The organism is Microbacterium sp. ZW T6_19, from assembly GCF_044987465.1.
Classification (GTDB): Bacteria; Actinomycetota; Actinomycetes; order Actinomycetales; family Microbacteriaceae; genus Microbacterium; species Microbacterium natoriense_A.
Window position 1 is genome coordinate 1 of the sequence record NZ_JBJDRH010000016.1, and the last position, 55,192, is coordinate 55,192.

At 69.1% G+C, this 55,192-nt stretch carries 57 protein-coding genes and 1 pseudogene (1 of these 58 cut by a window edge); 36 read left to right on the forward strand and 22 right to left on the reverse strand.

All coding sequences use genetic code 11. The features are described from left to right. A pseudogene (locus ACI3KT_RS17565) lies at positions 1–589 on the reverse strand (hypothetical protein); the annotation flags it as partial. Next, positions 487–1,389 carry a MurR/RpiR family transcriptional regulator gene (locus tag ACI3KT_RS17570; RefSeq protein ID WP_292905061.1) on the reverse strand — a complete coding sequence of 301 codons (903 nt, stop codon included), beginning with the start codon at positions 1,387–1,389 and terminating at the stop codon, positions 487–489. The gene ACI3KT_RS17570 and the pseudogene ACI3KT_RS17565, both read right to left, overlap by 103 nt. Positions 1,390–1,557: 168 nt before the next feature. Here ACI3KT_RS17570 and ACI3KT_RS17575 point away from each other — a divergent pair, with 168 nt between their 5' ends. The 9 genes from ACI3KT_RS17575 (at position 1,558) to ACI3KT_RS17615 (ending at position 11,436) form a co-directional block, all read left to right on the forward strand. Further along, on the forward strand, positions 1,558–3,105 hold the full coding sequence (locus ACI3KT_RS17575; protein WP_292905062.1) for an ABC transporter substrate-binding protein: 1,548 nt from the start codon (positions 1,558–1,560) through the stop codon (positions 3,103–3,105). Positions 3,106–3,175: 70 nt separating this feature from the next. After that, positions 3,176–4,147 carry an ABC transporter permease gene (locus ACI3KT_RS17580; RefSeq protein ID WP_292905063.1) on the forward strand — a complete coding sequence of 324 codons (972 nt, stop codon included), beginning with the start codon at positions 3,176–3,178 and terminating at the stop codon, positions 4,145–4,147. Then, positions 4,144–5,031 (forward strand): ABC transporter permease, encoded by an 888-nt coding sequence (locus tag ACI3KT_RS17585; protein ID WP_307292341.1) that lies wholly within the window; start codon positions 4,144–4,146, stop codon positions 5,029–5,031. The genes ACI3KT_RS17580 and ACI3KT_RS17585 overlap by 4 nt, the downstream gene beginning before the upstream one ends. Beyond that, complete coding sequence (murQ, locus tag ACI3KT_RS17590; RefSeq protein ID WP_307292340.1) at positions 5,028–5,933, forward strand: N-acetylmuramic acid 6-phosphate etherase; 906 nt, start codon at positions 5,028–5,030, stop codon at positions 5,931–5,933. Before ACI3KT_RS17585 ends, murQ begins: the two co-directional genes overlap by 4 nt. After that, on the forward strand, positions 5,933–7,105 hold the full coding sequence (locus ACI3KT_RS17595) for an anhydro-N-acetylmuramic acid kinase (protein ID WP_404905745.1): 1,173 nt from the start codon (positions 5,933–5,935) through the stop codon (positions 7,103–7,105). Before murQ ends, ACI3KT_RS17595 begins: the two co-directional genes overlap by 1 nt. Further along, positions 7,102–7,590, forward strand: a complete 489-nt coding sequence (locus ACI3KT_RS17600) for a GNAT family N-acetyltransferase (RefSeq protein WP_292905070.1) — start codon at positions 7,102–7,104, stop codon at positions 7,588–7,590. The genes ACI3KT_RS17595 and ACI3KT_RS17600 overlap by 4 nt, the downstream gene beginning before the upstream one ends. Then, complete coding sequence (locus tag ACI3KT_RS17605; protein ID WP_404905746.1) at positions 7,587–8,729, forward strand: mandelate racemase/muconate lactonizing enzyme family protein; 1,143 nt, start codon at positions 7,587–7,589, stop codon at positions 8,727–8,729. The genes ACI3KT_RS17600 and ACI3KT_RS17605 overlap by 4 nt, the downstream gene beginning before the upstream one ends. Next, the gene (locus ACI3KT_RS17610) at positions 8,726–9,814 is read left to right on the forward strand and encodes a serine hydrolase domain-containing protein (RefSeq protein ID WP_404905747.1); all 1,089 of its coding nucleotides are present in this window, start codon (positions 8,726–8,728) and stop codon (positions 9,812–9,814) included. The genes ACI3KT_RS17605 and ACI3KT_RS17610 overlap by 4 nt, the downstream gene beginning before the upstream one ends. Further along, positions 9,811–11,436 carry an ABC transporter ATP-binding protein gene (locus ACI3KT_RS17615; protein WP_404905748.1) on the forward strand — a complete coding sequence of 542 codons (1,626 nt, stop codon included), beginning with the start codon at positions 9,811–9,813 and terminating at the stop codon, positions 11,434–11,436. Before ACI3KT_RS17610 ends, ACI3KT_RS17615 begins: the two co-directional genes overlap by 4 nt. Positions 11,437–11,438: 2 nt before the next feature. Here ACI3KT_RS17615 and ACI3KT_RS17620 read toward each other — a convergent pair whose 3' ends face one another. From ACI3KT_RS17620 to ACI3KT_RS17650, 7 genes are all read right to left on the reverse strand, one after another. Beyond that, positions 11,439–11,609, reverse strand: a complete 171-nt coding sequence (locus ACI3KT_RS17620; RefSeq protein ID WP_404905749.1) for a hypothetical protein — start codon at positions 11,607–11,609, stop codon at positions 11,439–11,441. After that, complete coding sequence (locus ACI3KT_RS17625) at positions 11,606–12,175, reverse strand: YdeI family protein (RefSeq protein WP_404905750.1); 570 nt, start codon at positions 12,173–12,175, stop codon at positions 11,606–11,608. Before ACI3KT_RS17625 ends, ACI3KT_RS17620 begins: the two co-directional genes overlap by 4 nt. A gap of 3 nt (positions 12,176–12,178) precedes the next feature. Next, a complete protein-coding gene (locus tag ACI3KT_RS17630; RefSeq protein ID WP_045257075.1) occupies positions 12,179–12,991 on the reverse strand; it encodes an HAD-IIA family hydrolase in 813 nt (270 codons plus the stop codon). A gap of 40 nt (positions 12,992–13,031) precedes the next feature. Continuing rightward, entirely contained in the window at positions 13,032–13,661 is a 630-nt protein-coding gene (locus ACI3KT_RS17635; protein WP_404905751.1) for a metal-dependent transcriptional regulator, read from the reverse strand. Between the two features lie 9 nt (positions 13,662–13,670). Next, positions 13,671–13,964 carry a hypothetical protein gene (locus ACI3KT_RS17640; protein WP_292905089.1) on the reverse strand — a complete coding sequence of 98 codons (294 nt, stop codon included), beginning with the start codon at positions 13,962–13,964 and terminating at the stop codon, positions 13,671–13,673. Positions 13,965–14,034: 70 nt separating this feature from the next. Beyond that, positions 14,035–14,670, reverse strand: a complete 636-nt coding sequence (locus ACI3KT_RS17645) for a hypothetical protein (protein ID WP_404905752.1) — start codon at positions 14,668–14,670, stop codon at positions 14,035–14,037. A 60-nt stretch (positions 14,671–14,730) separates the two neighbouring features. Beyond that, positions 14,731–16,023, reverse strand: coding sequence for an Nramp family divalent metal transporter (locus ACI3KT_RS17650; protein ID WP_404905753.1), 1,293 nt, complete (start codon positions 16,021–16,023; stop codon positions 14,731–14,733). A gap of 103 nt (positions 16,024–16,126) precedes the next feature. Between ACI3KT_RS17650 and ACI3KT_RS17655 the strand changes: the two genes are divergently transcribed. From ACI3KT_RS17655 to ACI3KT_RS17665, 3 genes are read left to right on the forward strand one after another with little or no spacing between them, the layout of a single operon-like run. Beyond that, positions 16,127–16,549, forward strand: a complete 423-nt coding sequence (locus ACI3KT_RS17655) for a hypothetical protein (protein ID WP_404905754.1) — start codon at positions 16,127–16,129, stop codon at positions 16,547–16,549. A gap of 35 nt (positions 16,550–16,584) precedes the next feature. Next, positions 16,585–17,226 carry a TrmH family RNA methyltransferase gene (locus ACI3KT_RS17660; protein ID WP_404905755.1) on the forward strand — a complete coding sequence of 214 codons (642 nt, stop codon included), beginning with the start codon at positions 16,585–16,587 and terminating at the stop codon, positions 17,224–17,226. Beyond that, on the forward strand, positions 17,223–17,630 hold the full coding sequence (locus ACI3KT_RS17665; protein WP_404905756.1) for a hypothetical protein: 408 nt from the start codon (positions 17,223–17,225) through the stop codon (positions 17,628–17,630). The genes ACI3KT_RS17660 and ACI3KT_RS17665 overlap by 4 nt, the downstream gene beginning before the upstream one ends. Positions 17,631–17,636: 6 nt before the next feature. Here ACI3KT_RS17665 and ACI3KT_RS17670 read toward each other — a convergent pair whose 3' ends face one another. Then, positions 17,637–18,497 carry a hypothetical protein gene (locus ACI3KT_RS17670; RefSeq protein WP_404905757.1) on the reverse strand — a complete coding sequence of 287 codons (861 nt, stop codon included), beginning with the start codon at positions 18,495–18,497 and terminating at the stop codon, positions 17,637–17,639. Beyond that, a complete protein-coding gene (locus tag ACI3KT_RS17675; RefSeq protein WP_404905758.1) occupies positions 18,494–19,804 on the reverse strand; it encodes an MATE family efflux transporter in 1,311 nt (436 codons plus the stop codon). The genes ACI3KT_RS17670 and ACI3KT_RS17675 overlap by 4 nt, the downstream gene beginning before the upstream one ends. Before the next feature lie 178 nt (positions 19,805–19,982). Here ACI3KT_RS17675 and ACI3KT_RS17680 point away from each other — a divergent pair, with 178 nt between their 5' ends. The 4 genes from ACI3KT_RS17680 to ACI3KT_RS17695 all read left to right on the forward strand — a co-directional run bounded on the left by ACI3KT_RS17680 (position 19,983) and on the right by ACI3KT_RS17695 (position 24,145). Further along, positions 19,983–20,540 (forward strand): DUF1992 domain-containing protein, encoded by a 558-nt coding sequence (locus tag ACI3KT_RS17680; RefSeq protein WP_404905759.1) that lies wholly within the window; start codon positions 19,983–19,985, stop codon positions 20,538–20,540. A 164-nt stretch (positions 20,541–20,704) separates the two neighbouring features. After that, positions 20,705–22,663: a M13 family metallopeptidase gene (locus ACI3KT_RS17685; RefSeq protein WP_404905760.1), complete on the forward strand. Its 1,959-nt coding sequence runs from the start codon at positions 20,705–20,707 to the stop codon at positions 22,661–22,663. A 113-nt stretch (positions 22,664–22,776) separates the two neighbouring features. Next, positions 22,777–23,718 (forward strand): serine hydrolase, encoded by a 942-nt coding sequence (locus ACI3KT_RS17690; RefSeq protein WP_404905761.1) that lies wholly within the window; start codon positions 22,777–22,779, stop codon positions 23,716–23,718. Positions 23,719–23,743: 25 nt separating this feature from the next. Then, complete coding sequence (locus ACI3KT_RS17695; protein WP_404905762.1) at positions 23,744–24,145, forward strand: hypothetical protein; 402 nt, start codon at positions 23,744–23,746, stop codon at positions 24,143–24,145. 3 nt (positions 24,146–24,148) lie between these two features. Here the strand turns inward: ACI3KT_RS17695 and ACI3KT_RS17700 are convergent, their stop codons facing one another. After that, positions 24,149–25,591 carry an MFS transporter gene (locus ACI3KT_RS17700; protein WP_404905763.1) on the reverse strand — a complete coding sequence of 481 codons (1,443 nt, stop codon included), beginning with the start codon at positions 25,589–25,591 and terminating at the stop codon, positions 24,149–24,151. Positions 25,592–25,647: 56 nt separating this feature from the next. Then, the gene (locus ACI3KT_RS17705; protein WP_292905130.1) at positions 25,648–26,058 is read right to left on the reverse strand and encodes a VOC family protein; all 411 of its coding nucleotides are present in this window, start codon (positions 26,056–26,058) and stop codon (positions 25,648–25,650) included. A gap of 87 nt (positions 26,059–26,145) precedes the next feature. Here ACI3KT_RS17705 and ACI3KT_RS17710 point away from each other — a divergent pair, with 87 nt between their 5' ends. The 3 genes from ACI3KT_RS17710 (at position 26,146) to ACI3KT_RS17720 (ending at position 29,053) form a co-directional block, all read left to right on the forward strand. Next, entirely contained in the window at positions 26,146–26,778 is a 633-nt protein-coding gene (locus tag ACI3KT_RS17710; protein WP_404905764.1) for a hypothetical protein, read from the forward strand. An 18-nt stretch (positions 26,779–26,796) separates the two neighbouring features. Next, positions 26,797–27,486: a GNAT family N-acetyltransferase gene (locus ACI3KT_RS17715; protein WP_404905765.1), complete on the forward strand. Its 690-nt coding sequence runs from the start codon at positions 26,797–26,799 to the stop codon at positions 27,484–27,486. 181 nt (positions 27,487–27,667) lie between these two features. Beyond that, complete coding sequence (locus ACI3KT_RS17720) at positions 27,668–29,053, forward strand: glycine--tRNA ligase (protein ID WP_292905134.1); 1,386 nt, start codon at positions 27,668–27,670, stop codon at positions 29,051–29,053. Positions 29,054–29,165: 112 nt separating this feature from the next. On the opposite strand, the gene ACI3KT_RS17725 is transcribed toward ACI3KT_RS17720, so the two are convergent. Continuing rightward, entirely contained in the window at positions 29,166–30,158 is a 993-nt protein-coding gene (locus ACI3KT_RS17725; protein ID WP_307292281.1) for a YafY family protein, read from the reverse strand. Between the two features lie 69 nt (positions 30,159–30,227). Here ACI3KT_RS17725 and ACI3KT_RS17730 point away from each other — a divergent pair, with 69 nt between their 5' ends. Further along, positions 30,228–31,376, forward strand: coding sequence for an epoxide hydrolase family protein (locus ACI3KT_RS17730; RefSeq protein ID WP_404905766.1), 1,149 nt, complete (start codon positions 30,228–30,230; stop codon positions 31,374–31,376). Between the two features lie 147 nt (positions 31,377–31,523). Continuing rightward, positions 31,524–32,177, forward strand: a complete 654-nt coding sequence (locus ACI3KT_RS17735; protein ID WP_404905767.1) for a hypothetical protein — start codon at positions 31,524–31,526, stop codon at positions 32,175–32,177. On the opposite strand, the gene ACI3KT_RS17740 is transcribed toward ACI3KT_RS17735, so the two are convergent. The 3 genes from ACI3KT_RS17740 to ACI3KT_RS17750 all read right to left on the reverse strand — a co-directional run bounded on the left by ACI3KT_RS17740 (position 32,167) and on the right by ACI3KT_RS17750 (position 34,619). Beyond that, entirely contained in the window at positions 32,167–32,592 is a 426-nt protein-coding gene (locus ACI3KT_RS17740; protein WP_404905768.1) for a DUF1801 domain-containing protein, read from the reverse strand. The genes ACI3KT_RS17735 and ACI3KT_RS17740 overlap by 11 nt on opposite strands. Then, a complete protein-coding gene (locus ACI3KT_RS17745; RefSeq protein WP_404905769.1) occupies positions 32,589–33,161 on the reverse strand; it encodes an HhH-GPD-type base excision DNA repair protein in 573 nt (190 codons plus the stop codon). Before ACI3KT_RS17745 ends, ACI3KT_RS17740 begins: the two co-directional genes overlap by 4 nt. Before the next feature lie 144 nt (positions 33,162–33,305). Continuing rightward, positions 33,306–34,619, reverse strand: coding sequence for a glutamyl-tRNA reductase (locus ACI3KT_RS17750; RefSeq protein WP_404905770.1), 1,314 nt, complete (start codon positions 34,617–34,619; stop codon positions 33,306–33,308). Positions 34,620–34,677: 58 nt separating this feature from the next. On the opposite strand from ACI3KT_RS17750, the gene hemE reads away from it, so the two are divergent. Beyond that, positions 34,678–35,700, forward strand: coding sequence for a uroporphyrinogen decarboxylase (hemE, locus tag ACI3KT_RS17755; RefSeq protein ID WP_404905771.1), 1,023 nt, complete (start codon positions 34,678–34,680; stop codon positions 35,698–35,700). 12 nt (positions 35,701–35,712) lie between these two features. Here hemE and ACI3KT_RS17760 read toward each other — a convergent pair whose 3' ends face one another. Beyond that, complete coding sequence (locus tag ACI3KT_RS17760) at positions 35,713–36,603, reverse strand: NAD(P)H-binding protein (protein WP_404905772.1); 891 nt, start codon at positions 36,601–36,603, stop codon at positions 35,713–35,715. Positions 36,604–36,669: 66 nt separating this feature from the next. On the opposite strand from ACI3KT_RS17760, the gene ACI3KT_RS17765 reads away from it, so the two are divergent. The 11 genes from ACI3KT_RS17765 to ACI3KT_RS17815 all read left to right on the forward strand — a co-directional run bounded on the left by ACI3KT_RS17765 (position 36,670) and on the right by ACI3KT_RS17815 (position 45,167). Beyond that, positions 36,670–36,999, forward strand: a complete 330-nt coding sequence (locus ACI3KT_RS17765) for a metalloregulator ArsR/SmtB family transcription factor (RefSeq protein WP_404905773.1) — start codon at positions 36,670–36,672, stop codon at positions 36,997–36,999. 35 nt (positions 37,000–37,034) lie between these two features. After that, on the forward strand, positions 37,035–38,507 hold the full coding sequence (gene hemG, locus ACI3KT_RS17770) for a protoporphyrinogen oxidase (protein WP_404905774.1): 1,473 nt from the start codon (positions 37,035–37,037) through the stop codon (positions 38,505–38,507). A gap of 111 nt (positions 38,508–38,618) precedes the next feature. After that, a complete protein-coding gene (locus ACI3KT_RS17775; protein WP_307292257.1) occupies positions 38,619–39,011 on the forward strand; it encodes a hypothetical protein in 393 nt (130 codons plus the stop codon). 1 nt (position 39,012) lies between these two features. Beyond that, positions 39,013–39,420 (forward strand): phage holin family protein, encoded by a 408-nt coding sequence (locus ACI3KT_RS17780; RefSeq protein ID WP_404905775.1) that lies wholly within the window; start codon positions 39,013–39,015, stop codon positions 39,418–39,420. Then, a complete protein-coding gene (locus ACI3KT_RS17785) occupies positions 39,407–39,700 on the forward strand; it encodes a hypothetical protein (protein WP_307292253.1) in 294 nt (97 codons plus the stop codon). Before ACI3KT_RS17780 ends, ACI3KT_RS17785 begins: the two co-directional genes overlap by 14 nt. 79 nt (positions 39,701–39,779) lie before the next feature. Then, complete coding sequence (gene hemQ, locus ACI3KT_RS17790) at positions 39,780–40,457, forward strand: hydrogen peroxide-dependent heme synthase (protein ID WP_292905160.1); 678 nt, start codon at positions 39,780–39,782, stop codon at positions 40,455–40,457. A 7-nt stretch (positions 40,458–40,464) separates the two neighbouring features. After that, entirely contained in the window at positions 40,465–41,460 is a 996-nt protein-coding gene (hemC, locus tag ACI3KT_RS17795; RefSeq protein ID WP_404905776.1) for a hydroxymethylbilane synthase, read from the forward strand. Then, on the forward strand, positions 41,457–42,251 hold the full coding sequence (locus ACI3KT_RS17800; RefSeq protein WP_404905777.1) for a uroporphyrinogen-III synthase: 795 nt from the start codon (positions 41,457–41,459) through the stop codon (positions 42,249–42,251). Before hemC ends, ACI3KT_RS17800 begins: the two co-directional genes overlap by 4 nt. Beyond that, positions 42,248–43,225, forward strand: coding sequence for a porphobilinogen synthase (gene hemB / locus ACI3KT_RS17805; protein WP_404905778.1), 978 nt, complete (start codon positions 42,248–42,250; stop codon positions 43,223–43,225). The genes ACI3KT_RS17800 and hemB overlap by 4 nt, the downstream gene beginning before the upstream one ends. Positions 43,226–43,280: 55 nt before the next feature. Further along, entirely contained in the window at positions 43,281–44,603 is a 1,323-nt protein-coding gene (locus ACI3KT_RS17810) for a glutamate-1-semialdehyde 2,1-aminomutase (protein WP_404905779.1), read from the forward strand. A 114-nt stretch (positions 44,604–44,717) separates the two neighbouring features. Then, entirely contained in the window at positions 44,718–45,167 is a 450-nt protein-coding gene (locus tag ACI3KT_RS17815; protein ID WP_307292242.1) for a hypothetical protein, read from the forward strand. 63 nt (positions 45,168–45,230) lie between these two features. On the opposite strand, the gene ACI3KT_RS17820 is transcribed toward ACI3KT_RS17815, so the two are convergent. Beyond that, positions 45,231–47,195 carry an ATP-binding cassette domain-containing protein gene (locus tag ACI3KT_RS17820; protein WP_404905780.1) on the reverse strand — a complete coding sequence of 655 codons (1,965 nt, stop codon included), beginning with the start codon at positions 47,193–47,195 and terminating at the stop codon, positions 45,231–45,233. A 111-nt stretch (positions 47,196–47,306) separates the two neighbouring features. Between ACI3KT_RS17820 and ACI3KT_RS17825 the strand changes: the two genes are divergently transcribed. Continuing rightward, positions 47,307–48,368: an enoyl-CoA hydratase/isomerase family protein gene (locus ACI3KT_RS17825; RefSeq protein ID WP_404905781.1), complete on the forward strand. Its 1,062-nt coding sequence runs from the start codon at positions 47,307–47,309 to the stop codon at positions 48,366–48,368. A 12-nt stretch (positions 48,369–48,380) separates the two neighbouring features. Here ACI3KT_RS17825 and ACI3KT_RS17830 read toward each other — a convergent pair whose 3' ends face one another. Both ACI3KT_RS17830 and ACI3KT_RS17835 read right to left on the reverse strand, forming a co-directional pair. After that, positions 48,381–48,752: a GntR family transcriptional regulator gene (locus ACI3KT_RS17830; RefSeq protein WP_404905782.1), complete on the reverse strand. Its 372-nt coding sequence runs from the start codon at positions 48,750–48,752 to the stop codon at positions 48,381–48,383. Continuing rightward, positions 48,749–49,552 (reverse strand): hypothetical protein, encoded by an 804-nt coding sequence (locus ACI3KT_RS17835; RefSeq protein ID WP_404905783.1) that lies wholly within the window; start codon positions 49,550–49,552, stop codon positions 48,749–48,751. The genes ACI3KT_RS17830 and ACI3KT_RS17835 overlap by 4 nt, the downstream gene beginning before the upstream one ends. 474 nt (positions 49,553–50,026) lie before the next feature. Here ACI3KT_RS17835 and ACI3KT_RS17840 point away from each other — a divergent pair, with 474 nt between their 5' ends. Together ACI3KT_RS17840 and ACI3KT_RS17845 are read left to right on the forward strand one after the other, a co-directional pair. Then, a complete protein-coding gene (locus ACI3KT_RS17840) occupies positions 50,027–51,754 on the forward strand; it encodes an ABC transporter ATP-binding protein (RefSeq protein WP_292905176.1) in 1,728 nt (575 codons plus the stop codon). A gap of 71 nt (positions 51,755–51,825) precedes the next feature. Then, the gene (locus tag ACI3KT_RS17845; protein WP_373426308.1) at positions 51,826–53,985 is read left to right on the forward strand and encodes an ABC transporter ATP-binding protein; all 2,160 of its coding nucleotides are present in this window, start codon (positions 51,826–51,828) and stop codon (positions 53,983–53,985) included. Positions 53,986–54,073: 88 nt separating this feature from the next. Here ACI3KT_RS17845 and ACI3KT_RS17850 read toward each other — a convergent pair whose 3' ends face one another. After that, positions 54,074–55,192, reverse strand: the 3' portion of a protein-coding gene (locus ACI3KT_RS17850; protein WP_307292228.1) for a D-alanyl-D-alanine carboxypeptidase. It continues 348 nt past the right edge of the window; only the last 1,119 of its 1,467 coding nucleotides appear in the window; its start codon lies beyond the right edge, outside the window — the gene reads right to left on this strand; it ends in the stop codon at positions 54,074–54,076.

The following is a 55,192-nucleotide window of genomic DNA, read 5'->3' on the forward strand; positions in this document are numbered from 1 at the left end:
GTACCGCAGCGAGTGCGCTCAGCGCGGGCATGGCGCCGGCGCCCGCCGCCACCGCGAGGGGAGTCACCGCCGCGCTCACGGCCACCGTCCCGGTGAGCGCGCTCAGCACCCCGGTGGCACTGCCGACCACGGCGCCCTTCGCAGCCACGGAGCCTGCGGCCTCCACGAGGCCGAAACCCATGCCGGCGGTGGCCGCCGCGACGATGAAGAGCAGAGTGGCGTCGGCGCATGCTCCGGCCACGAGCGCGGCCGCCTGCAGTGCGCTGCCGACGATCAGAGTCGTGCGAGCGGGGCGCCGGAGCATCAGCGGGCCGGAGAGCAGGACGCCGACGAGCAGTCCTGCGAACAGAGCGGGGACGGCCGGGCTCAGGTCAGCCCCGATGCTCCGTTCCGCGGCGGGCAGGACCGCCGGGACGAACGACGCGGTGACGCCCAGGCTCGCGAACGCCGCGAACAGGCCGGTGAGGGCGTGACGGCGCGAGCTGCTCACGCGCCCGAGGCTCGCACGTGGTGCACGGCGGCGAAAGTGTCGCGCAGCGCCTCCATCGATCGGTCGTAGTTCGACTGCGCGACGCCGATGAAGATGCAGTCGACGACCATCAGCTGGGCGATGCGGCTGCCCAGGGCGCCGGACCGGAACCCGGTCTCCCTGGCTGCCGTGGTGAGCACGATGTCCGCCTGACCGGCGAGCGGAGCGCCGGCGTGGTTCGTGATCGCGATGGTCGTGGCGCCGGCGCGCCGTGCCAGCATGAGGAACTCGATCGTGTCGGTGGTCGCGCCGCTGTGCGAAACCGCGATGGCCACGTTCCCCGGCTGGAGGGTCGCAGCCGAGGTCCATGCCGCATGGTGATCCGACCACTCGAGCGCGGTCCTGCCGATCCGGGTCAGCTTGCGCTGCAGGTCGAGGCCCACGATCGAGCTCGCGCCCACGCCGAAGATGTCGACGCGGTTCGCGGCGGTGATGGCGTCGACGGATGCCCTCAGAGCCTCGGTGTCGAGGACCTTCGCCGTGTCGGCGAGTGACAGCGTCTCGGCGAGCGAGACCTTGGCGACGATGTCCGACAGGGTGTCGTTGCGATCGATGTCCCCCGAGACGTCGGGCAGCGCCGCAGTGTCGAACGTCTCGCGCTCGACGTCGCGGAGGACGTGGTTGCGAAGCTCGCGCACGTGGTCGTACCCCAGCCGCTTGCAGAAGCGGACGACCGAGGTCGTCGAGGTGCCGCATCGCTGCGCGAGTTCGGCCACCGAGTAGCCGGCGGTGGTGGCCGGATCGGCGAGGAACAGGTCGGCGATGCGCTGCTCGCTCGGGCGGAGCTCCGGGCGGATCGCGCGCATGCGGACGAGCACGGGGTGGGCGCCGGCGTCGTCGCGTGCGGCTTCGTAGGGCATGGGCAGTCTCCGATCGCTGATCACACAGTAGAGGAATTTTTGTTACATGAGAAGCGAACTTGGTGTACTTTTGGTGCACACCAAGACCGATGATGTTCGCGGGGCGACAACGGCGATGTGCCGACCCGACGCCGAAGCGATGCATCCCCAAGCCTGGAGGAATCAGCAATGAGCACAGCACGGCGGGCGTCGTTCGGCGCCCTCACAGCGACAGGGGTCGCCCTGGCCCTCGTCATCACCGGTTGTTCGGCGCCGTCGAAGCCCGCGCCGTCGGAGGGCGCAGCCGCCGGCGGCGACATCGTCATCGGTGTCACCAGCGACCCCGACACCCTGTTCCCCTGGAAGGCCACGCAGTTCCAGGCGGTGAACGTCCTGCAGAACATCTACGGCACCCTCACCGAGTTCGACGAGGACCTCAACGTCGTCCCCGGTCTCGCCGAGTCGTGGGATGTGTCTGAGGACGGACTCACCGTGACCTTCCACCTCCGTGACGGTGTCACCTTCGCCGACGGCAGCACCTTCGGCTCCGAAGACGTGAAGTACTCGCTCGACGCGATCGCCGCGGAGGCGACCGCCGCGGTCGCACGCAGCTCGCTCGCATCCGTAGCCGGCGTCGAGGCGACCGACGAGAAGACCGTCACGGTCACGCTGAAGACTCCGGATGCCGCGCTGCCCGCGAACCTGGCCGTGATCAACATGGCCATGCTCTCGTCGGACGACACCGAGGAAGGGCTCAACACCACGCCGAACGGCACCGGCCCGTTCGTGATGGAAGACCGCACGCCCAGCCAGTCGCTCACCCTTGCGAAGAACGACGACTACTGGGGAGACGCCGCCCTCCTGGACACGGTCGAGTTCCGGGTGATCCCGGACGAGTCCTCGATCGTCTCGGCCATGCAGTCCGGCAACGTCCAGCTCGCCGTGTTCGACGACCCGCTCGTCGCGCAGACCGCCGAGGGCGCCAACGTGACGGTGGCGACGACCCCGCAGCTGAGCTACCACGCGCTCCAGCTCAACGCCACGCACGGCGACCTCGCCGACGTGAACGTGCGTCTCGCGATCCAGTGCGCGATCGACCGTCAGGAGGTGCTCGACACCGCTGCTCTCGGTGAAGGCGAGGTCACCGGCCCGATCACGTCGCCCGCATACAAGTCCGATCCCGACGCCCGTCCGTGCCCTGAGCGCGACCTCGACAAGGCAGCCGACTACCTCGACAAGGCGGGCAAGTCCGACGGCGTGACCATCAAGGCCATCGTCTCGCAGGGCGAGTACGCGACGTCGGTCAACGAGGCGCAGAACCTCAAGGCGCAGCTAGCCGACGCCAAGATCACGCTCGAGCTCGAGGTGCTCGAGTCGGGCGCGTTCGTCGACCGTTGGATCGCCGCCGACTTCGACGCCGCCGTCGCCCTGAACGGCGGACGCCCCGATCCCGACGGCATGTACGGCCGATACTTCACCAGCACCGGAAACCTGAACAAGGTCGCCGGCTACTCCTCGCCCGAGCTCGACGCCCTGTTCGCTGAAGGACGTCAGACGGCCGACCCGGAGAAGCGCAAGGAGATCTACGCGCAGGTGTCGGAGAACCTCGAGGACAACGCGGCGTGGATCTGGCTGTTCACCAGCTACACCTACACCGCCGCGGCGTCGAACGTCGACGGCTTCGTCCCCATGGCGAACGGCTCGCTGCAGTACCTGCGGACGACCTCCATCAAGTAAGCAGCGCGACGCGGCGGTGCGGGCCAGTCCCGCCCGCACCGCCGCCCCGACGACAGGCATCCTCCCGCCCATGTTCAGACAGCTCCTCCGCAACAGCGTGCTGCGCCGCATCCTCGCAGCCCTCGGCACGCTCCTCGGCGTCGCCGTGTTCGTCTTCCTGATGCTGCGCGCCATCCCCGGCGACCAGATCAGCTCCGGCCTCGGCACGGAGGCCGCGGCCCTGACGCCGGCTCAGCGCGCCGCCCTCGAGGCGTACTACGGCCTCGATCAGCCGCTCTTCGTGCAGTTCTTCTCATGGCTCGGCAACATCTTCACCGGCAACCTCGGCTTCTCCTCCCGTGCGCAGACCAGCGTGCTCGACCTCACCGCGGCGGCGCTGCCCGTCACGTTCGAGCTCGCGATCTTCTCCATCGTCATCGCCCTCCTGATCGGCATCCCGCTCGGAATGCTCTCAGCGTCCAAGCCCGACTCGATCAGAGACGGCGCCGGCCAGATCGTGGGCCTCGCGGGCCTGTCGATTCCGGCCTTCCTGCTCGGGACCGCGCTGCTCGCGGTGCTCGCCTCGTCGTTCGGGTTCAATCCCAACGGCCAGGGATTCGCGCACTTCTTCCAGGACCCCGTCCTCAACCTGCAGCAGATGCTGCTGCCCTCCATCGTCCTCGGCTTCGGGATCGCCGCCCCCATCATGCGCACCACGCGCACGGCCGTGCTCGAGATCCGCGCCAACGACTTCATCCGCACCGCACGCGCCAAGGGCGTGCCGCCGCGCCGGCTGCAGTTGCGCCACGTGCTCGGCAACGCCCTGGTTCCGATCGTCACGATGACGGGTCTGCAGTTCGGCTATCTGCTGGGCGGGGCCGTCGTCGTCGAGCAGATCTTCTCCCTCCCGGGCATCGGACGCCAGGTCCTGCTCGGCATCCAGCAGAAGGAGTATGCGCTGGTGCAGAGCACCGTGCTCGTCATCGCGCTCGCCTTCGTCATCGTCAACCTGCTCACCGACCTGCTCTACCGGGTCATCGATCCCCGGGTGCGTGCCGCATGACCGACATCTCGCAGACCCCGACTCTCGCCCCCGGCGGCGGCAGGACCATCGAGCGTGTGCGGCTGCTGCTGCGCAGCCGGAGCGGGCTCGCCGGGCTCGTCATCGTCGTGCTGCTCGCCGCGCTCAGCCTCGTCTCCGCTTTCGGGATGCTGCCGTTCGACCCGCTTGCGCAGGATCCGCCGTCACGGATGCAGGCTCCGAACGGCGCGCACTGGTTCGGCACCGATCAGTTCGGTCGCGACGTCTTCGCCCGCGTCGCGGCAGGCGTCGCGAACTCCGCCCTCATCTCCGTGGTCGCCGTCGCCTTCGCGACCGTCGTCGGCACGGTGTGCGGCCTCGTCGCCGGGTTCTACCGGGGCGTCTCCGACGGCGCCATCACCGCGGTGACGAACGTGCTGTTCGCCTTCCCGCCGCTGCTGCTCGCGCTGTCCCTGGCCTCTGTGTTCGACCGCAACTGGTTCACGATCGCGGTGGCCATCGCGATCGTCTACGTGCCGATCTTCATCCGCGTTACCCGTGGACCGGTGCTCTCGCTGCGCGAGGTCGAGTACGTCAAGGCCGCCAAGAGCACCGGCCAGAGCCGCATGGCGACGATGTTCCGCCACGTGCTGCCCAACATCACGTCGATCATCATCGTGCAGGTCACGCTGTCGCTGTCCTGGGCGGTGCTCACCGAGGCGTCGCTCAGTTTCCTCGGTCTCGGAACGCCGCCGCCCGCGCCGTCACTGGGGTCGATGATCTTCGAAGCCCGCACGCTCGTGACCATCGCCCCGTGGACCATGATCGCCCCCGGCGTCGTGGTCGTGCTGCTCGTGGTGGGACTCAACCTGCTGGGCGACGGCCTGCGCGACAGTCTCGATCCGCGCAACAGGGGAAGGCGATGACCGTGGAGAATCTGAGCACACTGGTGACCGAAGCCAGCGATCCGCGGTACGCGGATCTCGACCGCATGAGCGTGGCCGAGCTCGCGCAGACCATGAACGACGCTGATGCGACCGTGCCCGCAGCTGTCGGGCGCGCCCTGCCGCAGATCGTGCCGGCGATCGAGGCCGCGGCCGAGCGAATGTCGCGTGGCGGGCGCCTCATCTACGTGGGAGCCGGCACGCCGGGCCGGATCGGCGTTCTCGACGCCTCGGAATGCCCTCCGACCTTCAGCACCCCACCTGAGCTCGTGTTCGCCATCATGGCGGGCGGTACCGGCGCGATCGTGAATCCGGTGGAGGGCGCGGAGGACGACGCGGATGCCGGCGCCGCCGCCGTCGACCAGGCGGCGATCGGTCCGCTCGACACCGTGATCGGGATCGCTTCCAGCGGGCGTACGCCCTTCGTGGTCGCCGCGGTGCGCCGAGCCCGCGAGCGCGGGGCACTGACCGTCGGGCTGTCGTGCAATGTCGCAACCGAGCTCAGCGCCGCCGCCGATCACGGCATCGAGGTCGAGGTCGGGCCCGAGGTGCTCACCGGCTCGACCCGTCTGAAGTCGGGCACCGCGCAGAAGCTCGTGCTCAACATGTTCTCGACCATCGTCATGGTGCGCCAGGGCAAGGTCTACGGCAACCTCATGGTCGATGTGAAGGCCACCAACCACAAGCTGCGCGAGCGCGCGATCCGGATGGTGCGGACGATCGCCGATGTCGAGCGCGAGGAGGCGGTCCACGCGCTCGACGAGGCGGGGTACGACGTCAAGGTCGCTGCCATCATGCTCCGCCGCGGCGAAGACCTCGCCGCGGCGACCGCACGACTCACGTCAGCCGAGGGTCGGCTGCGCACCGCACTGGAGGAGGACTGATGCGCGTTCTCGGGCTCATCTCGGGCACATCGCACGACGGGATCGACGCGGCAGTCGTCGACTTCATCGAAGAAGACGGACAGCTCACCGGCGCGGTGCTCGCCGCGACCAGCGTGCCCTACGCCCCCGCGCTGCGGGCGCGGCTGATCGCTGCGCTCCCACCTGCGCAGACCACGCTCGCCGAGGTCTGCGAGCTCGACACGCTCATCGGCCAGGCGTTCGCCGAGGTCGCGGTCGAGGTCGCCACACGGGCCGGCGGCGTGGATGCGGTGTGCTCGCACGGCCAGACCGTCTATCACTGGGTCGACGGCGCGCACGCACTCGGGACCCTGCAGATCGGCCAGCCGGCGTGGATCGCCGAACGGGTCGGCGCGCCGGTCGTCTCAGACATCCGCATCCGCGACATCACGGCGGGCGGCCACGGCGCGCCGCTCGTGTCGTTCCTCGACGAGCTGCTGCTGCGCTCCCATGCGGGCACCGCGGCGGCCCTCAACCTCGGCGGCATCTCGAACATGACGGTGGTCGGGCCCGACGGCCTCATCGCCTACGACATCGGCCCCGCCAACGCGCTGGTCGACGCCGTGATCGTCGAGCACGAGCTCAACCCGCTCGGCTATGACGACGACGCCGGCATCGCCCGCACGGGGGCGGTCGACGAGCCTCTGCTCGAGACTCTCCTCGCCGACCCGTACTACGCGCTCACCCCGCCGAAGAGCACGGGCAAGGAGCACTTCCACCTGGGCTACGTGCACGAGCACCTCGCCGCACAGGGACGGGAGATCCCGGTCGCAGATCTCGTGCGCACGCTGACCGAGCTGACGGTGCGCACCGTCGCCCGTGACGTGCGCGCAGCCGGCATCGGCTTCCTCGCGGTGTCCGGGGGCGGATGCCGCAACCCCCTCATCCTCGACGGTCTTCGAGCGGCGCTCCCCGGCACCGAGGTCGTTCTGGCCGACGAGCTGGGCGCGCCCGCCGACAGCAAGGAGGCGATCCTGCTCGCGCTGATCGGCTGGTGCACGCTGCACGGCGTGCCGGCGATCGTCCCCGGGGGCACGGGAGCACGCGAGCCGCGCATCCTCGGCGCCATCACGCCGGGCGTCGGGCCCCTTGTGCTGCCGGCGCCCATGGGCGGCATCGCGGCTCTGACCCTGACGGCGGCATCGGCATCATGACCATCGAGGTGCGCCGCGCGACCCCGGACGACCTGTCCGGGGTGCTCGGCGTGTTCCTCGGATGCTGGCGCGAGAGCTATCGTGGCATCCTCCCGGATGCGGCGATCGAGGCGATGACCGACGAGCGTGCGCGGGCGCTGTGGGCGAGAGTGCTCGCGGACGACGAGGGCGAGGTGCACGTCGCGGAGCGCGAAGGGACGATTCTGGGGCTCACCCGCTTCGCCTGCACGGCGGACCGGGGCGCCGTGCACTCGCTGTACGTGTCGCCGCAGGCGCACGGCGGCGGTGTCGGCCGTCTGCTGCTGACTTCTGCTGTCGAGGCCCTGGTGGCCGCCGGTGCTCGGTCTGCCGTGCTGTGGGTGTTCGCGGCCAACGCTCCTTCGATCGGGTTCTACGAGGCGCAGGGGTGGAGCGCCGACGGCGCCACCAGAACGCAGCCCGAGTTCGGGGAGCCGGAGCAGCGGATGCGCAGGGAGCTGCCATGAGCGTGGTCGACCGTCTGCGCGTGCTGCGCGTGTCGTCTCCGCTCGTGCGCCCGTTCGTGACGAACGTGCGCCGCGTCGACGCGCTCGACGTCGTGCTGATCGAGGCGACCGATTCCGACGGGCGCCGTGGGTGGGGAGAGGCAGCGATCAGCTGGCGGGTCACCGGGGAGAGCCCCGAGAGCGTCGCGGCCGTCGTGGCCGGTCCGTTCGCCGATGTCGTGCTCGGCGCCGGCGTAGAAGATGCCGACCGTCGTCTCGCCGGGGCGGCGTGGGGGAACGCGGCGGCTCGCAGCGCGATGGAATGCGCGCTCGTGGACCTCGCGGCGCAGGCGCGAGGGATCCCGCTGTCCGTCGCGCTGGCCGAGGACGCGTACCCTGCCCCGTCATCCGCGTCGCCCATCCGCATCCGGACCGACATGACGCTGTCTGCCGGCCTGCCCGACGATCTCGCCGCGCAGGCGGCAGCGCACGTCGCGGCCGGATTCCGCTGCCTCAAGACGAAGGTCTCGGCCGACACCGACGCGCTCGCAGGGCTTCGCGCGGTCCGCGCCGCGGTGGGCGAGGGGATCGCTCTGCGCGTCGACGCGAATCAGGCGTGGGATGCGGCGACGGCGATCGCCGTCATCGGCTCTTGCGAGGACGCCGGCCTCGGGCTCGATCTCGTCGAGCAGCCGGTGCCGGCAGGCGACCTCGACGGTCTCGCTCGTGTCGTCGCGGCCGTCGAGACACCGATCATGGCCGACGAATCCGTGCGGACCGCGGCCGATGTGCGCGCCATCGCCGAACGGGGTGCGGCACACATCGTCAACATCAAGCTCGCTAAGACCGGAGGCCCAGCAGAGGCGAGACGCGCGGCGCTCACCGCACGCGAGCACGGACTCGACGTCGTCTTCGGCTGCATGATGGAGTCCGCCGTGGGCGTGACCGCGGCAGCTCACCTCGCGGCCGCGCTCTCCCCCGAAGGGATCCACGATCTCGACGCCGCGCTCTGGCTGCGGCGCTCTCCGGTCGTCGGCGGCATCCGCTCCGCCGCAGATCAGCTCGTGCTCGGCGACGTCGTGGGGATCGGCGTCGCCGGGCTCGACTCCGACGTCGACGCCGATGTGCTCGTCGACATCCGCGCGGGGGTGCGCGGATGAGCGCCGCAGATGCCGTCGAGGTCGTTCTCGCACACCCGTCGGCTCCCCTCGGCGCAGTCGCCGGGATCGCCTCCGCGCACGAGAACTCCGTGTCAGCGGGCGGATCGGCCTCGCTCGACGGCAGGACCGTGACGACCGAGACGGCGTTCGACCTGGCCTCGGTGACCAAGGTCGCGGCGACGACGACGATGATCCTTCGCCTCGTCGCCCAGGGCGCCCTCGCCCTCGATGACACGGTGGCGCGTGTTCTGCCCGGCACCTCGTGCGCGCCCGAGACCACGATGCGCGACCTCTTGCAGCACCGGGCCGGGCTGTGGGAATGGCAGCCGCTCTATCTGTTCGACGATGCTGCGTCTTCGACGATCGACGCGCTCCCTCTGAGATACCCGCCAGGGTGCGAGCGCCACTACTCCGACCTCGGCTTCATGCTGCTGGGCCGCATCGTCGCCCGGGTCGTGGGCACCTCGCTCGACACCGCCTTCGAGTCGCTGGTCGCGAAGCCCCTGGGTCTCAGCCGCACGGGCTTCGGGCCTGCGGTCGGACCCGTCGCAGCCAGCGCCCTCGGAGACGCCGCGGAACGCCGGATGGTCGAGACCGGGAAGCCCTATCCGGTGCTGACGCCGCGCCGCGACTTCCCCTGGCGCGAGCATGAGATCGTCGGCGTCGTCGATGACGGCAACTGCGCACACGCGCTCGACGGTGTCGCCGGCCACGCCGGGCTGTTCTCGACCGTCGGGGACCTGCTCGCGCTGGGCTCCGCCCTCGCTCGTCCGCACGAGCATCCGGAGCTCTGGTCGGTCGAGTCCATTGCGGAGTTCTTCCGTGACGGCCCCGACCCGGGGCAGGCGCTGGGCTGGCGCAGCGCCCGCGTGCACGTCGACGGTCGGCCAGAGCGGATGCTGTGGCATCCGGGCTTCACGGGGTGCGCCTTCGGCGTCATTCCCGGCGCCGGCGCGTCGATCGTGTTGCTCACCAACCGCCTCTTCGCCGCCGACCCCGTGACGACCGAGGTCCTGTGGCGTGAGGCCCTCCCTGAGATCCTCGGCCCGCAGGGCCGCCCCGACGAAGGAACGAGAACACCATGACCACCGATCCCGTCCTGAGCATCAGCGACCTCGCCGTCGCCTTCCGCACCGGCGGAGAGCTCGTCACCGCGATCAGCGACATCAGCATCGACGTCGCCGCGGGTGAGACGGTCGCGATCGTCGGCGAATCCGGATCCGGCAAGTCGACCACCGCAGCGGCGGTCAACCGACTGCTGCCGGAGAACGGCGTGATCACGGCGGGTCGCATCCGCTTCGACGGTCGCGAGCTCACTGAGCTCGGCGAGAACGCGATGGTGTCCCTGCGCGGTGCGGGGATCGGCCTCGTCCCGCAGGATCCGATGTCGAACCTGAACCCGCTGATGCGCGTCGGGGCGCAGATCGGCGAGGCTCTCGAGGTGCACGGGCGCACCTCTGGGGCGAAGACGGCGGAGCGGGTCGTCGAGTTGCTCGAGATGGTGGGCATCTCCGACGCCGCGAACCGCGCCCGCCAGTACCCGCACGAGTTCTCCGGAGGCATGCGTCAGCGCGTGCTGATCGCGATGGGGCTCGCCTGCCGCCCGAAGCTCCTGATCGCGGATGAGCCCACCTCCGCCCTCGACGTCACAGTGCAGCGTCGGATCCTCGACCAGCTCGACGAGCTGACCGGCGAACTCGGCACCGCCGTGTTCCTGATCACGCACGATCTCGCGCTCGCCGCGGAGCGCGCCGACCGGATCGTCGTGATGTTCCGCGGCAGGATCGTCGAAGAGGGGACCTCGGAGGAGGTGCTCGGCAATCCCCGGCACGAGTACACGAAGCAGCTCATCGCCGCAGCTCCCAGCCTCGCGTCGCGACGCGATCAGCGCGACCGACCGGAGCGGCACGACGCGACGCCGTTCGTCGAGGTGCGGGATCTGCGCAAGGAGTTCGCGCTGCGGTCGCCCAAGGCGGGAGAGCCCCAGACGTTCACCGCGGTCGACGGCGTGAGCTTCACGATCGCACGTGGGACGACCGTCTCGATCGTCGGGGAGTCAGGATCGGGCAAGTCCACCACGGCGAACATGGTGCTCGGTCTCGAGGATGCCACTTCGGGGTCGATCCTGTTCGACGGCGTCGACCTCACCGGCCTTCGCCGTCGGGAGCTGTTCGCCCTGCGCCGCAGAGTGCAGCCCGTGTTCCAGAACCCGTACGCATCGCTCGACCCGCGCTACACCGTCGCGGAGTCTATCGCCGAGCCCTTGCGGGTGCACCGCGTCGGCACGGCGGAGAGCCGGCGCGCACGCGTGCGTGAGCTCCTCGAACAGGTCGCACTGCCCGCCGCCATGGCTGAGCGGCTGCCGCACGAGCTGTCGGGCGGTCAGCGTCAGCGGGTCGCGATCGCTCGGGCCCTCGCGCTGGAGCCGGAGCTGGTCGTGCTCGACGAGGCCGTCTCGGCGCTGGACGTGCTGGTGCAGGCTCAGATTCTCGAGCTCCTGGGCGAGCTGCAGTCGCGTCTCGGGCTGAGCTATCTGTTCATCAGCCACGACCTCGCGGTCGTGCGGATGATCTCCGACGAGGTGCACGTGATGCAGCGCGGAGTCATCGTCGAGAGCGGCACGCCGGAGCGGCTCTTCGACGACCCGCAGCACCCCTACACGCGCGAGCTGCTCGCCGCGATCCCGGGGGCGTCGCTGGCGTCATGACCTCAGGGGCGTCGGTCGTCGTCGTCCCAGGGGCCTTCCCACCAGCCGGCGCGACCGTCGGACTCGTCTCCGCGGCCGCGACGGCGTGAGCCCGCGAATCGCGCGATCATCACGATGAGCGAGGTCACGAGGCTCAGCGTGACGACGAGGAACAGCAGGTCGTTCTGACTCATGGGCGTCTGTTCTCCGCCGCATCCGCCACGATCTTCTCGATGCGCGCCGCGCGGGTCTCCGCCCGCTTGGCCATGGCGATGTGCGTGAGGCCGAGCTTCTTGACCGACTTCGGGAACGCGTCCCAGTTCGCACGGGCTGCCGGCACCGCGTCGAGGGCTGCCGTGAACTCGGGCGGTTCGATCCCGGCCTCCGGGCCGTCGAGCACCTCCCAGGCTCCGTTGGCCTTGGCGACGTCGAGCGCACGGATGCCGGCCGGCGCCAGCAGCCCCGCGGCCTCGAGCTCGGCGATGCGCGCCTTGTTGGTCGCGGCCCAGCCGCTCGACGGGCGCCGAGGAGAGAACCACTGCCCGACCGTCTGATCGTCGAAGGTGCGCACAGGGCCGTCGATCCAGCCGAAGCAGAGCGCGTGGCGCACGGCGTCTTCATAGCCGACGCCGACGTTCGTGTTGCCGCGCACGCTCAGCAGCCACACACCCGCGGTGCGTGCGTGGTTCTCGTCGAGCCAGGCGCGCCAGGCCGCGGCATCCGCTGCCCGCACCCGCTCACCCTCATCGAGAACGCCCACTCGTCACTTCTTCGTCTTGACCGTCGGGATGGTCTCGGTGATGCGGGGAAGCAGATCGGCGACCGACTGCACGATCTCGTCGGGGCGGAACGGGTACTTCTCGATCTCGGCCTGATCGCTGATGCCCGTGAGTACGAGCACCGTGTGCAGGCCCGCTTCGATTCCGGCGACGACATCGGTGTCCATGCGGTCGCCGATCATGCCGGTGCGCTTGGAGTGCGCGCCGATCTTGTTCAGGGCCGAGCGGAACATCATCGGGTTGGGCTTGCCGACGACGTACGGCTCCTTGCCGGTGGCCTTCGTGATGAGCGCGGCGATCGCGCCGGTCGCGGGGAGCGGTCCGTCGGCGCTCGGGCCGGTGGCGTCGGGGTTCGTGACGATGAAACGCGCGCCGTCGTTGATGAGCCTGATCGCCTTGGTGATCGCCTCGAACGAGTAGTTGCGCGTCTCGCCGACGACCACGAAGTCGGGGTTCGTCTCGGTCATGATGAACCCGGCGTCGTGCAGGGCGGTGAGGATTCCGGCCTCGCCGATCACGAACGCCGAGCCGCCGGGCAGCTGCTGCTTCAGGAAGTCGGCGGTCGCGAGCGCCGAAGTCCAGATGCGGTCCTCCGGCACGTGCAGTCCGCTCGTGCGCAGGCGCGCGGAGAGGTCGCGGGCGGTGAAGATCGAGTTGTTCGTGAGCACCAGGTAGGGGATGCCGGAGCTCTCCCAGCCGGCGAGCAGTTCGGACGCCCCGGGGATGGCGTCGTTCTCATGGACGAGCACGCCGTCCATGTCGGTGAGCCAGCATTCGATGTCGTCGCGTTGTGCCATGTGCACAGCCTAGAGGGCGAGGATGACGCGGAGCAGGCCGTCAGGCGCTGAGCCAGATCACCTCGGCGGCGTCGCCCACCGCGACGGGCGCCCCGTCGACCACGATCCCGTCGGCGGTCACCGTCACCTCGGCGCCCACCGCGACCCCCGCCGCCTCGATCACCCGCAGGACCTCGGGGTCCTGATCGCTCACCCGGAGCACGCGGCCGACGTGACCCACGGCGGCCGCGGCGAGCAGCACGAAGGGCTCGCGATCGACCTGGCCCGCGGAATCCGGAATCGCGTCCCCATGCGGGTCGAAACGCGGCCGACCGAGCCGGGCGTCGATGCCTTCGAGCAGTCGGTCGCTGATCGTGTGCTCGAGCACCTCGGCCTCGTCGTGGACCTCGTCCCAGCCGTAGTCGAACTCGCGCACGAGCCAGGTCTCGATCAGTCGATGCCGGCGGATGATCGCGAGAGCGCGCTCGGCGCCGGCATCCGTCAATCGCACCGCCCCGTACGGGACGTGCGAGACCAATCCTGCTGCGGCGAGCTTCTTGACCATCTCTGTCACGCTCGACGGCGCGATGCCGAGCTTCGCGGCGAGCACCGAGGGGGTGATCGGCGCGTCCTGCCACTCGGTGTGTGCGTAGACGGTCTTGAGGTAGTCGTCAGCTGCGGGGGATGCCACGGGTCCAGCCTAGGGATTCGCGACATCGACGAGGAGGCCGAAGGCGACTTGGCCGGCGAAGAACACGACGAGGAAGCCGAGCAGCGCCGCCGCGAGCGACAGTCGCCCGTCGAAGCCCTCGATCTGGGCGATGCCGATCTTCCTGGCGCGGAACGCGAGCACGAGAGTCGCGATGCCGAGGGCGAGCTGCACCCACGGACCGCCCACCGGGAGCACGTTCGGGAACGCGACCAGCAGGCCGCCGATCAGCCCGGTCGCGAGTCCGATCCACGTGAGAAGGCGGACGACGGATGCTGCGGGCATGTGATTCAGCGTATCCTCTCTCGGATCCGAGCCCTCGCCGCCTCCGGAATGAGCAGGGCGGTTTGCGCGGTCAGAAGTGCGTCTGCTTCAGAGTGCCGTACTTGATGAGGAGCTCCTCGAGCGCGGGGTGCCCGTCGGGGTGGTCGAAACGGATGGTCTTCCCGGTGCCGTCGCCGAGGACGATGTCCGAGCCGTTGGAGAAGAGCAGCGCAGACCATTGTGCCGACCACACGACCGCATTGCGATCGTCGGATGCCGTCACGCCGCCCTCGTCGAGTTCGACGGTCGTGATTCTGTCGGTGCCCTTCACCGGGAAGACGGCAGGGAACTCGGTGTTCTCCCACTCGCGGAAGTACGCCGTCAGCCCGATGCGGGCCTGCGGCCAGCCGGCGCGCAGACTCCGGCCGATACGCGAGACATGCACCTCGTGCTCGGCCCACGCGCCCTCGGCATCCACGAGATTCAGCACGAGACTGCCGCCGATCGGGTACGTCTCCCGGAACAGCTCTTCCTGACGCCTGTCGGAGGCATCGAGGTCGCTGCTGGCGAGGAAGGGCTGTTCGCCGATGATCTGCTGCCGGACGGTGAAGGTCCGCTGTGTCGCGGCCTTCTTGCGGCGCGAGCTCAGCACGCCGAAGAAGACGATTCCGATGAGCACGAGCACGCCGGCACCGAGAAAGATCAGGATTCCCAGGTCATCATCCACAGACGAAGAATAGCGGAGCACTGAATAGGCGTTCAATCAATGTCCGACGACACCGTCGGATCATCCGGTCGCCAGCAGCCACAGCAGTGCGCCGTTGAGGGCGATCAGGAGGATCGACGCCACGATCCCGGCCGCCGTCGTCCAGATGCGGTTCGCATACGACCCGAGAGTGCGTCGCTGTGCGGTGAGGACCACGAGCGGGATGAGGGCGAAGGGGATGCCGAAGGACAGCGCGACCTGACTGAGCACGAGCGCGAGCGTGGGGTCGACGCCGAGCCCCAGGATGACCAGGGCGGGGATCAGGGTCACGAGGCGTCGGGCCAGCAGAGGGATGCGCACGTGCAGCAGCCCGTGCATGATCTCGGCTCCGGCGTAGGCGCCGACCGAGGTCGATGCGAGACCGGATGCGAGAAGGCCCAAGGCGAAGAACGTCGCGACCACGGGGCCGAGACCTGCGGCGAGTGCGGCGTGCGCGCCCTCCAGCGAGTCGGTGCCCTCCACGCCGGCGAGGTTCGCGGCGGCGAGCAGCAGGATGCACAGGTTCACCGAGCCGGCGATGATCATCGCGATCGACACGTCCCAGCGGGTCGCCGTCAGCAGACGCCGGATGCGCGAGGGTTCCGTGCGCACGGCCTCGGCGGCGGCATCCGCCTTCTGCCCTCTCGCCCCAGACGAGCCGAACCGGTCGCGGGCGAGCGAGGAATGGGCGTAGATCGCGTGCGGCATGATCGTCGCGCCCAGGATGGATGCCGCGAGCAGCACCGAGCCGGTTCCTTCGAAGCGCGGGACGATTCCGCCGACGACTCCCGCGGGATCCGGCGGCGCGACGAAGACCCCCGCGACGAAGCCGAACGTGATGATCGCCATGAGCGAGATGATCACGAACTCGAAGTGGCGAGGTCCGCGGCGGCTCTGCACTGCGAGGACGATCATCGACACGGCGCCCGTGATGAAGCCGCCCAGCAGCAGCGGCACGTCGAAAAGGAGGTTCAGTGCGACCGCGCCGCCGATCACCTCGGCGAGATCGGTGGCCATCGCGACGAGCTCGGCCTGCAGCCAGTACGCCCGTCGCGCCCAACGGTTGCGCAACCGGGCGCCCAGCACTTCGGGCAGGCTCTGGCCCGTCACGACGCCGAGCTTTGCCGAGAGGTACTGGATGAGCCAGGCCATGATGTTGCCGGCCAGGACGACCCAGACCAGCAGATAGCCGTACTGCGCCCCCGCGGTCATGTTGCTCGCCACGTTGCCCGGATCGAGGTAGGCGACCCCGGCGACGAGCGCGGGGCCGAGCAGCCACAGGCTGCGAGGGGCGACGGCCGGCGGCGCCATGTCGATCACCGAATTTTTAGGCATGCCGAAATCGTAGCGGATTTTTCGGTCCACCTAAATAACGATCGGTCGACGGTTCTCGATGTCGGCATCCCGCGCGTGCTACACCAGGGAGGGGAGGGGAACCATGTCGCTGACGAGGACGAGCACCGCCTGGTGGGTGCTCTTGTTGCTGGCCGTGCTGAGTGTCTTCCCTGTGGCCGCGGCCACCATCTCGCAGGGGGCGGATGCCGGAACCGACGTGATGGACTCCTGCTGGGCGAGCGACCTGCCCGACGGGGTGGAACCCCACGACAACACGCTGCGCACCGTCGAGATCACGTTCATCCCGGCGGGTCGCCTGTGCGACTGGGAGGCGGGGGACACGCAGACCGGCTGGCCCACGACCATCGCCGCACTGATCGGGAGCATCATCGCCGTCGTGGTCACCGCCTTCGCGCTGCGTTTCGGCGGAGCGGCCAGACGGGTCGTCACGCTGCTGCCGCTCGTCGCCATCGCGGTGCTGTGGTTCGTGATGTGGTCGAGCACGCTCTACGTGATCATCGACTGACCGGCACCCGTGTCGGCCGCGGATACGCTGGCCTGATGGACGACGCGCAGGCGGGCTCAGCGACCCAGGACTCGGCACAGCCGGGATACGGCGTCGGACCCTGGCCAGGGGAGTGGCCCGAAGAAGAGCACTACGACCCGGAGCTCCTCGCCCACGGCGACACCCGCAACGTGATCGATCGCTACCGGTACTGGCGCATGGAGGCGATCGTCGCCGATCTCGATCTGCAGCGGCATCCGTTCCACGTCGCGATCGAGAACTGGCAGCACGACATGAACATCGGTTCGATCGTGCGCAGCGCCAACGCGTTCCTCGCCGACACCGTGCACATCATCGGGCGGCGTCGCTGGAACAAGCGCGGGGCCATGGTCACCGACCGCTACCAGCACGTCGTGCATCACGAGACGGTCGAGGACTTCGCCGCGTGGGCGGCGGATGCCGGCATCCCGGTCATCGCGGTCGACAACGTCGACGGGGCGGTGCCGGTCGACCGCGCCGAACTCCCCGAGAGCTGTGTCCTGCTGTTCGGCCAGGAGGGGCCGGGGCTCTCCGCCGAGGCGCTCGCCGCGGCATCCGCCCATGTCGAGATCACGCAGTACGGCTCGACCCGATCGATCAACGCGAGCGCGGCCGCCGCCGTGATCATGTACGAGTGGTGCCGGAGGTACGCCGCGTGAAGATCTTCCCCAGGATGGCCGCTCTGCCCGTGACAGTTCTCGCGCTGGCCGGCTGCACAGCTGTGACGGACGCTGCACCGTCTCCGGAGCCGACAGCAGTCGTGACGCAGTACACGCCCGCTCCCGAGGCCACACTCGAACCGCTGTCGGACGTGGAGATCGCGCTCGCTACCCAGGTGCGCGATGCGGCTGTCGACGACCTGAATCGGTGGACGGATCGGGAGATCATCGGCGTCGGCTGGTACATCTGCGAGCAGTTCGATCTCGGTGTGAGCGGCTTCGAACTCGAGGATGGACTCAAGCAGACTCGATTCAACGACGCGATGGTGGCGGCCTTCATGGAGCCATCCGTTTCTGCGCTGTGCCCGGAGCATGTCGACAAACTCGACGACGGCACGGTCTGAACGGACTCAGCCCAGCTTGGCCTCGACGTTGAGGTCTCGACCCACCGTGACACGCAGACCGTTCAGGCGGACCGCCGAGCCGGAGCGCGAGCCGTTGAGATCGAGAGTGCGGCCGACTTGCGCACGTATCGCTTTGCGAGCGGCGCGCAGCGCGAGCGCCACGATCGGGTTGCGGCTGCCGACCTCGAGTTCGTGCACCGTGACGACCGCGTCCGGGCTGATTCGCAGTCGTACCTTCGCCCGCGCCGAAGCGCTGAGCAGCCTCCATCGCGCGCGGACCCGGGCGGAGAGACGGATGCCGTCGGCTCCGTCCTGATCGAGGTCGACCCGGACGGAACGGATGACGAGACCCTCTGCGGCGAGAGCGGCGCGAGTCACACGCTCGAGCAGGGGGCCCACATCGGAACTGCGGATCGACGCGGAGAGCGCACCGCGCATCCCTTCGCCGTCGTCACGGAGTTCGGCGCCGAGCGCTGTCTCCGGCCGGGCCGAGTCGGTCGGCTCCGCATACTCGAGCCATTCGATCGGCGCATCGAGGAGTTCGACGTCGATCGTGAGCGGGATCTCGTCGATCCGCACCGGCGCGGCGATCAGCCGCACCCTGCGTGCGATCCCCGACCGCCGCGACCGGATCTCAGAAGTCGGGGACGATTCCGCCACGCCGCCTGTCGTGGCCGTCGCCGAGGGCTGTGGCCTCAGTCGAAGAGCCGCGCCGCTCGCATCGATCGTCAGATGCTCGAGGTCGTCGCCGCGGAGGTCGGCCGCGACCCGGACGTCGTCGAGGCCGTCGAAAACGTCGGCCGAAGCAGCGAGCTCATCGCGAATCCGGCGGATGACGGCATCCGCGTCTTCCGGCCAGGCGCTCATGCGTCCACCGAGATCCACCGACCCGAGCGCACCCGCCAGCCCAGCGTGCCGAGGCGCGCCAGGAGGTAGATGCCGAAGAAGGCGACGGCGAGCCAGATGAGGCCTGCCGCCCCGTCGACGCCGGTGGCCGCGATGATCCACAACGCGGGCAGGAACGGCACCAGGTTGATGCCGCCGGCGACCGCGAGATACTTCGCGTCGTTCGCCCCCATCAGCACGCCGTCGAGAACGAAGACGACGCCGGCGATGGGCTGGGCGACCGCGAGCACGATCAGTGCGGGCTGCACGAGAGCGGCTACTGCGGCGTCTCCGGTGAAGACGATGCCGAGGACTCCCGACAGCGCCCCGATCAGAGCGCCGACGATCACGCCGAACCAGGCGCCCCACGCGACTGTTCGCGCCAGCACGCGATGCACCTGAATCTCATCCCCTGCGCCGAGCTCCTTGCCGATCAGCGCCTGGGCGGCGATCGCGAGAGCATCGAGGGCGAAGGCCGCGGCCGAGAAGATCGTGAAGACGATCTGCCATCCGGCGAGCTCGGTCGTGCCGATCCCGGTCGCGATGCCGACGGTCGCGAGCAGGGCCACGCGCAGGCTCACGGTGCGCAGGAACAGCCAGCCGCCCGACCGCGCCGTGCTGCGGATGCCGCCGCCGTGCGCGCGCAGGGAGGCGCTGTGCTTCGAGGCGAGCCGCTGCACGACCAGCACGTACGCGGCGACCATGCCCCACTGGGCGGTGACCGTGCCGGCGGCCGATCCTGCGATGCCCCAGCCGAGTCCGTAGATGAAGACGTAGTTGAGCAGAGCGTTGGCGCCGAAGCCGAGACCGGCGATCCACAGCGGCGTCATGGTGTCCTGCATGCCGCGCAGCAGCCCGGTCGCAGCGAACACGATGAGCATGGCCGGCAGGCCCCACATCGAGATAACGAGGTAGGCGTTGGCCTCGGCGGCGACCGCGTCGCTCGCGCCGAACAGCGACACGAGCCACGGAGACGCCACGGCTCCGATCACGGCCAGCACGGCGCCGAGCCCGAGCGCGAGCCACATGCCGTTGATGCCGACGCTCACGGCCTCGCCCGGTCGACCGGCGCCGAACCGCCGCGCGACTGCGGGCGTCGTCGAGTAGGCGAGGAACACCATGAGCCCGACGACCGTCTGCAGCACGGCGCTCGCGATGCCGAGACCGGCGAGCGGTGCGGTGCCGAGGTGCCCGACCAGCGCGGCATCGACGATGAGGAACGCGGGCTCGGCGATCAGCGCGCCCAGTGCGGGCACGGCGAGGCGCAGGATCTCGCGGTTCAGGCTCACCCTCCGAGCCTAGGGGGATGCGGCGACATGGCGGCTCGTGCGCGGGGCCCGATCGGCGCGCGTCTTGAGGTGACGCCTCGCGTCGGTATCCGCGGCGGATTGCGGCAGCGGGCGCTACGCGAGCGCCGCGCGCGGCCCGAGCGCGCCCGGCGTACCCTGGAACCAGTCGGAGGTGCACATGACCGATCCACGAGAGGCCGCGGCCAGGTATCGCGCGCGGCAGCAGAGCGGCAGCGAGACGGATGCGGATGCCGAGACCGGCACGGCGCCGGGCGCAGGCGCGGCCGTGGACCGGGCCGCTTACATCGAGAGCGCGATCCAGGTGGCGATCCGCCGGGGCGATTTCGACGATCTGCCCGGTGCGGGCAAGCCGATCGAGGGGCTGGGCGACCACCACGATCCGGACTGGTGGATCCGCCGCAAGATCGAGAACGAGAACCTGACGGGGCTGGGGCCGCCCGCGATCCTGCTGCGCACCGAGGACCGCGAGCTCGACGACCAGCTCGACCTGCTCGGCCGCGAGTCCGACGTGCGCCACGTGCTCGAGGACTTCAATCGCCGCGTGCTCGAGGCCCGGCGGCAGCTGATGGGCGGCCCGCCCGTGGTGACGCAGCCGCGCGACATCGATGCGGAAGTCGCCGGGTGGGCGGAACGCCGCGCTGCGCGTCGTGCATTGCGTCCCGCCGACGCCGAGAGGCCCAAGCGGCGCCGCTTCGGCATCCGTCGCCGCGCTTGACCTGACAATGACCTGCGCTTCCGAAGAACGATTGCGCTTGCGAAGGACGTTTTTCGACCAAGCGTCCTCCTGAAGAGCGAACAGCCTTGCGACGCGCGTGTACTCGGCCGGGAGCCGGCCTGTCCTCCGATCCTGATGTCGGGTGCGCCGCATAGGCTGTCTCCATGACCCTCCCCGCAGGCCTCGCCATCGAAGAGTTCAGCTCCGACATCCGCCCGCAGGACGACCTGTACCGCCACGTCAACGGCACCTGGTTCGCCCGCACCGAGATCCCCGCCGACAAAGCCCGATGGGGCGCGTTCCACATGCTCGCCGAACAGGCCGAGAAAGACGTCAGGGCGATCATCGAGGAGTCGCAGGACGCTGAGGAGGGCACGCTCGCCCGCAAGATCGGCGACCTGTTCGCGAGTTTCATGGACACCGCGCGCATCGACGCCGCCGGTGTGACGCCGCTCGCCGAGACCCTCGCCGAGATCGACGCGCTCGACAGCATCCCCGCGTTCCTGCGCGCCGTCGGCGCCTACGACCGCGACGGCCGTGCTCACCTGATCGGACTGTACGTCGACGGCGACCCTGGTGACCCCGAGCGGTACCTGCCGGTTCTTCTGCAGGGCGGTCTGTCGCTGCCCGACGAGAGCTACTACCGTCTCGACACCTTCGAGGAGACCCGCGCGAAGTACCGCGAGCACCTCGAGCGGCTGCTCGCACTCGCCGGTATCTCGGATGCCGCGGCGCACGCCGACCGGGCGATCGCGCTCGAGACCGAGCTCGCCTCGCACCACTGGGACAACGTGCGCAGCCGTGACGCCGTCGAGACGTACAACCTCAAGACCTGGGCCGAGCTGCAGGAGCTCGCCGGCGTCGACCTCGCGCCCTGGCGCGAGGGAGTCAGCCCGTCGAACCCGGTCGCTCTCGACGAGGTCGTCGTCTCTCAGCCCAGCTTCTTCGAGGCTCTCGGCTCGCTCCTCGTCGCCGACCGGCTCGACGACTGGAAGGCGTGGCTGCGCTCCCAGGTGGTGCACGCGGCCGCTCCCTTCCTCACAGACGATCTCGTGCAGGAGAACTTCTCGTTCTACGGCACCGAGCTCTCGGGCGTGCCCAGCATCCGCGAGCGCTGGAAGCGCGGCGTCTCGGTCACCGAGGGCGCCCTCGGAGAGGCGATCGGCAAGGTCTACGTCGAGCGCCACTATCCGCCGACGGCGAAGGCCGCGATGGACGAACTGGTCGGCAACCTCATCGAGGCGTACCGGCAGAGCATCACGACCCTCGAGTGGATGACCGCCGAGACCCGCGAGCGCGCGCTCGCCAAGCTCGACGCCTTCACGCCCAAGATCGGCCACCCCGACGTCTGGCGTGACTACTCCTCTCTCGTGATCGACCGCGACGACCTGTTCGGCAACGTCCGCCGCGCGGCGATCTTCGAGCACGACCGTCACATCGACAAGGTCGGCAAGCCCATCGACCGCGCCGAGTGGCACATGCCGCCGCAGATGGTCAACGCGTACTACAACCCCTCGATGAACGAGATCGTGTTCCCGGCGGCCATCCTGCAGTACCCGTTCTTCGACGTGAGCCGTGACGCGGCGGCCAACTACGGAGGCATCGGCGCGGTCATCGGGCACGAGATCGGCCACGGCTTCGACGACCAGGGCAGTCGCTACGACGGCGACGGCAAGCTCGACGACTGGTGGACGGATGCCGACCGCTCGGCGTTCGAGGAGCGCACCAAGGCCCTCATCGAGCAGTACGACGCTCTGGTCCCCGAAGGGCTCGACGCCGAGCACCACGTCAACGGCGCCCTCACGATCGGCGAGAACATCGGCGATCTCGGCGGCCTCGGCATCGCGCTCAAGGCGTACGAGCTGTCGCTCGGCAGTGCAGAGGCCCCGGTGATCGACGGCTACACCGGCGTGCAGCGCCTGCTGTTGTCGTGGGCGCAGGTGTGGCAGCAGAAGAGCCGCGAAGCCGAGACCCTGCGACTGCTCACGATCGACCCGCACTCGCCGACCGAGTTCCGCTGCAACCAGATCGTGCGCAACATCGACGCGTTCTACGAGGCCTTCGGCGTGACCGAATCCGACGCCCTGTGGCTGCCGCAGAACGCCCGTGTGACGATCTGGTGACCTTTCTCCGGAGTTCGTGAAGGATCCTCACTCACGAGGGTTACGATATCCGTGCTGCTGGGGAGTGCATCCCCATGGCATCCCGCAATCCAACCCCCCTCAAAGGATCACGCGTGGGCGCTCCCGAGCCGGTCGAAGGCTTCCGCCACTCGTCGAGCTCTGACTCTCCGTCAGGTCGGCGGTCTCAGCGCGCGGTACGGCGGCTGCCGCGCCGCGCGGCGATCGGCAAGCGGTCGTTCACCTCGACCCTGCGCTCTCTCGAGATGCTGGCGGATGCCGGTGCGCAGGTGTCGGTGCACGTCGTCGACCTCGATTCCCACGTGCACGTGCTCTCCGGCGACGACCACGTGACAATGCCGATCGCGGGACTCGGAGTCGTGCCGTTGCTCGTCGAGGTCGCGGCCGCGTTCGAGGCGGGAACCCTCGATCCTCTCGAGATCGTGGAGCGCGCCGCCACCGACCAGGTCTCGACCTCAGGGGTGTGGCGGCACCTGCACGCGCCGGCGCTGCCGCTGGAAGATCTCGCCGTGCTCGCGGCCACCGCGGGTGATCCGATCGCGGCGAATGCGCTGCTGCAGAAGGTCGGTCACGACCGCGTGCGCGAGCGCATCGAGTCGTTGGGGCTGCGACGCACGGCGCTGCTCGACCGCTTCCGCGACCAGCGCGGTCCCGACGACGCCCCGCACGTCGCGGTGGGCTCGTCTCGTGAACTCGCGGGCCTGTTCTCCGCTCTGGTCAACTCGCAGGTCGTCGATGCGGCGGTGAGCGCCCAGGTGTCGGAGTGGCTCAGCCTCAACCAGGATCTCAGCCTCGTGGCGGCATCCACCGGACTCGATCCGTTCGCGCACGACCACGACGCCCACGGGCTGCTGTTCATAAACAAGACCGGCCGTGACCGCGGTGTCCGCGCCGAGGCGGGCGTGCTCGCGGGACCCCGTGCAGGCGTCGCCTACTCGCTGATCGTCTGCTTCGACGACCTCTCGATCGCGCACCGCCTGCGTGCGCACGACGCATTCCGCGTCCTCGGCGTCGAACTCATGGAGTACACGCACTAGTTCTCCCGCCGTCTAGCATCGAGGCATGCCTCACCCCGACTGGACCCCGCATCGCCGTGACGACGGAGAGCTCCTCGGCTGGATCCACCCGGAAGGCGACGAATGGGTCGCCGTCGACGTGCTCGGGCGCCCGGCATCCGCTCCCGTCGAGTGGCTCGACGCCGAGGCCGCACTCGAAGAGCACGGCATCGCCTGGCTGGCGGACGCGTGGATGCTGGAGGGCGAAGGCGACCGGCCGCTGCGCGTGCGCATCGTCGAGGTCACGCCCGACGAAGCGGGTGCGCCCGGCAGGATCGTGGTGAAGATCGACGACTTCGGCGACATGACCCGTCCGGCGACCGCGCAGTTCACGCTGGCGTGGCCGATCCCCGACCGGTTGCGTCCGCCGCGCGACGGCGACCCCGATCCGCGCGAGATCACGCGCTGACGGTCAGCTCGGCAGCGACGGATGCTGCTCCGCTGAGCGCTGCCGGGGAATGAACAGCGACAGCACGACGGCCACGGCTCCGGCCACGATCGCGAGCCAGAAGCACACGTCGAACGCGGCGCGCGTCGGCACGGCGACGCCGTCGACCGTCACGCTCATCGCCGCGAGCACCCCGCCCATCACCGCCGAGGCGCTCGACGTGCCGACCGAGCGGAAGAGCGCGTTCAAGCCGTTCGAGGCGCCGGTCTCGTTCGCCGGCACGGAGCGCATGATGATCATCGGCATCGCTGCGAACGTGAAGCCGATACCGACGCCGATGAGGAGGTTGGCGACGAAGATGTGCCAGACCTCGCTCGACCACAGCAGCACGAACACGTAGGCGAGCACGATCGCGACGGCGCCGACGGTGAAGAGCGGTCTGGGTCCGACCGTGCGCTCGAGCCAGCCGGAGAGCGGGGAGATGACCATCATCACGAGACCGGCCGGCATGATGATGAGCGAGGCGCCCACCATGTCGAGTCCGAACCCCGAGCCGCTGCCGACCGGCATCTCGAGGAGCTGAGGGAACGTGACGTTCGAGGCGAACAGGGCGAAGCCCATGCCGATCGCGGCGATGTTGGTGAACAGCACGGCGGGGCGGGCGGCGACGCGCAGGTCGAGCAGGGGGTCCTTCGTGCGCAGCTGGTACCAGCCCCAGACGAGCAGCACCACGATGCCGCCGATGACGCAGGTGAGCGTGAACGGAGCGGTCCATCCCCACTCCGCGCCGCGGGAGACGAACAGCAGGATTCCGGTGAGTCCGATCGCAAGGCCGATGGCGCCGATCACGTCGAGCCGGCCGGAGGAGCGGAGCACGTCCTCGGGGACGGTGACGACGACCAGCAGGAGTCCGATCACGCCCAATGCCGCTGCGAGCCAGAACAGCCAGTGCCAGTCGGCGTTCTCGGCGAGGATCGCGGCCACCGGCATCCCAATCGCCCCGCCGACGCCCATCGTCGCGCTCATGAGTGCGACCGCCGTGCCCAACCGCTCGGGCGGCAGGGCGTCGCGCATCACGGCGATGCCGAGCGGCACCACACCGGTCACGGCCCCCTGCAGGGCACGGCCGATGATGACGCCCACGATCGAGCCCGACAGCGCCGCGATCGTCGAGCCCACGATGAGGAGGGCGAGCAGCACGATGATTACCCGGCGCTTGCCGTACATGTCACCCAGTCGGCCGGAGATCGGCGTGGCGACGGCGGCGACGAGGAGCGTGATCGTGACGACCCACGTGGTGTCTTCGCGAGACGCGTTCAGCAGGTGGGGGAGCTCGGCCTGCAGCGGCACGACGAGCGTGAACATGAACGACGAGCAGAGACCGGCGAAAGCCAGCACGGCGACGATCGCCCATTTCGGGGAACTGCGGGAGAGCCGTCTGCGTGCGCGCTCGTCGTTCTCTCCCATCGGTTCAGGCTATCGGCGTTCCGGAGAGCGGGACGCGTCGGCGCAGAACTGCCGGGTCACGATGGCAGGACGAATTCGCCCGTCTCGCCGGGGTTGACCGCGATCTCCCAGCGGAAGCCGTCGGGGTCGGTGAAGTACCCCGAGTACCCGCCCCACTCCCGCTGCACACCAGGACTGACCGGGGCCCCGAGCAGAGCGGCCTCGGCGAGCACATCGTCGACCTCGGCGGGGGTGGCGAGATTGTGCGCGAGGGTGATCGGTGCGACACCGGATGCCGGTGCCTCGCCGACCTCGGCCGTGAAGCCCTCGATCGACCACAGCGACAGGATCACCCGCTCCGCGACGGGGAACATGAGCACGTCGTCGCCGGAGAACACCGGCTCCCAGCCGAGGCCGTCGACGTAGAAGGCGCGGCTGCGAGCGAGGTCGGAGACGGCGAGGGTGATGAAGCTGACACGTTGCTGCATGGCTCGAGTCTGGCACTGCCGTCCGACATCCTGGACGATCCGCCTGTCGCGTGCGAAGCCCGCGGTCCGACGTGCTTGCATGTCGGAATGAGCGCAGAATTCGAGCAGCATCCCGCTGATACTCCGTTCCACAGGCGTCTCGTCTACGGCGAGCGGCCGGACGGGTCGTGGATGACGCGGGGACCGGCCGGCGCGTACGAGTCCGTGGTCATGCGCCCGCTCGAGCCGATGCTCGTTCCCGAGAAACCACGTGGCGGAGAACTTGATCCCGAGAACTGCGGCGGGTGCAAGTCGGACGAGCACACGATCTGGCATGACGATCTCTGGCAGGTCCGAGCCGGCTGGGAGCCCGGCGGTCTGCCGTTCATCGGTGCGATCTCGCCGCGAGAGCACTGGCTTCTGGAAGACGCCCCGGTCGAGGTGCTCGCCGCGCTCGGGCCGCTCATGCAGCGCGTCTCCGAGGCGGTCAAGAGCATCCCCGGTGTGGCCCGATGCCACTTCAGCCGCTTCAACGACGGCTCGGCGCATCTGCACCTCTGGGCTTTCGCCCGGCCGGCCGGGATGATGCAGGGGCGCGGTGCCGTGCTCTCGTACTGGGACGGCATGCTCCCCGAGATGAGCGTCGAGATGATGGAGGAGTTCCTCGACATCGTGGCGGACTCCCTCGCAGCCGGCGGCGGCACCGCCCTCCGGCGGGGCGAGGTTCCGCGATCCGTCTGAGAGGGGCAGACTGGACCCGTGCGCACCATCCGCGATCTCGACACCGTAGAACTCATCCTCGACGCCCAGGCTCTGCTGGACTCCATCCGCGGCCCCGAAAGGGTCGTCGACGCCGGCACGCTCCGCGCCTTGCAGCAATCGGGCAACTACGTGGTCGGCCTGTTCGACGGCGAGGACGGTGAGGAGCGCATGGTGGGGGCGTCGATCGCCTTCTTCGGCGAGCCGGGGCGGCGCGCGATGCACTCGCACATCACGGCCCTGCGCCCCGAATACCGCGGTCGCGGCTGGGGGCGCGAACTCAAGGAGCACCAGCGGCAGTGGGCGTTCTCGCGCGAGGTCGGCCGCATCAGCTGGACGTTCGACCCGCTCGTCGCGCGCAACGCGCACTTCTTCCTCACCGTGCTCGGCGCCAGGGTGACGGGTTACGCGGTCAACCAATACGGCATCTTCGGCGGAGGGGATGCGGGTGACGAGAGCGACCGGCTCGACGTCGAGTGGGCGCTCGCCGACATCGCGAAGCCCCCGGCATCCGATGCCGTGGTCGACACCCTCGCCATTCCCACGGATGTGGAGTCGCTGCGGGAGACCGATGCGGATGCCGCGCACGAGTGGCGTCTGCGTCTGCGCTCCGAGATGGAGGACCGGCTCGGCCGGGGCCTGCGCATCGCGGGCTTCGACGTCGAGCGCGGCTACCTCTTCACGGCCTGAGCGCCGCGCGCCACCACGATGTCGACCGGCCACCGTCCGGCTGACGTGGATTCGCTGGTGGCTCGTGCGTACCGCGGTGGCGCGGGTCGCGTGAGCGAGAGTTGCGGCGGAGCACGCGCGGATAGAATGGAGAGGCCCGCGTTCACGGGTTCCTCACCCGCATCCGACCATTGGAGCCACCGTGGCCGAACAGTCCCGTCTAGACAAGGTCATCGCCCTTGCCCGCCACCGCGGGTTCGTCTTCCAAGCGGGTGAGATCTACGGCGGTTCGCGTTCCGCTTGGGACTACGGACCCCTCGGGACGGAACTCAAGGAGAACATCCGCCGGCAGTGGTGGCAGACATTCGTGCGCGGCCGTGGCGACATGGTCGGCCTGGACTCGAGCATCATCCTGCCCAAGCGCGTGTGGGAGGCGTCGGGTCACGTCGCGACCTTCACCGACCCGCTGGTCGAGTGCCTCCAGTGCCACAAGCGCTTCCGCGCAGACAATCTCATCGAGGACTTCGAGGCGCGCAAGGGCCGCAAGGCCGAGAACGGGCTCGCCGACATCCCCTGCCCGAACTGCGGTACCAAGGGCCAGTACACCGAGCCCAAGGCGTTCTCGGGCCTGGTGAAGACCTACCTCGGTGTCGTCGACGACGAGTCCGGCATGTACTTCCTGCGCCCCGAGACCGCGCAGGGCATCTTCGTGAACTTCTCGAACGTGCTCACCGCATCGCGCAAGAAGCCGCCGTTCGGCATCGGCCAGGTCGGCAAGGCGTTCCGCAACGAGATCACCCCCGGCAACTTCATCTTCCGCACCCGCGAGTTCGAGCAGATGGAGATCGAGTACTTCACCCCGCCCGCCGAGGCGCAGGAGTGGTTCGAGCACTGGGTCGAGGCCTGCTGGAACTGGTTCATCGACCTCGGCATCGACGCCGACAACATGCGCCGTTTCGACGTCCCCGAAGAGGACCGCGCGCACTACTCGGCCGGCACCATCGATGTCGAGTACCGCTTCGGTTTCCAGGGCAAGGAGTGGGGCGAGCTCATGGGCGTCGCCAACCGCACCGACTACGACCTGTCGAGCCACAGTGAGGCCTCGGGTTCGTCGCTGAGCTACTTCGACCAGGCCTCGGGCGAGCGGTACACCCCGTACGTCATCGAGCCGTCCTTCGGCCTCACCCGCGCCATGATGGCGTTCCTCGTCGACGCCTACGTCGAGGAGGAAGTGCCGAACGCCAAGGGCGGCACCGACGTGCGCACCGTGCTGCGCCTCGACCCGCGTCTGGCCCCGGTCAAGGTGGCCGTGCTCCCGCTCAGCCGCAACGAGAACCTCTCGCCGCTGGCGCGCGAGGTCGCCGACACGCTGCGCGGATCATGGGCGATCGACTTCGACGACGCCGGCGCCATCGGCCGCCGCTACCGTCGTCAGGACGAGATCGGCACGCCGTTCTGCGTCACGGTCGACTTCGACTCCCTCGACGACCGCGCCGTCACCGTGCGCGACCGCGACACGATGGCGCAGGAGCGCGTCTCGATCGACGAGCTCGAGCGGTACCTCGCGGAGCGCCTGAAGGGCGCCTGACGCACGGCCGCGCCTCGTGCGTCGGCCGCGCCGAGACCCCCGCTTATCACCGAGACCCCCATCTGTTCACGCGAACAGGTGGGGGTCTCGGCGTCAGGTGGGGGTATCGGTGTCAGAGCTCGGAGGTAGGAGCGGATGCCGGGGCTGGCGCGCTGCCGGCGACCGCGCGTGCGTAGCGCTCCGACAGCAGCCGCAGCCGAGGGATCAGTTCCGGCGGGCTCTCGACCGTGAAGTCCATCATCAGCATCCCGATATAGGCGGCGACCGTGTCGAGGCTGTCTGCGCCGGTGACGAGGATGCAGTGGCTGTCGTCGACCGGTTCGACGACGCCGACCGCGGCGTGGATGCGATCGAGCACCGCCTCCGCGGGAGCGTCTATGCGCAGGCGCGCGTGCACGACCCAGCCGCTCACCGCGATCGTGCGCATAGCGAACGCCGTGTAGTCGCCACCGGGCAGCGGTGTCGGATCGAAGCGGCGACGCGTCGGCATCCGCAGGTCCATCCAGTCGACGCGGTACGTGCCCCATTCGCCCGCCTCGGGGTCGCGCGCGACGAGGTACCAGCGTCGATGCCAGGTGAGCAATCTGTACGGTTCGACCAGCGAAGGGGCGCCCTCGTAGTCGAAGCGCAGCCATTCCGTGTTGCGGATCGCGCCGGCGATGGCCTGGAGAGACGCGGCGTCGACCTCGGGGTCCGGCGCATCGGTGTCGTTGTTCTCGGGGGCACGGTCGACGCTCGACCGCAGGGCGTCGACCGTCGGGCGCAGGTGCGAGGGGAGCACCTGCTCGAGCTTGGCGAGCGCCCTCGCCCCGGATTCGGCCACGCCCGCGATTCCGGCCGCTGCGCGGAGCCCGACCGTGACCGCCACTGCCTCCTCGTCGTCGAGCAGCAGCGGCGGGAGCTTCCCTCCGGCACCGAGCCGATAGCCGCCGATCGAGCCGCGACTCGCGTCGACGGGATAGCCGAGGTCGCGGAGCCGCTCGATGTCGTGGCGGACGGTGCGGCCGGAGACGCCGAGGCGGGCGGCGAGTTCGCTGCCTGAGCGCTCCGTCCCGGTCTGCAGCAGACCCAGCAGGGCGAGCAGGCGGGCGGTCGGATCGGCCATCGGCATCCTCTCGAAAGAAGTTCTTCGATTAGGAACGAATCCAGCCTATTGCGTTTCTACTCTCGAGATATGGAAAACACGAACCTCACCTTCAGCCCCTTCACCGTCTCGGTCACCGCCGCCGAGGTCGCCGATCTGCAGGATCGCCTGGCCCGCACCCGCCTTCCCCAGCCGTCACCGACAGAGGTCGGCGACGCTGGCGACTGGGATGCCGGCACCCCGAACTCCTACCTCCGCGAGGCTCTGGCAGCGTGGCGCGACTTCGACTGGACAGCGGCTCAGGAGCGCATCAACTCCGTCCCGCACTTCACGACCGAGATCGACGGACAGAGCATCCACTTCATCCACGTCCGCTCCGTTCACGCCGACGCGACACCGCTGCTCCTCGCGCACACCTATCCCGGCTCCGCCATCGACTACCTCGAGCTGATCGACCTGCTCACTGACCCTGTGGCGCACGGCGGCCGTGCGGAGGACGCCTTCGACGTCGTGATTCCGGATGCTCCGGGCTACGGCTTCTCTCAGCCCCTGGCCTCGGCAGGCTGGACGACCGCGAAGGTCGCGGCGGCCTACGACCGGCTGATGCGCGGGCTCGGGTACGACAGCTACGGCATCCACGGCTCCGACAACGGCGCGATGGTCGCCCGCGAGCTCGGGCTGCTCAACCCCGAGGGCTTCCTGGGACTGCACGTGCTGCAGCTGTTCTCGTTCCCTTCGGGCGACCCGGCCGAGTTCGAGAAGCTCGAACCGCAGGACTACGCCGGGCTCGAGCACATGCAGTGGTTCCAGTCGGTCGGCGGCTACAACACGATGAACTCGTCGCGCCCGCAGACGGTGTCGGTGGGCATCAGCGACTCGCCGATCGGCCTGCTCGCCTACAGCGAGCTGTTCAACTCCTTCGGCAACGGCACCTCACTCGTGCCGCTGGAGAAGATCCTGCTCGAGGTCAGCGTGAACTGGTTCGCGAACGCGGCATCCGGAATGTCCCGCAGCTATCTCGAGAACGCCCGCGTCGAGGCTGAGCCGCAGATCAACCAGGCGCCGACCGGGGTCGCCGTGTTCAAGGACGACTTCCAGACGATCCGCGTGTTCGCCGAGCGCGACAATTCGAACATCGTGCACTGGAGCCGCTTCGAGGAAGGAGGGCACTTCGCCGCCCTCGAGCGCCCCGAGGTTCTCGCCGCCGACATCCGCACCTTCTTCGCCGGCCTGCGCTGAGCGCCGGCACTGGTCCTCAGCGCCTCAAGACCCCCGCTTCTCACCGTGCCCCCCCGTTGCATCAGGGGGTCGCGGCGAGAAGAGGGGGTCTCGGCGTCGCCGCCGTGGGGCGGATGCTCCGCCCCACGAGGCCGGTACTGTGAAGCGATGACAGATGAGGCCCGACAGCGCCGCCGCACGTGGGTGGCCGGCGGCGTTCTGCTGGTGTTCGCAGCCATCAGCGCCCTGGTGGCGCGCGGTCCTCTCGCCGGCATGGTCTACGCGAAGGACGTGTTCTGGGCGCTCGGCGCGCTCGTCCTCGTGATCGGCATCGGGCGGGCCGGAAGCATCACCCGACGACGGCCCTTCCCGACGACCGTCGTGCTCCTGCAGATCCTCGTCGCGAACCCGCTGACGGCGTGGTATCTCTCGACTCTCCCATTGGACGATCCGCAGAACCCGCATGCGCAGGAGGAATCCTGGATCAGCGTCTTCATGCCGTATTACGGGGTGGTATTCGTGCTGACCGTGCTCTCGGCGATCATCATCGGCGCGATGCGCGCGCTTCCCAGCCCATGGTCCTGGGCTCCGTCCTGGGTGCTCGTGTGGTCGTGGACCCTCGGCTGGACGTCCCTGTCGTTGTTCAGCGCGGCGCCGCTCGACACTCCGCTATCCACGATCGGCGCCTATCTCGGGCTGGTGTCAGCACAGCTCGGCACCCTGTTCCTCGGGGGCGTCGCGATCATCTTCGGGTGGCGGGCTGCGCTCGATAGCGCGGATGCGGTCGCCGCCCGACCGGAACAGAGCGGTCTCAGCCGGTGACGGTGAGCTGCACCTGCTCCGTGCCGCCCGCCTCGACCCAGGCGAGAGAGCGCTTCAGGATGCGCGTGAGCACGTCGAGATCGACCTGCTCGAGGTCCTTGATGTACAGGCATCCGACGCCGGTGGTGTGGCTGCCCAGCGAAGCGAGATCGTCGGCATGCGCATCGACGCCGTCGAACAGGTAGATCGTCGTCGCGGCCTTGCGCGGTGCGAAGCTCAGCACCCCGCTGTCACCCTCGGTTCCCGTCGGGTAGCGGTAGTGCACCGAGCCGAAGCCGATGATCGTGCCCCAGGTGTGAGGTTCGCGCCCCGTGATCTCCTGCATGAGGGCCGTCAGCGTCTCGGCATCCCTGCGGCGGATCGCCGGGCTGGAGCGGGCGATGAGGCCTGCGACGTCGTCGCCGGTCGGCTTCACTCCTTCGCCTTCGCGGCAGCCTTCATCGCCTTCTTGTGCTCGCGCACCTTGCCGAGCGACTCGGGCGAGACGATGTCGGCGACGCTGCGGTAGGAGCCCTCTTCGCCGTAGGGGGCGGATGCTTCGCGCCAGCCCTCTCCGCGGAATCCGTACTGCTTGCCGAGGAGAGCGAGGAAGATCTTCGCCTTCTGCTCGCCGAAGCCGGGCAGGGTCTTCAGCCGCTTGAGCACCTCGGCGCCCGAAGGGTCGCCCTCCGTCCAGAGGTTCTGCGCGTCGCCGCCCCACTGGTCGACGAGCTCCTGGCACAGCGTCTGCACGCGTGCCGCCATCGATCCGGGGAACCGGTGCACGGCAGGCGTCTGCTTGAACGCGGCGAGGAATTCGTCCGGGTCCATGCGCGCGATCGTGGGGGCATCCGTCGCCCCCGTGCGCTGCTCGATCTTGAGAGGACCGGCGAACGCGGTCTCCATCGGAACCTGCTGGTCCAGCAGCATCCCGACCAGCAGGGCCAGCGGGTTCTCGGTCAGCAGGGTGTCGGCGGCGGTGTCTCCGGTGATGTGAAGGGCCATGCCCCCAGTCTGGCACCGTTGCGTGCGCCCGCCTCGGTGAAGTTCAGCTGCCTCGGTCGAATCCACCGGATTCGTCCGAACGAGGCGCGCACCTCCGAGGAGGCGCGCGGTGGGAGCCGGCGAGACGGCGTCCGCGGGACTGCGTCAGGCGCTGGCGGATGCCGTGGCGTCGGGCTGCTCGGGTTCGATACCGTAGAGCGTGCCGAGGGCGGCGGTGAAGTCGTCGGCACGGCCGCTCGCCGCGAGCTCGTGCGCGCGAGCGGTCGGCGTGTGCAACAGCACTCCGGTGAGATGCCGCAGCGCCTGCTCGACCTTGCCGTCTTCGTCGCCACGGGCACGGGCCCTGGCGATCTCGGTGTCGAGCAGAGAGAAGATGTGCGAGCGAAGGGCGACCACCGAGGGGGTGACGCTCTGCCGCGACCCCACCACGTGGAAGGTGTCGGCAGCCTCTCGCACGACGCTGCGCGCGGCATCCGTCGCCTGCAACTCTTCGAGGGGTGCGTGCAGGCGGATGGTCTCGAGGTCGAGAAGCGCGACGCCTTCGAGGCTCGCGATCGCCGGGTCGACGTTGCGGGGCATGCCCAGATCGACGACGAGCTGACTGTGGGCCGCTGAGCCCGTCGAAGCGCCCACCGGGCATCCCGCCGCGGCGAGACCGACCGGCCGCTGCAGCTGCTCGAGCCCGAGCACCGGCTCGGTCGCCGTGGTGCAGGTGATCAGCAGGCTCGACCGTGCGGCGATGCGGGCGTAGTCGGACTCGGCCACAGGACGGATGCCGTGCTTCGCGGCGAAGACCTCCGCCCTGCCCGACGGCGAGTAGACCGAGATGTTCTGGGCTCCGCGCTCGCGGAGCGTCGCGAGGGTGACCGCGGCGTACGCGCCCGTGCCGACGAGCAGCACACGTTCGGCAGACCAGTCGGCGATGCGGCTGTCGGCGAGCTCGAGGGCGAGACGCACGAGCGATCGGCCGGCGCGGCCGAGGGCGGTGACGTTCTTGACCTTGCGCTGCGCCTGGCTGGCACGCTGGAACAGGCGCTCGAGCTCAGGCGAGGTGGTGCCGTCCTTGCGGGCGGACTTCAGCGCTCGTCGCACTTGACCGGCGATCTCGCCTTCGCCCGAGACGACCGACTCGAGCCCGGACGCGACGGAGAACAGGTGCTCGGCGACGCGTCGCCCCGCGTGCACGGCGTAAGCGCCGTCGAGTTCATTGGCGGCGACGCCGGTGGCGGACTCGACCGCTTCGAGCACGGCTTCGACGCCGATGGCGCCGGCCGCCGTGACGGGCTCGTCGAGTTCGACGTACGCCTCGAACCGGTTGCACGTCGCCAGAACGACCGCACCCTGCACGCACGGCGCCAGCTCCACCAGGGTGGAAGCGACGTCATCGGGGGTGCGGCTCAGGCGTTCGAGCAAGTCGAAGGAGGCGGTCTTGTGACTCGCCGTGACACACAGCAGCACCCTTCGATTGTACCGTCGATCGGTTACCGCGGTGTTTCACGGATGAAAGGATGGATGCATGGCCCTCTCCGACGCTCCGCTCCTCCGCGCCCTCAGGGGCGACCGCCCCGCTCAGACGCCGGTGTGGTTCATGCGGCAGGCGGGCCGTTCGCTGCCCGAGTACCGCGAGCTCCGGGTCGGCACGCGCATGCTCGACGCGTGTCTCACGCCCGACCTCGCCGCCGAGATCACTCTGCAGCCCGTTCGTCGGCACGGCGTCGATGCGGCCGTCTTCTTCAGCGACATCGTGATCCCGCTGCGCCTGGCCGGCGTCGACGTGGTGATCGAGCCCGGGCGCGGCCCGGTGTTCGCGAACCCCGTGCGTTCGGCCGACGATGTGCAGCGCCTCACCGCGATCGATCCGGCCGATCTCGATGGTACGGCGATCGCCGCGGCCGTGAAGATCGTGACCGATGAACTGGGCGACACCCCGCTGATCGGCTTCGCGGGAGCCCCCTTCACGCTTGCCGCGTACCTTGTCGAGGGCGGTCCGTCGAAGGAGCACCTGCAGGCGCGGGCCATGATGCACGCCGATCCCGACTCGTGGAACCGCCTGGCCGGCTGGCTGGCGCAGGTCTCGCGGAGGTTCCTCGAGATCCAGCGGGATGCCGGAGCATCCGTCGTTCAGCTCTTCGACTCGTGGGCGGGCTCGCTCAGCCCGGCCGACTACCGGGCCTTCGTGGCCCCGCAATCGCACGCGGCGCTGGACGGCATCGGAATCCCGACCATCCACTTCGGCGTGGGGACCGGGCCGTTCCTCGCCGACATGCGCCTGGACGGCGTGGCCGACGCCGTGGGCGTCGACTGGCGTCAGCCGCTCGACGAGGCCGCCGCGATCCTCGGTCCCGACGTCACGGTGCAGGGGAACATCGATCCCGCGCTGCTGGGCGCCCCGTGGCCGGTCCTCGAAGCGCATGTGCTCGATGTGCTCGAGCGCGGGCGCGCGGCCAGGGGACACATCCTCAACCTCGGTCACGGCGTGCCGCCCGAGACCGACCCCGATCAGCTCACGCGCATCGTCGAGCTGGTCCACTCCCGCTGATCCAGGCCCCGATCAGCGCCTCCAGGGCAGCCGGATCCGCAGGTCTCCGAGCCCGAACCGCCCCTCGGGCAGGGCGGCGCGGATGCGTTCGTCGCTGAAAGTGCGATGCGGGCGGAGGCCGACTGGCGGCTCGGGCGCGGGCGGCGCCGCTTCGCTCACGCCTTCTGCCAGCATCCGCGCCTGTGCCTTCGCGACGAGGGGAACCACCATCAGCCACTCGGTGAGCTGCGCGAGCACCCGGATCGTCCAGACCGGCATCGGGATGTAGGCGGGACGGCGCCCGGCGACGCGCGCGATGCGGCGGATGGCCTCGCCGAGCGTGACCTCGTCGGCGCCCATCACCGCGACCGTGGGCTCGGAGATGCGGCCCTCGAGTGCCGCGACGAGCACATCGACCGCGTCGTCGACGGGCACGGGGCGTGCCGTGCGCTCGCGGAACCCGACGGTCCAGAAGAACGGCAGCGTGCGCACGGCCTTGGTGACGTGATCGACCATGTGGTCGCCCGGACCGTAGATCATGCCGGACTTGAGGATCGTGTGGTCGATGCCGGAGCGGCGGACGATCTCCTCGGCCGCCCACTTCGACTCGTGGTACCCGGAGCCGCAGTCGGGGCGGGCGCGAAGGAAGCTGACCATGACGATCCGGGTGACCCCGGCGCGGCGAGCGGCCTCGACGACCGCCTGCGTCCCCTCGACGTGTACGCGCTGGAAGGTCTGCTCGCCGATCTCGCGGTTGATGCCAGCGCAGTGCGCGACGGCGTCGCATCCTGCGAACGCGGACGCGAGGGCATCGACGTCGGTGATGTCCGCTCCGGTACGGCGCGAGATCACGACCGGATCATCGAGGTGCTCTGCGAGATTGCGCCCGACGAAACCGCTTCCTCCGGTGATGGCCACTCGCATCGCTCTCTCCTTCGCCTGTTAGCTATCCGGCTAAACACTATCTAGCAAGGATGCTATATTGCAAACATGGCAGACAGCGCCTCCGACATCTTCGCCGCACTCGCGCACCCCACCCGTCGCCAGATCCTGCAGGATCTGAAGGAGGGCGAGCTCGCCGCTGGGGAGATCGCCTCGCGCTTCGCCGCCAGCGGGCCGACGATCTCGCGTCACCTGAGCGTGCTGCGCCAGGCCGGACTCGTCACCGAACGTCGCGACGCGAACCGCATCCTCTATTCCCTCGTGGGCGAGAGGCTCGCTCTCTCGGTCGGCGACTTCCTGTCGACGGTCTGCCCCGAGCAGATCGTGCTGCGCGAGGTCCGCAAGCGGGGGAGCAGCGGCACCACTGCAGAGGTCTGAGAGGCGTCGCCGTAGAGGCCTGAGAGAATCGTGGGATGACTGAAGAGCCCCCCGCCCTCGCAGCCCGTGCCGCCGAGACCCACGTCGTCGTGATCGGCGGCGGCGTCGGCGGGCTCATCGCGGCTCGTGAGTGCGCGAAGGTCGGCATGCGGGTGACGGTGCTGGAGGCGGCGGATGCCGTGGGCGGAGCGATCCGGCGCGCGACGCTGGGCGACATCACAGTCGATGCGGGCGCCGAGAGCTTCGCGACCCGTGGCGGACACGTGCGCGCGCTCGTGGAGGAGCTCGGCCTGGGGGACCGCGTGGTGGCGCCGGCCGCCGGAGGCGCCTGGCTCGCGGGCATCCCCGGCACCGGAGCCTCTCCGCTTCCGGTCGGCGGCATTCTCGGCATCCCTGCGAATCCGTTTCAGGACGACGTTCGCCGCATCATCGGCTGGTCTGGCGTCTGGCGCGCCTACCTCGACCGTGTCCGTCCGCCGCTCACGATCGGCCACAACCACAGCCTCGGCAAGCTCGTCACCTCGCGCATGGGTGCGAAGGTGCGCGACCGGCTCGTCGCCCCCGTGACGACTGGCGTCTACTCGGCGTCTCCCGAAGACGTCGACGTCGACATCGCCGCCCCGGGACTCAACGCCGCACTCACCAGCACCGGATCGCTGTCGGGGGCTGTGCAGGCCCTTCGCGAGGAGGGCGCCGCTCGGGCCGCGAAGGCGCCGGGATCCGCCGTCGAGGGACTCGACGGCGGGATGAGCGTGCTCGTCGACGCGCTGGTCGCCGATCTCGAGGCGCTCGGGGGCGAGGTCAGGACCTCGGCTCCGGTCACCCGCGTCACGCGCGAGGGCGCGGTCTGGACGATCACGGCAGAGGTCGACGTCGATGCTGATGAATCCGAGCCGTTGAGCATCGCCGCGGATGCCGTCATCGTCGCCACGTCCGAGTCGGTCGCCCGCGAGCTCTTGGTCGACGCGGCGCCGAGACTCGCCCGGACCTCAGCCGCTGACGCGCCAGAGATCGAGATCGTGACACTGCTGCTCGAGGCGCCGGCGCTCGACGCCGCCCCGCGGGGCACCGGGGTGCTCACGGTTCCCGGTTCGCACGTCGCGAAGGCGCTCACCCACTCGAGCGCGAAGTGGAGCTGGGTGCGCAGGGCGGCGGGTTCCCGCCACGTCGTGCGGGTGTCCTTCGGCGCGCAGGGCGAACCGGCTGCGACCGCGGCTCTCGACGACGACGATGCGGCGCGCCTGGCGCTGCACGAAGCATCCGCTCTGCTCGGCGTGCCGCTCGCCGCAGGCGATCTCGTCGCCTCCCACCGCGCGCGCTTCACGCAGTCGCAGCCCGCATCGATCATCGGAGCCGGTGAGCGTCGGGCGGCGGCGCGCGCCGCCGTGCAGGCTGTGCCCGGACTCGCGGTCGTGGGCGCGTGGCTCGCCGGCACAGGGCTCGCGCAGGTGATCCCCGACGCGAAGGACGAGGCGGATCGACTTCGGCACTCGCTTCTCTGGCGCTGACAGGCTGCGATCTGTCAACCCCCTGAGGAGTAGATGCCGAAATCGGCATATGGGGTTACGCTGGGAGCCTGGCACGCCACGAGTTGCTGGACAGTAACGAGAGGAGACCCCATGAAAGGGAAGATCGGACTCGTCGTCGGACTCGGCGTCGGATACGTGCTCGGCACGCGCGCAGGTCGCGAGCGCTACGAGCAGATCAAGACGCAGTGGCTGAAGGTCTGGAACCTCGACCCTGTGCAGGAGCAGGTCACGAAGGTGAAGAGCTTCGTCGGCGACAAGGCTGCAGCCGTGCCGGGAGCGATCTGGACCGGCGTCGTGAAGGTGGCGAAGTCGGTCGGGGGCGAGGGAACCCCTGGTCAGAAGCTCGATTCCGCTCTCGCCACCAGCAAGGACGCCGCAGACGACGTTGCGAAGGCGGCGGATGAGGCCACTGCCGAAGCGCGGAAGACGGCCGCGAAGGCCACGGCTGCGAAGTCCACGGCTGCGAAGAAGGCGGACGACTGAGATGCCCCGCCCGTTCCGGGATCGTGCGGACGACAGCCTGCTGACACTGCTCGGCGATCTGCCCGAGCTCATCACGAACCTCGTCAAAGCCGAGATCGACGCGGCTAAGGCGTGGGTTTCGAAGACATCCAAGGATGCGGGGATCGGCTCGGTCTGGTTCCTCGTCGCGCTGTTCTTCCTGTTCTGGGCGGTTCCGGTGATCCTCGTGTTCGCGATCGCCGGGCTGTCGTCGTGGTGGCCCGTGTGGCTCTCGGCGTTGGCCGTCTTCGGCATCCTGATCCTGGCGATGCTGTTCTTCGGCCTGCTCGGGTTCCTGCGCTTCCGCAAGGTCCTCTCGCGCGAGAACCCCGCGCAGGCGGTCGCCACCGACATCAAGCTCGCGAAGGGATCCGGCCATGACGAATTCTGACTCTGCCGCCGTGTCGGCGACGGCACTGCCGAAGACCGCGGTTCCGCTCGGCATCGCCGATCCGGTGAGCTCTGCGCGCGCGGAGCTCAAGGCCGCTCTCGCCGCGATCGAGATCAAGGGCAACGTTCCTCGGCGACTCGAGAAGGCCTCGGCTCGCGCGGCAGTGAAGGCCCGGCGATTCGCCGACCGCAATCCGGTGGGCGCCGTCGCCGCGGCGATAGCCCTCGCCGCTGTGGTCGGCAGCGCCGTCTGGGTGTTCGCCCGCGCCGCATCCCGCTGACCAGGCGCCGCTGCCTGGGTCTCTGAGCCCGTCGAAGGGCCGGTTCGCACCCTCCGCATAAAGGGGGCAGACTGGATGCATGTCCGACGAGCGCGAAGAGAACCCATCCGGCTTCACCCTCTGGGCGGTCTGGCGACGCAATCCCGACGTCCCGGTGACCGAATCCGACTCGACCGAACTCGAGACGATCGTGTCGTACATCGAGGACTCGGGAGTCACGGTGCGGGGCTTCTACGACGTCTCCGGCCTCAAGGCCGACGCCGATCTGATGGTGTGGCTGCACGGCGAGACCGCTGAGGATCTGCAGAAAGCGCTGCGGCGACTGCGGCGCACCGAGCTGCTGCGCACGCTGCTGCCGGTGTGGAACGTGATGGGCGTGCACCGCGACGCCGAGTTCAACCGCCAGCACGTCCCCGGCTTCCTCCGCGGCGTCGAGCCCAAGGACTGGCTCTGCCTCTACCCGTTCGTGCGCACGCCGGAGTGGTACCTCGCCCCTGAGGAGGAGCGACGCAAGATGCTCGCCGATCACGGCCGCAAGGGCGCCGCGTTCACGGGCGTCATCGCGAACACCGTCGCGGCCTTCGCTCTCGGCGACTACGAGTGGCTGCTGCCTCTCGAGGCCGACGACGTCACAGAGCTCGTCGATCTCATGCGCGATCTCCGCTACACCGACGCGCGTCTCTATGTGAAGGAGGAGGTGCCCTTCTACACGGGGCGCAGGCTCCGGTTCGACGAGATCGCGGACGTGCTGCAGTAGGTCTGCGATGAGCACTCCGATCAGGTTGGGGACTCGCCGCAGCGCGCTCGCGCAGGCCCAGTCCGGCCACGTCGCCGCCGCCCTCGAGAAGGTCATCGGGCGCTCCGTCGAGCTCGTGCCGATCACGAGCGAGGGCGACACGAATCGCGCCTCGCTGTCTCTGATCGGCGGACAGGGCATCTTCGCCACGCGTCTGCGTGAGGCGCTGCTCGCGGGGGAGTGCGACTTCCTCGTGCATTCGCTGAAGGATCTGCCCACGAAACAGCCCGACGGCCTCGTGATCGCGGCCACGCCGCTGCGCGAGGACGCACGTGATGTCGCCGTCACACGCGACGGCATCCCGCTTCACGAGCTGATCCCGGGAAGCCGGATCGGCACCGGCTCGCCGCGGCGCATCGCCCAGGTGCGCATCCGTGCTCCGCACGCGGACGTCGTCGACATCCGCGGCAATGTCGACTCGCGACTGCAGAAGGTGGCGACAGGCGAGTTGGATGCCGTCATCCTCGCCGCCGCCGGCCTGTCGCGTCTGGGCACCGACTCTCCGCTCCGCCGAGAGGAGCTCGGTCTCGCCGAGTGGCCCACCGCGCCGGGGCAGGGATCGCTGGCCGTCGAGACGAGGACGGATGCCGACCCCGAGCTGCTCTCGGCCCTCGCCGCGCTCGACGACGAAAGCACTCGTCTCGCCATCACCGTCGAACGGGCCGTGCTCGAAGGGCTCGACGCGGGATGCCAGGCGCCCATGGCCGCTCATGCCGTCGTCGCAGGCTCGTCGGTGCGCGTCAGAACCGTCGTCTACGCCGCCGACGGAGCGCAACGAATCGGTCTCGACGTCACGGAGGACCTGAACGGGGAGTATATTCGTCGGAGCGGCAGTGGCAATGGAGCGGATGCTGCCGATGGTGCAGACCCGATGCACGCAGCACGCGAGCTCGGGTTGAATCTTGCCCGTCGGCTGCTCGATCAAGGGGCGGCTGACCTTGTCTCCCGAGAGCATTCCTCATGACTGAAATTCATCACGACCGGCCGCTGGACGGCTGGCGAGTCCTCGTTCCGCGCGGTGGACCGTGGGGTGACGGCGTCGCCGCGAGTCTGCGTTCGCAAGGGGCGGTCCCCGTCGTCGCGCCGCTCATCAACTTCGCCCCGACCACCGATCAGGCGGCTCTCGATCGCGCACTGGAGAATCTCGCCGACGGCGCGTACGACTGGCTGACGGTCACGAGCGCCACCACCGTCGACGTGATGTTCGCGCATCGCGCGGTCGTGCCGCGCACGACCCGGATCGCGGCGGTCGGTGAGACGACGGCTGCGGCACTTCAGGCTGTGGGCTACGAGGTCGCGCTCGTGCCCGAGGACGACAACTCGGCCGAGGGCATGGCCGAGCAGATCATCGCCCTCGAAGGCGGCGCGTCGCGCAAGATCCTGGCGCTGCGCAGCGAGATCGCGAAGCCCGTGCTGAGCAGGCTGCTGAAGAAGGCGGGCCACGACGTCGACAGCGTCGTCGCCTACCGCACCGTCGGCGTTCCCGTGACAGACCGCATCATGCGCGACGTGCAGAACGGACGCATCAACGCGATCCTCATCACCAGCGGGTCGGTCGCGCAGCAGGTGCGCGAGCAGTTCCCCGACATCCCCGAGAAGACCCTGCTCGCAGCCATCGGCCCCCGCACAGCGAAGGACGCGCTCAAAGCCGGTCTTCCGATCACGGTCGTGGCCGACCGTCAGACGGTGGATGCGCTCATCGACGCGGTGTCGCACTTCACGCTGCCGCACGCGGCGGACGAGCTCGCACCATGAGCTTCCCCGAGACGAGGATGCGCCGGCTGAGGCAGTCGCCCGCCGTGCGGTCGCTCGTGCGCGAGACGTCGCTCGAACCGCGTCAGCTCGTGCTGCCGCTGTTCGTGCGCGAGGGGCTCTCGGAGCCGGTCGCCATTGGCTCCATGCCGGGTGTGCAGCAGCATTCTCTGGATTCGCTGCGCGCGGTTGCGCTCGAGGCGGCCGCGGCCGGCGTCGGCGGCGTGATGCTGTTCGGCGTTCCCGCGGTCCGCGATGCGCAGGGTTCGGGAGCCGACGATCCGCGCGGCATCCTCAATGTGGCGACCGAGGCGCTGGCCGCCGAGGTCGGCGACGCCCTCGTCGTCCAGACCGATCTGTGCCTCGACGAGTTCACAGACCACGGTCACTGCGGAGTGCTCGCCGCCGACGGTTCGGTCGACAACGATGCGACGCTCGAGCGGTACACGTCGATGGCGCTCGCGCAGGCGCGCGCGGGCTCGCAGCTGCTCGGGCTCTCGGGGATGATGGATGGTCAGGTCGCCGTCATCCGCGCAGCGCTCGATGCCGAGGGGTTCACCGACACGCTGCTTCTCGCCTATGCCGCGAAGTACGCGAGCGCCTTCTACGGGCCGTTCCGCGAGGCCGTGGATTCGCAGCTGCAGGGTGACCGACGCACCTACCAGCTCGACCCCGGCAACCGTCGCGAGGGCGTGCGCGAGGCCGTCGTCGACGAGGCGGAGGGCGCCGACATCGTCATGGTCAAGCCGGCCATGGCCTTCCTCGACGTGCTGCGCGAGGTCCGTGACACCGTCAGTATTCCGGTGTGGGCATATCAGGTCTCCGGCGAGTACGCGATGGTCGAGGCCGCCGCTGCGAACGGCTGGATCGACCGTCGCGCCGCTGTTCTGGAGTCGCTCGTGTCGATCCGCCGTGCGGGCGCGGATGCCGTGCTGACCTACTGGGCGACCGAAGCCGCCGGCTGGCTGCGCGACTGATCACGGCCGCGCCGGTCGTTCACCACCCCTCCCGGGTCGTTGAGAGAATGGATCCATGACCGATCGCAATGACGACCTGTTCGCCCGCGCCCGTGCGGTGACGCCCGGCGGCGTGAACTCGCCTGTGCGAGCCTACGGCTCCGTCGGCGGTACCCCCCGCTTCCTGGCGTCGGCGTCGGGAGCACGCGTGACGGATGCCGCGGGCAACGAGTACGTCGACCTGGTCGCGTCATGGGGCCCTGCACTGCTCGGGCATGCGCACCCCGAGGTGGTGGCTGCCGTGCAGGAGGCGGCGACGCGGGGACTCTCCTTCGGCGCGCCGACCGAGGGCGAGGTGGAGCTCGCGGCTCTGATCGCCGATCGGGTCCGGTTCGGCGACGCACGTCCGATCGAGCGGGTTCGACTGGTCTCGACCGGCACCGAGGCGACCATGACGGCGATCCGACTCGCGCGCGGTGCCACCGGCCGCGATCTGCTCGTGAAGTTCGCCGGTCACTATCACGGGCACTCCGACGGCCTGCTCGCGGAGGCGGGTTCGGGCGTCGCGACTCTCGCACTGCCCGGTTCAGCTGGCGTGCCCGCCCCGATCGCCGCACAGACCCTGGTGATCGGATACAACGATCCCGCCGCTCTCGACGCGGTGTTCGCAGAGCACGGCGATCGGATCGCGGCGGTGATCGTCGAGGCGTCGGCCGCCAACATGGGCGTAGTCGCTCCGGTGCCCGGGTTCAACCGGCTGATCGCCGACACGGCGCACGAGCACGGCGCCCTGATGATCCTCGACGAGGTGCTCACCGGGTTCCGCGTGCATCCCGCCGGTTTCTGGGGACTGCAGGCGGCGGCGGGCGAGGACTACCTCCCCGACATCTTCACGTTCGGCAAGGTCGTCGGCGGAGGGATGCCGTTGGCTGCTCTCGGTGGCCGCGCCGAGATCATGGATCTGCTCGCGCCGCTCGGGCCTGTCTATCAGGCGGGCACGCTGTCGGGGAACCCGTTGTCCGTCGCGGCAGGACTGGCGACGTTGCGCCTGGCGACGGCGGATGTGTACGACACGATCGACGCAGCATCCGCTCGTCTGGTGGCAGCCCTCGAAGGCGCACTGACCGACGCCGGGGTCGTCCATTCCGTGGCGAAGGCCGGCAACCTCTTCAACGCTTCGTTCCGGGCGTCGGCTCCGCGAGACTACGCAGAGGCGCAGGCCCAGGATTCCTTCCGGTACGCGCCTTTCTTCCACTCGATGCGCGAGCAGGGCGTTGCCCTGCCGCCGAGCGTGTTCGAGGCCTGGTTCCTCACAGCGGCTCACGGCGAAGAGGAGCTGCGGCTCATCGAGGCGGCGCTCCCCGCTGCCGCGCGTGCGGCGGCCGACGCACAGGCCTGACTCTCGGTTTTGCGCCCGTCCCGTCAGAGCGGTGCGGACGGTTCCGCCGGGATCGTTGCGTTCCTGTGAGCATGTTCCAGACATCCGTCAGCAATGCGCTGGCAGACTAGGGTCATGGTGACGTTGCTCCTGGACCAGACGCAACTCGAGATCGTGCTCTCGCCGATCGAGCGTGCGGCGAGCTTCCACCGCGACAACGTGCGGATCGCCCGCGACACCATCACCAAAGTGCAGCTGACGGATGACGCGTGGACCTGGCTCCGCGGAGTCCCGGGTCCCGGTACGCACATCCCCGGTGTGTTCGCGGCGGGATCGTGGAAAGCCGCGGGAACCGTCGACTTCGTGCTGATCCGGCGTCGGCGGCCGAGCGTCGTCATCGACCTCGACGGCGACGACGACTACCGCCGGTTGATCCTCACCACACGCCACGGGCTCGCTCTGACCCAGGCGCTTCGGCTCGACGTGTCGACTGAGCCGGCCGACGTCGAGGAGATCGTGGCGACCGCGCCGACTCCGGTGTCGAAGGGCAGCAAGCGACCCGTGATCCGGCCGCGACCCGCCTGAGACCCAGGCAGGAAAGAACCCCTCCGCGCCTGAGCACGAAGGGGTTCGGTCAGCCGAGCGCGATCAGTAGTGGTGGCGCTCGCCCTCGTGGTGGTCGTGCTCGCCCTGGTTGTGCTCACCGTGTTCCTGGTGCTCGCCGTGTTCCTGGTGCTCACCGTGTTCGTGGTGCTCGCCGTGTCCATGGTCTTCGCTGTGCGGGGACTCGTCCTCGGTGTCGGCGTGCTCCTCACCGCCTGCAGCGGCGTCGGCCTCGACGTGTGCGGTCTCGTCGTGCTCTGGCCCGTCGTGCTCTGCCTGCTCTGCGTAGCCGTTGCTGTCGGGTGCGCTGTCCCCGTGCTCGTCTGAAGCAGAGGCCTCGTCCGAGCCCTCGCCGAACGGGTAGGGCTGAGGCTCATCGTCGTAGTAGGCGCGCGCTGCGGCGGCGAGCATCGAGCTCACCGCAGCGGAACGCGGGTCGGCCTCCTCGGCCTCGCCCGCCTCCTCGGAGGCGTCGTCGCCGCGCGCTTCGGCGGAGTCTGCTCGATCGGCCGCGCTGTCGTGGGTCGGGACCTCCTCGGAAGACTCCTCGCCGAGGCCCGCGAAGATCTCCGTGCCGACATGATCGTCTCCCGGCTCGCCGGAAGCGTCGACGGCGGAGGATTCAGCGGAAGCCGCGGGGCCGGACCCGAAGAGGATCTCGTCGAACGACGGGCCCGATTCGGGCGACGCGCTCTCCTCGGCCGTCGCAGCGTCGGCATCGACCGGCACGTCCGCGGACTCGGTCTGCGCAGCGCTGCCGGCGGCGCGGTCTTCGCCGCTCTCGGCGTTCGTCTCCTCGGAGTCGCCAGGAGCGTCGGCGTCGGCCTCTGCGCGCGGCTCCTTCTCGTCCCAGCCGGCGTCGGCATCCGTCACGGTCGCGACCGCTGCGGCATCCGCCTCGGCGTCGGTCACAGTGACCTCGGCGTCGGCATCCGCGGTGCCGTCGACTGCGATGACATCCGCCTCCGCGCCTGCGACGTCGGCAGCAGCAACGGCTCCGGCATCGACAGCATCCGTACTCGTACCTGCGGCGTCGATGTCCGACTCCTCGGCATCCGTCGTGTCGTCGACGACCACGTCGTCGGCTGCCGCCGCGATCGCGGGGCGCGGCTCGAACTTGCCGCCGCGGACGAGGTCGATGAACACGTCCTCGAGCGTCGGGCCGCGCTGCACGAGCGTGCTCAATGCGATGCCAGCGGTCGCGGCCAGCGCACCGACCGTCTTGGCGTCTCCGCCGCGCACAGTGAGACCCGAGCGCAGCACCTCGACCTCGAAGCCGGCCTCGGCCAGAGCCGCGGTGAGCGCGGCCCGGTCGGCGGCGTCCACGACGACCGATCCGGATGCCGGGTCGGCGAGGCTCTCGATGCCGCTGGAGAGCACGAGCCGGCCCTTCGAGAGCACGAGCACATGATCGGCGACCTGTTCGACTTCGCTGAGCACGTGCGACGACACGAGGACCGTGCGTCCTTCGTCGGCCAGGCGGCGCATGAGCAGGCGCATCCAGCGGATGCCCTCGGGGTCGAGTCCGTTCGCGGGCTCGTCGAACACGAGCGTGCCGGCGTCGCCGAGCAGGGCGTGCGCGACGCTGAGCCGCTGGCGCATGCCGAGCGAGAAGCTTCCGATGCGACCCTCGCGCTCGCCGTCGAGACCTACCAGCGCGAGCACCTCGTCGACGCGCGCCAGCGGGATGCCGTTGGCCTTCGCGGCGATCGTGAGCTGTCGCGCAGCGCTGCGCCGAGGGCGGTACACGGTCTCCTCGAGCACAGATCCGATGGTCTTGAGGGGCGTGCGGAGGTCGGCGAAGGCCACCCCGCCGATCGTGGCCGTGCCGCTGCTCGGCCGCACCTGGCCGAGCAGGATGCGCAGCGTCGTGGTCTTTCCTGCTCCGTTCGGGCCGAGGAAGGCCGTGACGACGCCTGGCTCGACGCGCGCCGAGAAATCGGACACCGCCGTCACGTCGTTGAATCGCTTCGTGACGCGCGTGAACTCGAGCACGTGTCCTTCGGGCATGCGCGGCCCCTTTCTTGCTTGGGCAGTTCCATCTATCCTGCCGGAAAAGCTGCACGATCGTGCATTTCCGCTGTGGAATGCCGACAGATCAGACGGAGTAGCCTGGCTCTCGTGACCGAACCCACCGCTGCCCCGCGCGTCATCGTCCGCACCGAAGGAGCCCTGGGGAGACTCACGCTGAACCGCCCGGAGGCCATCAACGCCCTCGACCACGGCATGATCGTGCAGATCACCGCAGCGCTCGAGGCCTGGCTCGACGACACCGACGTGCAGATCGTGATGATCGACGGGGCAGGCGAGCGCGGCATGTGCGCGGGCGGCGACGTGCGCGAGCTGCACGCGCAGATCGTGTCAGGGCGCTCGGCGGAGACCATCGAGTTCTTCCGGGCCGAGTACGCGATGAATGCGATGATCGCCGAGTATCCGAAGCCGATCGTGGCGATCGCCGACGGCATCACGATGGGAGGCGGCATCGGCCTCGCCGGCCACGCCGCCATCCGCATCGTCACGGAGCGCTCGAAGCTGGCGATGCCGGAGACCCGCATCGGCTTCACCCCCGACGTCGGCGGAACCTGGCTGCTCGGCCGCGCGCCCGGCCGCTTCGGCGAGTACTTCGGTCTCACCGGCGGCGCCATGAACGGTGCGGATGCCGTCTACCTCGGGTTCGCGGACCATTTCGTCCCGTCCGACCGGCTCGAGGCGCTGCGTGAGGCGCTTGCCTACCGTGCCGACCCGACCGGCCCCGCCGAGATCGTGCTGCTGTTCGACGAGACCCCCGAGCCCACCGAGCTGCCCGACGCGAGGGAGTGGATCGACGAGGCGTTCTCCGAGAACACGGTCGCCGAGATCGTCGCCCGGTTGCAGGCGCAGGGGACGACGGATGCCGCGGCCATCGCCGATCTGCTCGAAGGCCTCGCGCCCACCGGACTCGCCGTGACGCTCGACGCGGTGCGCGAGGCGCGCGTACTGCCGGACCTGCGCTCAGCCCTGGAGGGCGAATACCGCCGTGTCATGTGGTTCGTGACACAGCACCCCGACCTCGTCGAGGGCATCCGTGCGCAGCTCGTCGACAAGGATCGCAACCCGAAGTGGGAGCCGGCGACCATCGCCGAGCTCGGTCCTGACGCGGGTGCGGATGCCAGGGCGTACGTGCCGGTGCGGCCGCTCTTCTGAACCGGCCGCAGCTCAAGTCGCGTTCGTCTGCCAGATTGCGCGAAGCACGCCCGTGACGTCGTCGACGTCTGCGCCGTTCTCCTCTGCGCTCTCGATCAGAGCACGGATATGCCGCAGGACGGGGATCGGGAGGATCGCGGCGGATGTGGACACCCGCGTTCCTGCGGCAGTCCGAGTGATCACGAGCCCGTCGTTCTCGAGCATCTTGTAGGCCTTTGCCGCGGTGCCCGGAGCGACGCCGAGGTCTGTGGCGGTCTGGCGCACGGGTGGCAGGCGTTCTCCTGCTCCCAGATGCCCCGCGAGGATCAACCCGCGCAGTTGTCGGTAGATGTCGAGTGCGGGTGATGATTCGTCGGCCGAGGGCACGATCGGTTGAGTTGTCATGCCGCTGCCGTCGCCAAGTCATTCGCAGCGCGGTCGGTGAGCGAAGGAGCCTTGCGCAGCCGCCGCATCGCCAAGAACAGGATCGCGAATGCGGTGATCTCGAGGGATGGCGCGATCCACCCGAGCGCAGCGGCCACCTCAGCGCCCCGCCACACGACTTCATAGGTCTCGGTGCGACCGTCGCCTTGGACGCTGAGCCGAGTCGAGGAACCAGCCGAGGAGATGAACTGCCACGCATCGCCGAGCGACAGCAATATGGCCGCGGTCGTGAGCTGCACGGCTCCAGCCGCGATCTGTCGGCGGGCGAGCCGTTCGTGGGCGACGCTCTCCGGTCGTAGGAATGGTCGAACGGCACTCGCGTGCAGCGCCATGATCGTGAACGCGGAGAGCATCGCGAGTGCGATGAGAACGGGCAGGCCGTACGCCCACCCGAAGAACCAACTGCGGATGGGGTCGATTCCCGGTTCGTTCGGAATCGGGATCTCCAGGTAGACGTAGCGACCCTGGCGGTCAGCGGAAGAGAGCAGGCCCGCGATGACTGTCGTGGCGACGAGGAGGAGAAATGCGATCGACCAGCCGATCGTCGTCGCCCTCGGGACGAAGGTAGACCAGGTGCGGGGAGCGGTTCCGACTACGGGACGTTCGGGTTGCCCGCTGCCGGTGGTGGAGATGAACGCCAGAAGAGCGACCAGACCTAGCCCCGTGATGAACAGCGGCGTCGCGAAGCGCCACCACGACACGACGTCATTGAGATTCAAGGCGTAGGAGCGAACGAAGTGCTCAGCGATGACGATGATCACGACAGCCAGCGCTGTCCCCCCGATTGCGTGGGCTTCCGGCGCATATCGTGCGCGTACTCGATGCTCAAACGGTGAGTCTGAGCGCGCGGAGCGTCTGGGATGGAGGACCGTGATTCCGAGGGCGATGGACGCGCCGAGGATGAGGGTGAACCACGGCTGTGCGATTGCCCAGCCGAGGAGTTCTACGGGCGTGAAGCTGCTGTACGTCATGGTGCCTCCGATCAGATCTTGTGTCATATGAATAGCACAACTTGTATCGGCATCTCAATACAAGTTGATCTGAAGCGGTTGATCCGCTCTTGACCTCAGTGCAGAAACCGCTGGCCAGGACGAAAAGGTTCGCTGTCAGCGAAGGTCATCCCTGTGGGGGATGCGAATGTCCGCGGCTCGTGGCACGCTATGTTGCGGCCGATTGTCGACCGGCATCCGCCTGCCGAGAAATCCGCCCCTCTGATCCCACAAGGAAGTCCGCCTGTGCTCGGGAAAATCCTCGTCCGCTATCTCTCCAAGTACCGATGGCTGCTCATCGGCGTCCTGGTGTTCCAGTTCGCAAGCGCCCTCGCCTCGCTCTACCTGCCGACCCTGAACAAGGATCTCATCGACAAGGGCGTCGCCCAGGGCGACACCGACTACATCTGGCGAACCGGGCTGTTCATGCTGTTCGTCTCGCTCGGACAGATCGTCGCATCGATCATCGCGACCTACTTCGCCGCTCGTGCCGCGATGGGCGCCGGTCGCGACATCCGCGCCGACGTCTTCGCCAAGGTGAGCGGATTCTCCGAGCGCGAGGTCTCGCAGTTCGGCGCCGGCTCGCTGATCACCCGCAACACCAACGACGTGCAGCAGGTGCAGATGCTCGCGATGATGGGCGCGACGATGTTCGTCACCGCACCGCTGCTCGCGATCGGCGGCATCATCATGGCCGTCATCACCAACGCGAGTCTGAGCTGGCTCATCGCCGTCTCGGTGCCGGTCATGCTCATCGTGGCGCTGCTCATCATCAGCCGCATGGTGCCGCTGTTCCGGAGCATGCAGAAGAAGATCGACAACGTCAACCGCATCATGCGCGAGCAGCTGACGGGCGTCCGCGTCGTCCGCGCGTTCGTGCGCGAGGACATCGAGGAGGAGCGCTTCCGCGGCGCGAACACCGACATCATGGTGGTCGGCCGCAAGATCGGCTCGCTCTTCGTGCTGCTCTTCCCGATGTTCATGCTGATCCTCAACGTCACGGTCGTCGCCGTGATCTGGTTCGGAGGCATCGAGGTCAACGCCGGCACGGTCGAGGTCGGCACGCTGTTCGCCTTCATGCAGTACATCGGCCAGATCATGATGGGCGTCATCATGTCCAGCTTCATGGCCATGATGATTCCGCGCGCCGCCGTATCCGCCGAGCGCGTAGGCGAGGTGCTCGACGCGCAGTCCACGATGACCCGCCCCGACAACGGCGTCACGGCATTCCCGACTCCGGGTGCTGTCGCCTTCGACGGCGTCGAGTTCACCTACCCGGGCGCAGAGTCGCCCGTGCTGTCGGGCATCAGCTTCGCAGCGCAGCCGGGAGAGACCGTCGCGATCGTCGGCTCCACCGGTGCGGGCAAGACCACGCTCGTCTCACTGATCCCTCGGCTGTTCGACGTGACCGGCGGCGGCGTGTTCGTCGGCGGCACCGATGTCCGCGAGGCCGACGTCGAGTCGCTCTGGGACAGCATCGGCCTGGTGCCGCAGCGCCCGTTCCTGTTCACGGGGACCGTGGCCTCGAACCTCCGTTACGGCCGCGAGGACGCAACCGACGAGGAGCTCTGGCACGCGCTCGAGATCGCTCAGGGACGCGACTTCGTCGAAGAGATGCCCGACGGGCTCGACTCGCGCATCGCTCAGGGCGGCACGAACGTCTCGGGCGGACAGCGTCAGCGGCTCGCGATCGCCCGTGCGATCGTGCACCAGCCGCAGATCCTCGTCTTCGACGACTCGTTCTCGGCGCTCGATCTGACGACCGATGCCCGCCTGAGGCAGGCTCTGTGGCGCGAGCTTCCGCACGTCACGAAGATCGTGGTCGCGCAGCGCGTGTCGACGGTCACGGATGCCGATCGCATCGTCGTCCTTGAAGGAGGAACCATGGTCGGCGTGGGCACCCACGAGGAACTGCTCGAGACCAGCGAGACCTACCGTGAGATCGTCGAGTCGCAGCTGGGGGTGGACGCATGAGCGACAACACCGCATCGAAGCGCCCGCAGCGCGGTCGCGGCAAGACGGCAGCACCCGTCGCCGAGCCCGAGATGACCGCCGAAGAGAAGTACGAGGCCGAGCTCGCCGAGCAGGCCCGCCAGAACTCCGGTGACTGGGACAGCGTCGCACCAGGCAAGGCCGACAACTTCGGCAAGAGCTTCGGACGCATGATCGGACTCCTCAAGCCCTCCGCCGTCTGGTTCGTGTTCGTCTCGTTCCTCGGCGCCGTCGGCGTCGTGCTGTCGGTGGCGGCTCCCAAGGTGCTCAGCGAGGCGACCAACCTCGTGTACGCCGGCTTCATCTCGAACGAGCTCGCCAAGCCCAACGGCGACTTCCCCGGGTTCCCCGAAGGAACCACGAAGAGCGAGGTCATCGAGCAGCTGCGGCAGTTCGGCCAGACCGACTTCGCCAACCAGATCGCGGCCATGAACGACTTCACGGTCGGTGCGGGCATCGATTTCGACGCGATGCGCTGGATCATCGCCGCCGTGCTCGCGATCTACGTGGTCTCGGCGCTGCTCAGCTGGATCCAGGGCTACGTCATCAACGTGATCATGGTGCGCACCATGTGGCGCCTGCGCGAAGACGTCGAGGCGAAGATCAACCGTCTGCCGCTGTCGTACTTCGACAAGGTGCAGCGCGGTGAGCTGATCTCCCGCGTCACGAACGACATCGACAACATCACGCAGACGATGCAGCAGTCCCTCTCGGGGGCGCTCACGTCGGTGCTCACCGTCGTCGGCGTGCTGGTCATGATGTTCTCGATCTCGTGGCAGCTCGCGCTGGTCGCCCTGATCGCCCTCCCTCTCATGGGAGTGATCTTCGGGATCATCGGTCCGCGCTCGCAGAAGGCCTTCGGCGCCCAGTGGCGCAAGGTCGGTCGTCTCAACGCGCGCGTCGAAGAGGCGTTCTCCGGCCACGCGCTGGTCAAGGTCTTCGGCCGCGAGCAGGACGCACTCGACAAGTTCCAGGTCGAGAACGAGGAGCTGTTCCAGTCGGCGTTCAAGGCGCAGTTCCTCTCGGGCATCATCATGCCCGCGATGACCTTCGTCGGAAGTCTCAGCTACGCCGCTCTGGCAGTGCTGGGCGGTCTCATGGTCGCCAGCGGTCAGCTGCGACTCGGCGACGTGCAGGCGTTCATCCAGTACTCGCAGCAGTTCTCGCAGCCGCTGGCCGAACTCGGCGGCATGGCTGCGGTCGTGCAGTCGGGCACCGCATCGGCCGAGCGCGTCTTCCAGCTGCTCGACGAGGACGAGCAGGACCCGGATGCCGAAGACGCCCCCACAGTCGTCGACGGCAAGGGAGTCATCGAGTTCGAGCACGTCGCGTTCTCCTATTCGGAGGACCGCCCGCTCATCACCGATCTCTCCTTCCAGGTCGAGCCTGGTCAGACTGTGGCGATCGTCGGCCCGACCGGCGCCGGCAAGACCACGCTGGTCAACTTGATCATGCGGTTCTACGAGCTCAGCGGCGGGCGCATCCTGCTCGACGGGCAGGACATCTCCGAGATGACGCGCGACGACCTGCGTTCGCGCACCGGCATGGTGCTGCAGGACCCGTGGCTGTTCGCCGGGAGCATCCGCGAGAACATCCGCTACGGACGCTCGACCGCGACCGACGACGAGGTGCTCGCCGCCGCCAAGGCGACGTACGTGGACCGCTTCGTGCACGCCCTCCCCGAGGGCTACGACACCGTGCTCGACGAGGACGCCTCGAACGTCTCGGCCGGTGAGCGGCAGCTGATCACGATCGCCCGTGCGTTCGTCGCCAAGCCGTCGATCCTCATCCTCGATGAGGCCACGTCGGCCGTCGACACCCGCACCGAGCTGCTGCTGCAGCACGCCATGGCGGCGCTGCGCGAAGGACGCACCTCCTTCGTGATCGCTCACCGCCTGTCGACGATCCGCGATGCCGACCTCATCCTCGTGATGGAGCACGGCGACATCGTCGAGAAGGGCACGCACGACGAGCTCATCACGGCGCAGGGCGCGTACTGGCGCCTGTACCAGTCGCAGTTCGAGCAGGCGGCCGCCGACATCGACGCCGAAGAGGCTCTCACGGGCACGACGCCGGTCGTCGTCACGGGAGACGCCGAGGCTGAAGCGGATGCCGCGCGCGTCGGCGCTGTGGTCGGAGCTGAGAGCCCGGCCGCCGAGATCGCCGCGGCGGAAGCCGTGGTCGAGAACCGGGGTGAGGCTCCCAAGGCCTGACTCGTGTACGCAGATGCCCCGCCCCGGAATCCGGGACGGGGCATCTGCGTACGGCGGGGACCGCAGGCGGGTGGCTCTGCGCGGGCGGCTATTTGTCGGTCAGACCGAACAGCTCCAGCGGATGCGTGAGCCGCCACCACGGGCTCGGATCCTGCACGGTTCCCGCGAGCTCCAGTTCCGTCGTCGCCGTGTTCACCGGGCCGGTCGTCGTGAGCGTGCCGACCTCTGCGCCGGCCTTGCGCTTCTCGTCGAGGTCGAACTCCACGGTCGTCGTCGCGATTCCGCCGTTCCACAGCACCACGTCGGCATCCGCGTCCGTCACGATGTCGACCTCGGCACCCCAGAGGGTCTCCACGGAGCCGACGACAGTGCCCTCGGGCACCGTCGGCGCCTGAGTCTGCAGCTCGTTCTCGACCTGCGAGAACAGCGAGCGCGTCGACGCGAGGCGCATGTCGTCGTCCTCCTGCGTGAGCACCGACGCATACAGTCGCAGGGTCGTATCGCCCACTGTGACATCCTTCGCCGTTAGCAGATTCCAGCTCTCATGGAGGGTGCCGGTCTTGACCCCGACGACCCCGGAATCGGCCATCATCCCGTTCGTGTTGCGCACGGTTCCGGCTCCGGGCAGGTCGACCGACGTCGTGCCGACGATCTCGGCGAACACCGGATTCTGCATGGCCTTCTGCGCCACCGCGATCAGGGCTTCGGGCGTCGCCACGTTGCGCTCGTCGAACCCCGACGGAGATTTGATCGTGATGCCGCTGATTCCGCGCTCGCTCAGCCAGGTCGCCGCCGCGTCGGCGAACGCGGCATCCGATCCCCAGATCTCCTTCGCGAGCCGGTCGATGTAGTTGTTGGCCGAGCCGAGCAGTACGCCCTGCAGCATCTGGTACTCGGTGAGCGAGCCGCCGACGGGCACGTCGAGAGCCGACTGGTCGCTGCGCTTGTATGCGAGGTACGACTGGCTGTCGGCCCTGGTGAACGAGAACGAGGGACCCTGCTCTCCGGGAGCCAACGGCATCCGATCGAGCACCATCATGGCCGAGACCACTTTGGAGATGCTCGCGATCGCCGCAGGATCGGTCGAAGACGCCAGTGTGCCGACACCTGCGATCCCGACGGCGGCGCTTCCCTGCGCGGGCCACGTGATCGCGGCGGCCTGAGCCGGTGTCGTCGAGAATTCCACGGCCTGCACCGTGGGGGCGAT

Excerpts from the sequence above, each read along its gene's own strand:
- ACI3KT_RS17615 (WP_404905748.1), top strand. The coding sequence starts at position 9,811 with ATGACCACCGATCCCGTCCTGAGCATCAGCGACCTCGCCGTCGCCTTC.
- ACI3KT_RS17820 (WP_404905780.1), bottom strand. The coding sequence starts at position 47,195 with ATGCCCGAAGGACACGTGCTCGAGTTCACGCGCGTCACGAAGCGATTC.
- ACI3KT_RS17670 (WP_404905757.1), bottom strand. The coding sequence starts at position 18,497 with ATGAGCGCCTGGCCGGAAGACGCGGATGCCGTCATCCGCCGGATTCGC.
- hemQ (WP_292905160.1), top strand. The coding sequence starts at position 39,780 with ATGTCCGACGAGCGCGAAGAGAACCCATCCGGCTTCACCCTCTGGGCG.
- ACI3KT_RS17725 (WP_307292281.1), bottom strand. The coding sequence starts at position 30,158 with ATGGCCGATCCGACCGCCCGCCTGCTCGCCCTGCTGGGTCTGCTGCAG.
- hemC (WP_404905776.1), top strand. The coding sequence starts at position 40,465 with ATGAGCACTCCGATCAGGTTGGGGACTCGCCGCAGCGCGCTCGCGCAG.
- ACI3KT_RS17735 (WP_404905767.1), top strand. The coding sequence starts at position 31,524 with ATGACAGATGAGGCCCGACAGCGCCGCCGCACGTGGGTGGCCGGCGGC.
- ACI3KT_RS17580 (WP_292905063.1), top strand. The coding sequence starts at position 3,176 with ATGTTCAGACAGCTCCTCCGCAACAGCGTGCTGCGCCGCATCCTCGCA.
- hemE (WP_404905771.1), top strand. The coding sequence starts at position 34,678 with ATGGCCCTCTCCGACGCTCCGCTCCTCCGCGCCCTCAGGGGCGACCGC.
- murQ (WP_307292340.1), top strand. The coding sequence starts at position 5,028 with ATGACCGTGGAGAATCTGAGCACACTGGTGACCGAAGCCAGCGATCCG.
- ACI3KT_RS17830 (WP_404905782.1), bottom strand. The coding sequence starts at position 48,752 with ATGACAACTCAACCGATCGTGCCCTCGGCCGACGAATCATCACCCGCA.
- ACI3KT_RS17705 (WP_292905130.1), bottom strand. The coding sequence starts at position 26,058 with ATGCAGCAACGTGTCAGCTTCATCACCCTCGCCGTCTCCGACCTCGCT.
- ACI3KT_RS17610 (WP_404905747.1), top strand. The coding sequence starts at position 8,726 with ATGAGCGCCGCAGATGCCGTCGAGGTCGTTCTCGCACACCCGTCGGCT.
- hemG (WP_404905774.1), top strand. The coding sequence starts at position 37,035 with ATGACTGAAGAGCCCCCCGCCCTCGCAGCCCGTGCCGCCGAGACCCAC.
- ACI3KT_RS17600 (WP_292905070.1), top strand. The coding sequence starts at position 7,102 with ATGACCATCGAGGTGCGCCGCGCGACCCCGGACGACCTGTCCGGGGTG.
- ACI3KT_RS17710 (WP_404905764.1), top strand. The coding sequence starts at position 26,146 with ATGAGCGCAGAATTCGAGCAGCATCCCGCTGATACTCCGTTCCACAGG.
- ACI3KT_RS17765 (WP_404905773.1), top strand. The coding sequence starts at position 36,670 with ATGGCAGACAGCGCCTCCGACATCTTCGCCGCACTCGCGCACCCCACC.
- ACI3KT_RS17585 (WP_307292341.1), top strand. The coding sequence starts at position 4,144 with ATGACCGACATCTCGCAGACCCCGACTCTCGCCCCCGGCGGCGGCAGG.
- ACI3KT_RS17570 (WP_292905061.1), bottom strand. The coding sequence starts at position 1,389 with ATGCCCTACGAAGCCGCACGCGACGACGCCGGCGCCCACCCCGTGCTC.
- ACI3KT_RS17650 (WP_404905753.1), bottom strand. The coding sequence starts at position 16,023 with ATGCCTAAAAATTCGGTGATCGACATGGCGCCGCCGGCCGTCGCCCCT.
- ACI3KT_RS17655 (WP_404905754.1), top strand. The coding sequence starts at position 16,127 with ATGTCGCTGACGAGGACGAGCACCGCCTGGTGGGTGCTCTTGTTGCTG.
- ACI3KT_RS17845 (WP_373426308.1), top strand. The coding sequence starts at position 51,826 with ATGACCGCCGAAGAGAAGTACGAGGCCGAGCTCGCCGAGCAGGCCCGC.
- ACI3KT_RS17800 (WP_404905777.1), top strand. The coding sequence starts at position 41,457 with ATGACTGAAATTCATCACGACCGGCCGCTGGACGGCTGGCGAGTCCTC.
- ACI3KT_RS17620 (WP_404905749.1), bottom strand. The coding sequence starts at position 11,609 with ATGAGTCAGAACGACCTGCTGTTCCTCGTCGTCACGCTGAGCCTCGTG.
- ACI3KT_RS17640 (WP_292905089.1), bottom strand. The coding sequence starts at position 13,964 with ATGCCCGCAGCATCCGTCGTCCGCCTTCTCACGTGGATCGGACTCGCG.
- ACI3KT_RS17680 (WP_404905759.1), top strand. The coding sequence starts at position 19,983 with ATGACCGATCCACGAGAGGCCGCGGCCAGGTATCGCGCGCGGCAGCAG.
- ACI3KT_RS17760 (WP_404905772.1), bottom strand. The coding sequence starts at position 36,603 with ATGCGAGTGGCCATCACCGGAGGAAGCGGTTTCGTCGGGCGCAATCTC.
- hemB (WP_404905778.1), top strand. The coding sequence starts at position 42,248 with ATGAGCTTCCCCGAGACGAGGATGCGCCGGCTGAGGCAGTCGCCCGCC.
- ACI3KT_RS17815 (WP_307292242.1), top strand. The coding sequence starts at position 44,718 with ATGGTGACGTTGCTCCTGGACCAGACGCAACTCGAGATCGTGCTCTCG.
- ACI3KT_RS17730 (WP_404905766.1), top strand. The coding sequence starts at position 30,228 with ATGGAAAACACGAACCTCACCTTCAGCCCCTTCACCGTCTCGGTCACC.
- ACI3KT_RS17775 (WP_307292257.1), top strand. The coding sequence starts at position 38,619 with ATGAAAGGGAAGATCGGACTCGTCGTCGGACTCGGCGTCGGATACGTG.
- ACI3KT_RS17685 (WP_404905760.1), top strand. The coding sequence starts at position 20,705 with ATGACCCTCCCCGCAGGCCTCGCCATCGAAGAGTTCAGCTCCGACATC.
- ACI3KT_RS17810 (WP_404905779.1), top strand. The coding sequence starts at position 43,281 with ATGACCGATCGCAATGACGACCTGTTCGCCCGCGCCCGTGCGGTGACG.
- ACI3KT_RS17595 (WP_404905745.1), top strand. The coding sequence starts at position 5,933 with ATGCGCGTTCTCGGGCTCATCTCGGGCACATCGCACGACGGGATCGAC.
- ACI3KT_RS17785 (WP_307292253.1), top strand. The coding sequence starts at position 39,407 with ATGACGAATTCTGACTCTGCCGCCGTGTCGGCGACGGCACTGCCGAAG.
- ACI3KT_RS17630 (WP_045257075.1), bottom strand. The coding sequence starts at position 12,991 with ATGGCACAACGCGACGACATCGAATGCTGGCTCACCGACATGGACGGC.
- ACI3KT_RS17745 (WP_404905769.1), bottom strand. The coding sequence starts at position 33,161 with ATGGCCCTTCACATCACCGGAGACACCGCCGCCGACACCCTGCTGACC.
- ACI3KT_RS17700 (WP_404905763.1), bottom strand. The coding sequence starts at position 25,591 with ATGGGAGAGAACGACGAGCGCGCACGCAGACGGCTCTCCCGCAGTTCC.
- ACI3KT_RS17605 (WP_404905746.1), top strand. The coding sequence starts at position 7,587 with ATGAGCGTGGTCGACCGTCTGCGCGTGCTGCGCGTGTCGTCTCCGCTC.
- ACI3KT_RS17660 (WP_404905755.1), top strand. The coding sequence starts at position 16,585 with ATGGACGACGCGCAGGCGGGCTCAGCGACCCAGGACTCGGCACAGCCG.
- ACI3KT_RS17575 (WP_292905062.1), top strand. The coding sequence starts at position 1,558 with ATGAGCACAGCACGGCGGGCGTCGTTCGGCGCCCTCACAGCGACAGGG.
- ACI3KT_RS17695 (WP_404905762.1), top strand. The coding sequence starts at position 23,744 with ATGCCTCACCCCGACTGGACCCCGCATCGCCGTGACGACGGAGAGCTC.
- ACI3KT_RS17780 (WP_404905775.1), top strand. The coding sequence starts at position 39,013 with ATGCCCCGCCCGTTCCGGGATCGTGCGGACGACAGCCTGCTGACACTG.